A 57,671-nucleotide genomic window follows, 5' to 3' on the forward strand; every position below is an offset into this window, starting at 1 on the left:
ACCAAGCCTGGATGCGTCGTAGGGGGGCGTATTGAATCACTCGTTTGCCTGCCTGTTCAGTTTCCGGGAGTAAAGCCATGCGATCTTGCGCTCATTAGGGTAGCTGAGCACGTCGTCCAGATCCTTGAAATCCACCCAGATCGCGTCCTCCGCCTCATGGTCGGGGTCGCCTTCCACGGTGAGGTCGCCGCCGATCTGCTTCAACGCGAAATGGTGGACGAGCTTGTGTACGCGCTGCGTCGTGCCGGTGAACCAGTAGTCGATCGTCGCGATCGACTCGACCACCTCGCCGAGGATGCCGGTCTCCTCGTGCACTTCGCGCACGGCCGTCTGCTGCGGCGTCTCGCCTTTCTCGATATGCCCCTTCGGCAGACACCATTCGAGATGCCCGCTGCGCGAATGGCGCGCGATGATCGCCACGCGTCCGCGCTCGTCGAACACGAGTCCGCCGGCCGAATACTCGCGCACGACCGGCAGCTCCTGCGCGTCCAGCGAGGCGAACGTCGTCGGCCCGTCCGAGGAGCGTTTGCGCGGCATCATCGCCGGCGTCGGGATGCGCGGGGCCGGCGCGGGGACGCCGGGCGCGGCGGCGACATCCAGCGGAGTCACCGTGACGCCGCCCGCCGGCTCGACCGTGACGGACGCCGTGACCGACGTCTCGACGCGCGTGGTGATGCGCTGGCCGCTGGGCGTCGTGTCGGAACCGGTGACGCGCACGCGCGCGAACACGGTGGCGGGCGTCGGCGTCGACATCGGCGTCGCCTTCGCCGCCTCCCGCGCGACCATCGACGCGACCGTCTGCGCCGTGTCGATGGTGCCGGCGGCATCGATGATGTCGTCGACGGTCGGCGGCGCGGGCTGTCGCGGCGCGGGAGTCTGCGGGGATGGCGCGGGGACGGGCTTCGGACGGGACTGGGACGTGTACATGAGCACGTCCTCGTCGCGGCCGTTTTGGGCATGGTTGACCGCGGCATCGTCGGCATGCCTCAGCATGCGCGCAAGGTCCGCGGGCGTAATCATGCCTTCCACCTTACTCAAGTCCCTGTGCATGTCGAGTAACGGTATGCTGGTAGCGACAGATACTGACCGATGCGCCGGGACCGGCGCACGGCAGGGAGCAACGTATCCGGAAGCATCCGAGAAGCATCCGAGAAGTGTCCGAAAGGATTGGCGTGGATTTCGAAGTTTGGCCGGAAGCCATTGAATTGGGTCGCATGTTCGCCGCCGAAGGCTACGAGCTGGCGTTGGTGGGCGGTCCCGTGCGCGATCTGCTGCTGCACCGCCGCAGCCACGACCTCGACTTCTGCACGTCGGCGCGCCCCGAGCAGTTCGAGCCGATCCTGCGCCGTTTCGGCCACGACGGCTTCTGGGACATGGGCCGCAAGTTCGGCACGCTGGGCGCGATGCGCCGCCGCGACGACGGCACCGAGGTGAAGGTGGAGGTCACCACCTACCGTTCCGACACGTACGATCCGGATTCGCGCAAGCCGGAGGTCCAGTACGGCGATACGTTGGAAGGCGACCTGTCGCGCCGCGACTTCACCGTCAACGCGATGGCGCTGCGCGTGCCCGACCTCGAATTCGTCGACCCGTTCGGCGGTGCCAACGACCTCGCGAAGGGCGTCCTGCGCACGCCGGTCGACCCGCGCCAGTCGTTCGACGACGATCCGCTGCGCATGATGCGCGCCGTGCGATTCGTCGCCCAGCTCGGCTTCTCCATCGAACCGGAGACCGCCGAGGCGATCAGCGCGATGACCGAGCGCATCTCGATCGTGTCCGCCGAACGCGTGCGCGACGAGCTCACCAAGCTGCTGCTCTCCGACCGCCCGCGCGCCGGCATCGAAGCGCTCGTCGAATCCGGATTGGCGGACATCGTGCTGCCGGAGATCCCCGCGCTCGAACTGCAGATCGACGAGCATCACCGCCACAAGGACGTGTTCGAGCACACGATGATCGTGCTCGACCGCGCCGTCGCGCTGGAGACCGGCGACGACGGCCCGGTGCCGCGCCCCGACCTGACGCTGCGTCTCGCCGCGATCATGCACGATGTCGGCAAGCCGAAGACGCGCCGGTTCGAGCCGGGCGGCAAGGTGAGCTTCCACCATCACGACGCGGTCGGCGCGAAGCTGACGCGCAAACGCCTCAAGGCGTTGCGCTTCGACCATCACATCGTCGACGACGTGAGCGAGCTCGTGAATCTTCACCTGCGCTTCCACGGCTACGTGGACGAGCCGTGGACGGACTCCGCGGTGCGCCGCTACGTGAAGGACGCCGGCCACCTGTACGAGCGTCTCAACCGGCTGACCCGCGCCGACGCGACCACGCAGAATCGCCGCAAGGCGCGCATCTTCGCCGAGGCGATGGACGAGATGGAGGCGCGCGTCAAGGAGCTCAAGGAGAAGGAGGACTTCGACGCGATCCGCCCGGATCTGGACGGCAACGAGATCATGTCGATTCTCGGCCTGGAACCCGGCCCGATGGTCGGCCAGGCCTACCGCCACATGCTCGAATACCGCCTCGATAACGGCCCCGTAGACCACGAAACCGCCGTTGAAGAGCTGAAGCGCTGGGCGAGCCGTTAGGCGGACAGTCCGGTGGACTGTCCGTAGGTGAGCCCTGAGTGAGGCGGAAGCCGAACGAAGGCAGGTTTGGGTCCGGCCGTAGGCCGGTCTGAAACAGCTGGACCGAGCCGTTAGGCGGACAGTCCGGTGGACTGTCCGTAGGTGAGCCCTGAGTGAGGCGGAAGCCGAACGAAGGCAGGTTTGGGTCCGGCCGTAGGCCGGTCTGAAACAGCTGGACCGAGCCGTTAGGCGGATGATGGGATATCCGTTATCGCAGCTGGTATACGCTTTCGAGTAGATCGATCAGTTCGGACTGCTTGCCGAGCACTCCGATTTGCTTCAACGGCAGTTGTCTCGTTTTCATGTGCCGCAGGAACTCCGCCATGTCGGTTCGGGGTTCGTCCTCGAGTTCGATGCGGTCCGATGGTGCCAGAAGCTGTGTGAGACGGAACACATCATATTGATGCTTCTTCAGATTCTTGGCATCCACGTGTTCGCCGGCTTCGTGTCTCGCGTCCAAATCCAGCCACGCTTTTGCCTTGAACGGAATCAGGTATCGTTCGTTCAGCACACTGACCCCGTTCAAGATTTCACGGCCGTCCTGCAGCAGCCGGTAATAGCTGTCGTCCAACATGATGGCGGACAGGCTGGAAACGTCATCGGAGATGTGAATCGGGGTTACGGCCGATGCTTCGTCGATGGTGAAATCCGGGTGTCGCGAGAACAGCTCGATCATCGTCGGGAATCCGGGAGCCTGTGGATGGTCGAAGCGATAGAAATGCGGTTTCGTCGAGTTCGCCGCGATGAAGGAGTATCCTCCATCGCGGATGAAATCCCACAGCGTACGCGCGAACGCGGCATCATCTCCTTCCGCGATCAGCACCATGTCGACGTCCTTGGTCGCACGGAATTCCAATCCGTTGTCATCCATGATGATGCTGCACGCGGTGCCGCCGATGATGACGTAGGAATCCTCGTATCCGGCGAATGCGGTTGCTATGCGTTGCAATCCTTGGGTCATGTTCTTCCCCCTATCTTCCACTAGGTGTCAACGCGTCGCGTATGGCGGTCCGTACGGCATCTTCCAGTCGTTCGTCGGCGATGTCGCCGAGTGACAATGCCACGGAAATCGGATCGGCGAGCCTCCGCCCTGGATCCTGAGTCAGGATGCGCGGATCGTATTTCCATCGTTCGATGGTAAACGCGTCATTCGGTATGGTTTCCACTTCCGCATCGAAGTAACGGAAATCGTCGTCGTGACTGGTGACCCATCGTCGTTCGCCGGCGAACGTCCGACGTCTCGGTGTGGCGAGGTCGGTGCGTTGCGCCGTGGCGAATTCACCGGCGTAGACGAGTCCCTCGGGAATGTCGATGCCTGTGTCATGCTTCCGACATACGGCGGTACGCCGGTCGAACACCGGATTGGTGAGCCGATGCCAAGACCGTTCGAGCAGTGCCAGCCGCACGTTGCCGCCGGATGTCTTCGTGAGCTCGATAATCTTGCGGCGGCCATGTTTGGTGCGATGGATGAGCCCTTGCAGTTCCAAGGTCGCGGCGGCGTTGCTGACCAGTGCTTCGTCGATGTGAAGCGTCGCGGCGACGTCGGATTGCGACCACCCTTTTCCGGGGTGGTCATGGACATGGTAGAGCAAGTGCAACCATACGAGCTGGGTGGATGGCGGGAACGGTCGCTGCTCCTTATCCGTCAGATGCGATGATTTCGGTGTCAGACTATTGGAGAACAGCATGCCCAGTGCCGGGATGTAGAGTTGCGCTCCGGGCACGATGAATGGCAGATGATTGCTGATGAGTGCTTTACGCTGGTAGGTGCTGAGCCGTGGAAAAGCCAGTACTACCGGAAGGTCGGCGCGTCGGCTGATTCTGGTCGTGTCGTCAATGAGGTCGGTGATGCGGAACGGGCGTGCGCCATTGTCGACGAGCAGCATGCGTGTGTCTCCGATGTCGAGGACATCGAATCGTCGGTCGGCCGTAAGGAACATGGGGAGCGATGCGGTTGTCTCCCAAGGCTCTATGGTGCAGGCAAGACCGAACGCGTCATGTATGTATTCGGCCGTATCCATCGTCCCGTCGTCCTAACTCTTGAATTACTATTTAAAACTTATTATTACATTTTAACTGAATAAATTGCTTTGCAATCGAAGAATCCGATTGTGATTGAGTTGCGACGCTCGCCCGCAGAACCGTCCGTAAGCGAGTCCGAGCGGCATCCGCAAGGCAACCGGCCGGCTGCCATATGTGACAGCCCCCTCATCATGAGGGGGCTGCTGAACGGGGAATGGGTCATACCATTCGCTGTATTTCTCGCGGTTACGTAACGACGATCAGTTGATGTCGGTGTGCTTGTCGGCTTTTCTCAGGCCGGCCTTCTGCAGGGCGTCGACGGTCTGGCAGCCTTCGAAGTCCTTGATCTTGTCGCCGTGCTTCTTGACTTCCTTCTCGGAGTTCAGATCGTTGAACGTGGCGCCGATCACCACGTCGACGAGACGGTCCTGACGGTCGTCCATGACGAGCACCGCGTCCGGGATATACTCCTTGACCGTGTACGCCGGGTTGATCGCGTTCACGCCGAAGTAGATGGTCGTGCGGGCCACCTTGGCGCTCGTGTACGTGTCGATGGTGCGCACGTCGAACTGGCGGTCCTTGAGCGCTTCGCCGACGGCAGCGCCCAGGCCGGTGAATCCGGTGCCGTTGCGCACGCGCAGGATCACCGAATTGTTGTCCGCCCACTTCATCGCGGTGCCGTCCTCGTTCTTCGCGGCGCACGGCACGGCCACGCCGTAGTTCGGCTTCGTGACCTGCTTCGCCTGCTGGTCGACCTGGATCACGCCCGTGTAGAACAGCGACGCGACGATGAGCACGACCACGAGAATCGCGCCGGTGATGGAGAACACGATCTTCTGACGGCGTCGCACATACGCCTTGCGTGCCTCACGCTCGTCATACTCTTCGGCCATTCGATTCCCTTTCCTTCGCAGTGCCTGACTTACGCAGTGCTTGATTTACCTTAGCGTGCAACCGTGACGCTGACCGAGGGCGCTGCGGGCGCCTCGGCCGCGATGATGCGGTCCACGGCCTTCGACCGTTCCCATGCGGCGATCACGTCGCGGCGGATGGCCGGCGTGGGCGTGAACGCCACGACCGACGGTCCCGATCCGGAGACGAACGCGTGGGTCGCGCCCGCCGCCAGCGCCTCGCGGATCGCCGTGCCGGAGCGCGGATGCAGGCTGACCGCCGCCTTCTGCAGGTGGTTCCGGTCGCCGTCGCCGGCGCCGACCACGTCGAATTCGCCGTACACTTCGGGCGTGCTCAGCTGCGCCTGATAGGCGCCGACGAGCAGCGATCCCGCATAGCCTTGTTCGCGCAGCGCGCGCGCCGCGTCCGAATCGTCGGGAATCGTCTCGATGATCTCGCCGTAGCCGGTGCCGTGCGCGTAGCCGCCGGCCACGCAGAACGGCATGTCCGCGCCGAGCGTCGCCGCGACCTCGCGCAGCCGGTCGAGCGGCCAGTCGAGCTCCCACAGCGCGTTCAGCGCGAGGATCGTCGCCGCCGCGTCCGCCGATCCGCCGGCGAGACCGGCGCCGACCGGGATGCGCTTCTCGATCGTCAACGCGACGTCCGGTTCGCGGCCGGCCGCTTCCGCCATCGCGAACAGGGCGAGCACGGCGTGGTTGCGGCGCATGTCCGACGACGATGACGCGAGGTCGCCGAGATGTTCGCCGGCCAGGTCGAGCGAGAATCCGGCGCCGGCGGGTTTCGCCGTGGCGGTGACCGTGTCGGTCAGACTGACCGCGCAGTAGATCGTGTCGAGTTCGTGGCGACCGCCCCACTCGGCGTGGGAGGGGCCGACCTCGAGCGTGAGATTCGTCTTCGCCGGACAGTCGACGCTCACCGTGACTGGCGTGCTCATGAGCGTTCCTCCGCGTCGGCGTCGCCGAGTCGCAGCGACGCCTCGGCCAGCGCGGTGAACTCGCCGATGGTGAGCGTCTCGCCGCGACGCGTCGGATCGATGCCGGCCGCTTCGAACGTGCCGGCGGGGACGGTCTTCTTCAACGCGGCGTGCAGGGTCTTGCGACGCTGGCCGAAGGCCGCGTCGATGAGGCGGAACGTCTCCTTGCGCAGGGACTCGGCGTGCGCGGCGGCATCGGCGTCGCCGTCGTGCCGCGTGCGCGTGAACGCGACCAGCGCGGAGTCGACGTTCGGCGCCGGCCAGAACACGTTGCGGCCGATCGTGCCGACGCGTGAGGCCTCGCCGTACCAGGCGAGTTTCACGCTCGGCGTGCCGTAGATCTTGCTGCCGGGCGTCGCGGCGAGACGGTCGGCGACCTCCTTCTGCACCATCACGAGGAACGATTCGAGGTTCGCGAAGCGTTCCAGCAGCGTGAGGATGATCGGCGTCGCCACGTTGTACGGCAGGTTCGCGACGAGCGTGAACGGTTCGTCGCCGGCGAAGTCCGGCAGGTTCGCCGGGTCGACGGTGAGCGCGTCGCGGTTGACGACGGCGAACCGGTCGACCGCCTCCGGCATGAATGCGGCGATCGTGTCCGGCAGACGCTCGGCCAGCGGCGGATCGATCTCGACGGCGGTCATGCGCGCGCCGGATTCGAGGATCGCCAGCGTGAGCGAGCCGAGACCGGGCCCGACCTCGAGCACGTGGCTTTCCGGGCCGACGTGCGCCTCACGCACGATGCGGCGCACGGTGCCCGGATCGATGACGAAGTTCTGCCCGAACTTCTTGGTGGGGCTCACGCCCGCCTCGGCGGCGATGCGGCGGATGTCGGCGGCGCCGAGCAGATGGCCGGACGCCGACTCCTCGGCGGTTGCGGTGGGTTCAGTCGTCACGTCGTTCATATCGCCTTTCGCGTGATTCGATTCCATGTGGAGCGTGGGATGGGGAGCTGGGTACGGTACCGCGTACGGCGCGATCAGTACCAGCCCTGCTGCTCCCAGATGCGCTTGCAGTTGGTGGGCGTGCCGTAGCGCTGGGCGATGTAGCTCAGACCCCAGTCGATCTGCACGGCGCCGTCGTCCTGCCAGCCGGTGCCCATCTTCGAGCCGGGCAGCGCCTGCGGGATGCCGTAGGCGGAGGAATACGGGTTGGCGGCGTTCCAACGCCAGCCGGACTCCTTGTTCCACAGCCAGACGATCGCGTCCCATTCGGCGCCGGTCCAGCCGCGCTGGGCGGCGGCCGCGGCCGCGTAGGTCTGCGCCTGGGAGACGCTCGGGTGCCACAGACGGCCCGAACCGGAGCTGGAACCGGAGTTGGAACCGGAATTGCTTCCGCTGTTGCCGCTGTTGGAGTTGCCGGAGTTGCTGTTCGACGAGCCGTTGTTGGAGCTGTTGCCGGAATTGTTGGAGTTCGAGTTGCCCGAGTTGCTTCCGGAGTTGTTGGAGCTGTTGCCGGAATTGCCGCTGTTGTTGGAGTTGCCGGAGTTCGAGTTGCTGTTCGACGAATCGTTCTTGTCCTTGTCGGACGTGCTCGGCTTCGTGGACTGGTTCGTGCCGGAATCGGCCTTGCCGCTGCCGGTGTCCTTCTTCGGCTCCTCGACCTTCTCCGGTCCGACCGCGATGATCTGGTCGACCGCGGCCTTCGTCGTCGTCTCGCTGGCGAGCGTCTCGCTCTCCGCGACGCCGTCCACGTAGGTCACGTTGAAGACCTGCTGGATCTCGCCGTTCTGCCCCTGCTGGCGGATCTCGGTCTGACCGGATTCCAGCGAGGAGTCGATGATCGTCTGCGTGGAGTACGGCACCGACTTGGTGCGCGTCTCCTGGCCGTGGGTCACGCGCTTCACGCGCAGGATCGTCTCGGAACCGTCCTCCTCGACGCTGACGCGATCCTCCTTGCCCACGTTGATGCCCTTGGAATCGAGGATGGACGCCGCCGGCAGCTTGCCGTTCGGCGCTTCGGACGACTTGCCGTCCGCGATGACCGTGACCGGTCCCTTCTTGTTGATGACGAGGCCGCCGGTCAGCTGGTTGTAGATGTTGTCGATGTCGACGGTGACCTTCGAGGCCTGCTTCTCGTTCGCCTTGAAGAATCCGATGAGCTGGTCGGCGCTGTCCGCCACCGTCCAGAACGGGATCTCCTCGCCATCCACGTTCACCGTGGTCTGATAGGCGCTGCGCACGGTGACGACCGCGTGGTTGGCGAGCGTGCTGCCGGACGAGGACTGGACGAGATCATGCGTCCTGACGTTGACGCCCTGCTCCTCAAGCAGGCGGTCGACGCTCATCGCATACGTCTGGACCGTCGTCGTCTTGCCGTTCACCGTCAACGCCACCGACTTGCGCGCGGAGAACGCGAACGTCGCCGCACACGCCGCAAGCACCGTCACGACGCACACGGCAACACGGATGCGGCGCAACATCACGAATCGTTGCGGGGTCCATCGCCGTGCCATGTCCATTACCTCGTTTCCCGCCCGTGACCGATCCGGGCGCACTCGGTGCCCATCGTAGCGCACCATCTGCAAAGAAAAAGAAAAAGGGGGCGGGAGAGAAGGGGAAGTTCCCGCCCCCAATACCGGGCCAGGAGATGGTTGGGGGACTCTCCTGCCCTTATGCCTAGGACGCCATAATCGGGGGAAGGCTCCTAGACGACTTACCCGTGTTAAGTATTGCTGCGCGCCCCCGGCGCACCATTAGTATACGCCATTTCCACGCACGACGAGCCTCTTGTCGGGATCGAACCGACGACCTGCCGCTTACAAGGCGGCCGCTCTGGCCATCTGAGCTAAAGAGGCGTGGCGCACGACAGCGTGTCGCACGCGCGAGAACCCAGCATAGCAGTTGTTCGGGATTAACAGAATGCCTCCCGCTCTCCGTGCGGAAGGCCCACTCTCCCATGGTGCGGCAACACACAATCTCCATATCGGCGGAATATGGCCGTTCAGAGCCACCGCACCATGGGGATTTCACCGCACCATGGGATTGAATCGCGTTACTTGCCGGTGGTGACGGAGATCGGCTTGCCGCTGGCGCCGATCGAGGGGAGCTGGCCTTCGACGCCGACCTGGTCGTCGGTGAGTCCCAGCGAGGTGACGAGACCCTCGTTGGAGGTCATGCCCGCGGTGGACAGCGCGTTCATGTCCCAGTACTGGCCGTTGATGCGCACGGTCGGCGTGGTCATCTGGCCCTTGTAGCTGCCGGACACGTTGAACAGTTCGGAACGCTTCGGGTTGTACGTGTCGATCGCGTCCAGCCACGCCGTGTACTTGTCGACGCTCGCGGCGTTCGCGACCTTCTTGGAGACGCCCGCCTTGATCGCCTGCTGGCGCATCTGGTCGTCGGAGGTCTTCACGCCGGAGTTCTCGGCCGGCTGGAAATCGTCGGCGTACATGTTCTGGATGAAGCCGAGGATGTGGCTCGGATCCTTGTCCTGCTCGGCGATGGTGAGCAGCAGGTTCGCGGCGCGCGTTGAATACTTGTCCGGGCTCCACGTGTCGCCGAACGACATCGGATGCAGTTCGAGGTTGATCTGGCCGGCCTCGACGAGCTTGGTGAGCGTCTCGCCGGACGCGCGTTCGAAGTTGCCGCAGCCGGAGCACATGAAGTCCATGTACACCTCGACGGTCGGCACGTCGGCGACCTTCTCGCCCACGCCCTTCTGCGAGACGACGACGCCGCCCTTCTCGTCGGCGACGGACGGCTTGTCGGAGACCTCCTGCAGTTTCGCGTACGCCTGGTCGACGGTCAGGTTCGCGCCCGAGTTCTGCGAGGCGACGTGCGAACGCCAGATCGCGATGCCGGCGACGGCGACGAGCACGGCGACCACGGCGATCACGATCGCGCCGATGATGGTCTGCTGCCTGCGCTCCTTCGCCGCCTGTTCGGCGCGCGCCTTCGCCGCGGCCTCCTCGGCGGCGCGACGGGCGGCGCGGGTCTTGCGCTGTTTCGTGTTGTTCGCTTTCGTGGCCATGCGAGACGATCCTTTCCCAACCACATGTGACGGATACGCGAGCCGGATCCGGCGCGGGCGCGAGAGCCCTTCCCGAACCGACGGTTCGACGGTCTGATGGTCAGTCTAGCCCACGAATCGACATATACGCCCGTCGCTGATTGAACTCCATGTGAACGGCGCGGCTGTGCAACTGCGCGACGGTGGGGCGGCAGTCCGGTCTTCGCCCGTCGCCGTCACCGCCGCATCGCGCCGGCGCCGAGGCGCAGCATGCCGCCGGCGGGCCAGAGCGTGGTGAGGATCCATGCGATCGCTGCCATGCCGGCCAACGCGAGACCGGTGGGGGAGAGCGGGCCGTCGGTCAGCCATGGCAGCTCGTACGGCCACACGCCGTCCGGCAGCGGGACCATCGCCCACGGCAATTGCAGTGCGGCGGCCGCGGCGACCATGCCGGCGAGGTCGATGAGCGCGAACTGCACGGACCTGCCGAGCGCGGCGAACAGGCCCTTCAGCAGATGCCACGGCAATTGGACGACGCGCAACGCGGAATCCGAGCCCTTGCGCATGCCGCCGCGACGGCTTTCTCGTTCGATTTGCGCCTCCGCGCTGTACCCGATGGTGAACAGCAGCCACATGAGCGCCGCGGCCGTGGCGAGGCCGATCAGCGGATGGAACACGGCGGCGATCGCCGGCACGACGGCCATCAGGCACAGGACGGCCACGCCCTGCTCGAGATACCGTCCGCGCCGCGCGTCGGCCGTGTTCTGATGCTGCGGCGCGCCCGACCCCTGCGACGGGCCGCCATACGGCTGGTTCCGGTACTGGCCGGTGAATTGCTGGTCCGGGTAGGCCTGGTCGTACGGCGGCACGACCTGCGGCCGCGGCGGCTCGTACTGCGGCGGCATCGGTTCCAACGGCGGTTGCGTGTAGCCCTGCGTCGGCGGTTGCGGCGGTTGCGCCGGCCGCATCGGTTGTTGCGGTTGCGTCGGCGGCTGCATGTTCTGCGGCATCACCGCGGTCGCCTCCGGCTGCTGACGCAGGAATTCCGGCACGTCGCCCTTCGGTTTCGGCGTCACGACCGGGATGTCGCGCGAGGAGGTCGGCACGTAGGCGGGAGGCAGCGAGGCGCCCGTGCGGTTCGACGCGTCCGCCACGCGCTGCAGCGGCGACTGGCCGTCACCGGCCGTCGCCTCGCGCGCCGCCGCCGCACGGCCGGTCGCCGTGCGCGGCGTGCGGTTCGGGTTCACGGCGGTCGCGGGGATCAACGGCGGAATCGCCGCCTCCTCCGGACCGAGCAGGTCGCTGGGCAGCGTGACCGTGCACTGGTCCGGCGTCAACGCGCGCGTCGCGGCGATCGTGTCGTCGCCGTCGTCGCGCCATGCCGCGCGGCCGGTCGCCGTGCGCGGCGCGGATGACGACGCTGCGACCGTGTTCGTCGATGACGGCGCATCATCGGGACCGAATACCGTGGTCGCCGCATCGGGGCCGCCGTCAAAAGGGTGCATCACCTCGGTCGCGCCGTTGCCGGCTACGGTACCGTCGCCGAATCCCGCATCGTCCCAGTTCATCGGATTGAGCGCATCCAACGCGATCGCGTGGAGCAGCTGGTCGGGCGTGCAGCGTCGGCGCGGATCGGGGTTGAGCGCGCTGCGGAACGCGGCGAGCGTGTGCGCGGGCAGACCGGCGAGGTTCGCGTTGCCGCTCGCCTCGCGCTCCAGCACGGCCATCAGCGGTTTCGTGCCGAACACCGGTTCGCCGGTCGCGGCGAACGCGAGCACGGAGGCGACCGACCACCAGTCCGTCGCCTCGCTCGAATCGGCGCCGTCGATGATCTCCGGCGCGATGAATCCGGGCGTGCCCATCACGAGGCCCGTGCGCGTCACGTGGCTTTCGCCCTCGCCCATCGCGATGCCGAAATCGACGAGCGCCGGGCCGGACGCGGAGACCATCACGTTCGTCGGTTTGATGTCGCGGTGCACGATGCCGGCGGCATGTACCGCGCGCACGGCCTCCATCAGCTTGCGCGCGAGCCGTTCCAGATCATCGCCCACGTACTTGCCGTTCGCGGCGACGTCGTCCTTGAGATTGCGGCCTTCGATGAGTTCGGTGACGATGAACGCGAGGGCGTCGTCGAGCTCCATATCGACGATGCCGCACACGCCCGGATGATTCACCTTCTTCAACGCGAGGGCCTCGCGGCGCAGACGCTCGCGCGGCGTCACGTTCTCCTTGAGGTTCGGGTCCTGCGCGGGGCGGCGGGAGGCGGGGGAACCGGGGGTGCCCGGGCCGCCCGTCGTGCCGTCGCCGGACATGCTGTCGGCCGAACCGTCCTCGGCGAGCGAATCGCGCAGGATCTTCATCGCGTATACCTGACCGCCATCGTCATGCACGCGCCACACCGAACCCATCGCGCCGGAGCCGAGACGGGAGATGAGCGTATAGCCGCCCACCACTTCGCCCGGTTCCAGATTCAACGCCGTCAGATCACTCATACCGCCCATCCTAACCGCGGGGCTGGTATGCCGGTATATATGTGCCGGTCGGCCGTGCCGGGTGGTCGGGGTCGGGTGCGTCGGGGGATGGGATGTGCCGGGCCGGAGTGCTGGGGTGTCGGGAGGGGGGGTATGTCGGAGTGCTGGGGGTGTACCGGCCGGCCAGGCGCATTGCACACCGGCTGCCGGATGTGGGGCGCCGACTCCGAAGGGCTGGCTGCCCGGTCCGGGATCTCATGGGATGCTCGGGTTCCTCGGCGTCGTTTCCGTGCCAAGCTTGGCGTATCGGCGATACTAACGGCCTGCCCAGCGTCGTTTCCGTGCCAAGCATGGTTCGTAGACGACGCTCAGAAGGGCCGTTGCGTCGTTTCCGGCCAGTCCTTGGCATGCAGGTGACGCCGGGAGCGCCGTAAGCGTCGGATTTGCGCCAAGCTTGGCGCGGCGGCGACGCCGGCGGCACTCCCTGCGTCGTTTCCGTGCCAACAGGAGTACGCCGCAGACGGTCCGGCTCCCCGGCATACGGTCATCTCCCTTGTATGAGTCTCGGTATTTGTTGTGCAGGAATGACGTTTTGAACTGCTGTGTTTTGTGCAGAATCAGTGGTTTGAACTTTGGAATTTTGTGCGCTGGTGATGCTTGACGCTAATATTGCCAAGGAATCCGTCAGCATTCTTACTTTGCCGTCGATAAGGAGGATGCGTATGCTGCGACGCAAGATCACCGGTGAACTGCACGCATGGAGGCAGGCGCGTACCGGCAAGGCACTCTTCCTCACCGGCGCACGGCAAATCGGCAAGAGCACCGCGGTACGCGAATTCTCGCATCGTGAATACTCCGTGACCGCGGAAATCAACCTGTATGAGAACAAGGCCGCGGCCAGGGCGCTGGCCCATGCCGATAATGCGCAGGATTTCATCAGTCGTATATCGCTGTTCTCCCATGCGACGCTTATTCCGGGCGAGACCATCATCTTTCTGGATGAGGTGCAGGAACAGCCCGATGTGATGACCATGGTCAAGTTCCTCGTGGAGGATGGCCAGTTCGATTACATCTTGTCCGGCTCGATGCTCGGCACCGAACTCAAGGGCGTGCGTTCGTACCCGGTCGGATCGGTCATCGAGAAGACGATGCGTCCGATGGATTTCGAGGAGTTCTGCTGGGCCATCGGCGTGCAGCCGTCGACCTTGGACATGATCCGCGAGCACTGCATGTCGGGTGAGGCGATTGACCCCCATATCCATCAGGCGATGATGACGAACTTCCGTTCGTATCTGGTGGTAGGAGGAATGCCCGAGGCCGTGCAGGATTTCGTCGATCACTACGGCAATCTCTCCACCGTCCGGGCGCTGCAGAACGAGCTGAACCGCCAATACCGTCTGGACATCTCCAAATACGCGGGCAGCCGGTCCTTGCAGGTGCAGGCGGTCTTCGACCAGATGCCGCTACAGCTCATCGACGGCAATGGCAGGTTCTCCGTATCATCCATCGGCGCGAACGCAAGATACGAGCGCAACCAGCAGGATTTCCTCTGGCTGGTCGATGCAGGCGTCGCACTGAAGACGAACTGCGTGACCGAGCCGAAATCACCGCTCCTACGGACGTCCCAGTCGCCAAAATTCAAGTTGTACCAGTCCGATATCGGCATGCTGATGGCCCGCTACCCGATCACGACGGCACGCGCCGCGTACCTTGCCGACCCCTCGCCCAATCTCGGGGCGCTGTACGAGAACGTCATCGCACAGGAACTCGCCGCGCAAGGCGTGCCGCTCTACTACTACATGGCGAAGAAACACGGTGAGGTCGACTTCATCGCCGACACCGCGGATGGCACGGCCATCCCGTTCGAAGTGAAGTCGGGGCGCAGCTATCGCGTCCATGCGGCGATCGATGCAATACTGAATAACCCCGAATACCGCATCGAACGGGGTGTGGTGCTGTCACGATCGAATGTGGAACGCGATGGGGCCGTGACCTATCTGCCGATATACGCATCCTGGTGCCTGAAGGAGATATGCGGACTGCTTTCGCCCGATGACGACGGGCACGACGACACGGGTTCGTTCTCTTTGACCACGATTCCGGTGTGACGGCCACCATCCCCCATGCGCGCGGGGGATGGGCGGGCATGCAGAATATGCATGCGAAACGACAGGATGGGGCGAACGGGCGATGCGGCCCGCGCCGGTCATGCAGAATCGGGGTAACGACATCGACGGGCGGCCGATCGAAGCCGAAACATCGCCATCGAAGTCGAGATCGCAAGGAAGTAGCAGGATCAAGGAGGAGAACCCATGCTGCAGATCAACATGGCCGACGTGATAGGCGTCATCAATTCGGTGATTCCCTATCTGACAGCCGTAGGTATCCTGTTGGTGCTGGCCATTATCATCACGATCGCCGTCAATAAGAAGACGGTAAAGACTGTGGCCAACCGCAAACTTATTCATTCCGAATCCTGGCTCGTGGCGTTCGTGGGCATCATCGTGGCAGTGTCCATGATGCTTTCCGGCCCGCTGGCCACGCTGCTCAACAACGCCACCGTCACCAAGTACATGCTGTCCGACGACACGGTCGCCGCAGCGAACAAGCTGGCCAAAGATGTGCAGGCTGAAGCTATCACCATGCTGAAGAACGACAACGACACCCTTCCGCTCAAGAGCAAGAAGGTGAACGTGTTCGGTTGGGGTTCCACCAGCCCGGTCTACGGCGGTACCGGTTCCGGTTCCATGTCCGAGCAGTATCCGACCGTCTCTCTGCTCGATGGCATGAAGGAGGCCGGTCTCACCACCAACAGCAAACTGACCAAGCTGTACACCGATTACCGCAAGGATCGCCCGGAAGTGGGTATGTGGGCGCAGGACTGGACTCTGCCTGAAGTGCCGGCCGACCAGTACTCTGATTCCCTGATTTCTGAGGCCAAGTCCTTCTCGGACGAGGCGGTCGTGGTCATCACCCGTGTGGGCGGCGAAGGCGCCGACCTGCCGATGAATATGAAGGCTGATGGCATCACCTACAAGAACAACTCCAAGGATTACGACGATTTCAAGGACGGCGAAGGCTTCCTTGAGCTGAGCCAGACCGAACGCAACATGATTGATCTGGTGACCAAGAACTTCGACAAGGTGACGCTCGTCTACAACGGTGCCAACACCTTCCAGCTCGACTTCCTTTCGGATTACCCGCAGATTCAGTCCGTGCTGTGGTGCCCGCCTGCCGGTCAGACCGGCTTCTCCGCCCTCGGCGAAGTGCTCGCTGGCGAGGTGAACCCGTCCGGCAAGACCTCCGACACCTTCTTGAAGGATCTCGACAAGAATCCGTCCACCAACAACTTCGGCGACTTCGACTACGACAATGTGGACGATTTGGCCGTTGAGGTGATCGACGACCGCACCGGTAGCAAGCTGCACGTTTCCCCGACCTTTGTGAACTACTCCGAAGGTATTTACGTGGGTTACAAGTTCTATGAAACCGCTGCCGATGAGGGTTTGATCAACTATGACGATTTGGTTCAGTACCCATTCGGATATGGTCTGAGCTACACCACCTTCGAGCAGAAGATGGGTGATGTTTCCTACAAGAACGGCAAGGTCAGCTTCGATGTGACCGTGACCAACACCGGCGACAAGACCGGCAAGGATGTGGTCGAGGCGTACTACAACCCGCCATACACCAACGGTGGCATCGAGAAGGCTTCCGTGAACCTGGCCGCCTTCGAGAAGACCAAGGAGCTGAAGCCCGGCGAATCCGAAACCGTGAAGATCTCCTTCGACGACGATGATATGGCCTCCTACGACGAGCACAACGCCAAGGCCTGGGTGCTGGAGCAGGGCGATTACGAGATTTCGTTGCAGTCCGACTCCCACACCGTGATTGACTCCGCCACCGTGAACGTGCCGAAGACCATCACCTACAATTCCGAAGACAACACCCATGACGGCGACAAGATCGTGGCCACCAACCAGTTCCAGAACGCCGAGGGTGACGTGACCTACCTCTCCCGTGCCGACCACTTCGCCAACTACGCCGAAGCCACCGCTGCGCCGACCGACTTCAGCATGAGCGACAAGATCAAATCCGAGTACACCAACAACGGCAACTATGATCCGGCCGAGCACAACAACGATTCCGACGAGATGCCGACCACCGGTGCCAAGAACGGTGTGAAGCTCTCCGACCTGTACGGCAAGGATTACGACGACCCGCAGTGGGACAAGCTGCTCGACCAGCTGACCTTCGACGACATGGATTCCTTGATCGCCAACGGCGGCTACGGCACTCCGGCCGTGACCTCCGTGGGCAAGATCCAGGTGACCGACGCCGACGGCCCCGCCTCGCTGAACAACAACTTCACTGGCATCGGCTCCATCGGCTTCCCGGCCTCCACCGCATTCGCCTGCACCTGGAACAAGGATCTCGCCAAGCGGTTCGGCGAGATGATCGGCGATATGGCGCACGATATGCACGTGGCCGGCTGGTATGCTCCGGCTATGAACCTGCACCGCAACGCCTACGCAGGCCGTACCTTCGAGTACTTCTCCGAGGACTCCCTGCTCTCCGGTGTGATGTCCGCCCAGCAGATTGCCGGCGCTCGCGAGAAGGGCGTGTACTCCTTCATGAAGCACTTCGCCCTGAATGAGCAGGAGACCAACCGCACGATGACCCTGACCACCTGGGTCAGCGAGCAGGCCATGCGTGAAACCTACCTGCGCCCGTTCGAGATGAGCGTCAAGGAGGGCGGTGCCCAGGCTGTGATGAGTGCGTTCAACTACGTGGGCCCGACCTACGCCGCTGCCTCGCCCAACCTGCTCAACACCGTGCTGCGCGATGAATGGGGCTTCCGTGGCTTCGTCCTGACCGACTACTTCCGTGGCCGCGGCTACCAGGATGCCGATCAGGAGATCCGCAACGGCAACGACTCCATGCTCGCCACCACCGTGACCACCAATCACGTGAGCGACAAGTCCGCCACCTCCGTCAAGGCCATGCGTACCGCCGCCCACAACATCCTGTACACCGTGGCCAATGGCTGGCAGTACGCCAACGGAGAGCCTGAGGTTGAGACCCCGATCTGGAAGACCGCCATGTACGTGGTCTGGGGCGTGACCGCCGTCCTCGCGATCGGCCTTGAGGTCCTCGCCATCAAGCGCTACCTCGCCCGCCGCGCCGCGAAGGCCGCGAAGTAGCCAGCGGCCCTCGGCCCCCTCTGGCGGTCGAGCTGTCAGCCACAGACTGATCGAGGGAGAGAAGCGGCCGCAGGCTGCGGGAGACGCAGTATCGGTTACTAGTCGATGCGCTCCCGCCGCCTGCGGCCGCTTCGTCGCTTCTCAAAATCTTTGAGAAGTTGTGTGCATAGGCCGTTCTCTCGCGTGCTACGTCTCACCAGTCCGTTCGCCGGCGCACGATCATGATCGTCACGATCAGCAGCGCCGCGACGGCGACTACGATGGCGATCGTCGTCGTGCCGAGTGGCCGTCGCCCGTCGTCGCCCGTGGTCGACCGGCTCACGGATTCCGTGGTGAACGGGGAGACGTCCATCGCGAGCAGCGCGGCCGGCCGGGCGGAACCGGCGGCCGGGGCGAGCAGCACGTACCAGACGCCGCCGTCCTGCGAGAACGTCCAGCCGGCCGCGCGGTCGAACGTCGAGCCGGAACGACCGGAATCGTCGGAACCGTCGTTCCTCTCGAACGCCAGCGTGCGCGTGACCGTGGGGTCGTTCCTGTCGAACGTGTTCACGCGGAGTGCGATCGCGTCGCCCGCAGTCCCGTTGTTCGCCGCGCCACTTCCGTCACCAGTTCCATCGCCGCCGCGGTCGATCGAGTACAGCAGCGTGCCGTCCGGATTGATGGCCGAGACGAGATCGCCCGCGTCCAGCCACTGCATGGTGCCTTCGTCGACGACGAGTCTGCCGTTCGTCATGCCGACGAGCAGGCGTGCGCCGTTCGGCGCGAGCAGGATGCGGTCGATTGGCAGGTGCCGTTCGAACATCGTGCGCACCACCGTCGTCCCACTCGAATCCGAGACGGAATCCGAGCCGGCATCAGAATCCGATCCGGGCTCATAGGCGTCGACGTCGATCGCCAGCACCCGCGAATCGGCGGTGCCCACGTACAGCGCGTGGCGGTCCGCTGTCCCGGTGGCGTAGACGGTCGGCGACACGTCGTCCGCGATGTCGTCCATCACGCCGGTGGCGACGTCGACCGCCATCAGACGCAACGATTGTCCGGCGGCAGCATCGTCGTCGGTGTCAGAGCCTCCGCCCGTATCGCCACTACCGTCCGTATCGTCGACGCCGACGAACCATACCGTCCCGGCCGAGTTCGTCGTGTACGGCGTGACGTCGCGGATCACGCCGGTACCGGCGTTGGTACCGGCGTCGTCGGCGTATCGCAGCGGGACGGCGGCGACGTTCTCGCCGCCTGCCGCCGCGAACGTGCGCAACGTCCACGAGCGTGACGTGCCGGTGCCGCCGGTATCGTCGCGTTCGATCACGCCGATGCGTTCGCCGTCCGGGGACAGCATGTAGTCGCTCCCGGTCGAGGGATGCAGCGTGGTCGCGAGATCGTCGACGCCGATCGCGGCGACGCCGTTCCTGCCGTTGACGAGCATCGTCGCGCCGTCCGGTGTGAACTCGACGTGCGGCCGGGACGTGGCGAAACCGCCGTCCACCTGCGCGGTGCCGTCCGCGGACAGGTCCGTGATGCGAATCCGGCAGACAGCGCCGCCTTTGTCGATCGCGAACAGGAACTGGCCGCCGGGAGCGGACGTCAGCGCGATCGGATCGTCGCTGAGGCAGGAGGCGTCGCGCAGCGTCGTGACGGGAAGCGTTCCAATGCGGTCAATCGCCGATGCCGCGGAAGGCGCGGCTGCGCAGAGCGCGACCGCGGTGCAGAAGGCGAGCGTGGAGCGCATCAACGTGCGCGCCGTCGCCGGAAGATGCGTGTCATGGCCGAACATGGGAGGACTCCTTCATCGTCCGTCGTTTTCGTTGTCTCAACCGGATGCCGTATCCGTGATTCCAGCGTATCCGCGGCCGGCCGTGCCGCCGTCGCATACGCCCGAAGGCATCAACGTTTGTCGTTGGCGGCGGCTGCCGTCGCCAGTGCCGAAACCCGCCGTCAACGTTTGATGATGAACCGTCGCGCGCACGGCGCAGGCGCCCGTCATCACGCCGGAATCGGCGATACACTGCGGATTATGGAATGGTCCGATGAAGTACGTGGAAACGATGGCGGCGGGGCGGTCGTCTCGGTCGGCATCGTCGACAACGACGCCATCACCCTGTACGCGCTGCGCGCGATCATCCCGCGGATGCCGGGCATGCGGCCGGCGTGGGAGGCGACGACCGGTCGGGAGGCGTTCATCCGATGCGTGGAGGACGACGACCGTCCCGACGTGCTCCTGGTCGACATGGGGCTCGCGGACATGCCCGGCCCGCTGCTGTGCCGTCTCATCCGGTCCGCCGCGCCGCGTCCGCCGATGCTCGCCATCACCTCGTACCCGATCGAACTGTACGCGTCGGACGCTGCCGAGGCGGGAGCGCAGGGCATCATCGGCAAAACGGACATGCGCGACCTGCAACGGGCGATACGGATCGTGGCCGCCGGTGGAACGGTGCCGTCGCAGGCCGCGTCCGACGTGCGTTTCGACGATGCCGGGACGGCGTTCCGACGTATCCGCCGCACGCCTGCCGAACCGGCGGCGACACTGACATGGCCGGAGATGGAAGTGCTCAACCTGAGCGCGCAGGGGCTCAACCTCAACGAGATTGCGCGACGGCTCGGCGTCCAGCCGCCCACCGCGCGATCTCACGCACGGCACGCACGCATCAAACTGAACGCACGGACGTTGGGGGAGGCGCTGGTCAAATGGAATCAGGCGAAACGGCGCTGAGACCGGTCGACGACGATCTGGCCGTCCACGGTGTGCGATGGCGCGCGCTGCTCGGCTGCCTGACCATGCTCGCCACCGCTCTCGCCTGGTGGATGGACGCGGACACGGTGTTCGCGGGTTTCGCACCTTCCGTGGGTTCCGTGGTTTCCGCGGTCGTCGCGCTCGCCGCCGTGCAGGTGGTCGCGTTGGTGGCGTTCGTATGGCTGCCGGTTCCCGCCTGCGTGCTGTGCGTCGTCGACTATCTGATCGCGGCGTTCGTCCCCGGCGGGCAGCCGGACGTGCTGAGTCTGGGCGTGATGCTGTGCGTCGGGTATTTGTCGTACCGGCTGCGCACGTGGGCGGCGCTCTGCGGTCTGCTGGTGGTCTGGATGGGGCAGGGCGCGTCGGCGGTGATGTCGCGTGCGCCGGTGGAGCGCCTCGGCACGGTGTTTCTCATCAACACGGCGGCGTTCATGGTCGGCACGGCGTTCGCCTACCGCGGCAGGCTCTCCCGCGAGCGACGTCTCGCGGACAAGTTGCGTGCGGCCGGCGCACTGCACGACGCCGTCACCGGGGAGCTGTCCGCGATCGCGCTGCTGTCGCAGAGCGCGGGAGAAGAGGATAGCGGTGACGCCGACGGTGCGCGTGGTCGCGTTGGTTCGGATGATTCCGGTGATTCGGGGGATTCCGGCGACGAACGTGCGTTGATGAGGGACATCAACCGGCTGTCCCTCGCGGCTTTGGACAACACCCATGAGGTCATCCGCCTGCTGTCCGAGGCCGATGGAACGTCGGCGGGCGCGGCAGGCGTGGTGACTGCGTCGGGTGCGGCCGTGTCGGCCGCGTCGGATGTCGCCCGGTATTTCAGACGTCAGGAGCGACGGCTGCGGAATCTGGGATTCCGCGGGACGATGACGGTGGACGTCGACGGCGGCCGGATCGCTCCGGGCATGGCGCGGCTGATCCGCGCGTGCGGCAAGGAAGTATGCGCCAATATCGCCCGTCATGCGGATGCGTCGGTGCCGTACCGTCTGACGGTGCGATGCGAGGGCGCCCCTGACGGCAGCGACATCATCATCGAGCAAAGCAACGGCGTCGCGGGCCATGTCGCCGGTGACGGCGTGCGTGACGGTGCTGGCGTGCCTGCCGGCACCGCCGCACACGCCGGACGCCCGACGCTGCGATCGGGCTTCGGCCTCGCCCTCCTGCGCGAACAGGTCGAACGCCACGGCGGCACCCTGTCCCACGAAACCCGCAACGGGACCTGGCATATCCGCATCCGGCTGCCCTGATAGTCAGGGACGGAGACGGAATGCGTCGGTGGCTCAATCAGCTCAATCGGATTGCATTGTATTTCCGTAGAGAGGTGAAAGCATGGCAATAGGAGCCTTTCTCGTAGTTGTTCGGGTATGGGCCGCGAACAGGGCTCCAAGTCCATCCATCTCCGCCACGGTAATACTGAGTCCTGATTTGTCCTGCATATCCTCCGGGTCAGACGAGAGAAACTCCAGTGGATGAGGAGTATCCCATGGCCGTGGATGAGGTATAGGTGCCGGTACCTCCCCAGCATTGATATGTGTAGCTATTGCCAAGGGAACCGGGAAGATGCGAGGTGACGACCTTGTAATTGCCGCTACCGCAAATACTTACCATTCCCGGAGATCTTGTTTGCTTGGTATACTGCGGGTTTTGCCATGTCGGCTGGAGTTCGAGAGATCCGCCGATATATCCTTCCCAACCCTCGTCGGTTGAGGTATTGGTAAGTTTGGTCGATACCGTTGCGATGACTGCATCGAGCACTTCCGAATTAGTGATGTAACCTTCTTCCAGCAGGTGGATTGTGTCTCTTGAATCAGAGGGCATCGCATATGCGCTGTCGACTGATATGGCTAATCCGAAAACGGCCATGACTATTGTCATGGCTCCAGCGCCAATGGTTTTAGCTAGATGTTTCATCAAGGTACTCCTTCTATTTGGAATGCGGCATTGCATTCGTTTCAAAGGTATCCGTATTTGTTAGTAGGTTTGCTGCTCTTATGGGATGTTCATCATCAAACGTGTACTGACTCGTGCAGAATGGACTGTTGAGAAGTTACCCCATGATATTGCTCAGGAATTCTGGAGAAGCATAGGTCGTGGGCCTCCACCAACGTGGCGTTGATTATGTCGCCCGCGCCTTTTTCCGGGAGTCATTTGAGAAGCGACGTGGCCGAATCATTTCGCGGGGCCACGAGTCGGCGAAACGAGCGGGGCATCATACGTCGTATCCGTTTCGCTGAGAGGCCATCGCGAACCGGATGGGGCGGCGAGTGTCTCGATCGTTTCGCTAGTGCGAAACGGATGGGATGGCGTGTGTCTCGATCGTTTTTCGCGGGGGAGGGGCGGTACGAAACGGATGGGATGGCTGATGCCTAAATCGTTTCGCTGCCTGCCGCATGCCATTCGTGCGGGGGAAACGACAGGTTGTGTGCGCGCCGCCCCGCGCGCCAGCGAATCCTGATTGAATCGAATCAACGGCGATGAATCACTGCAAGGGAGAGTGACATGGAACTCGAAGAGCTTTCGGTGGCCGAGAAGGCGGCGATGCTGTCCGGCGGATCCGAATGGGATTCGCGCGGCAACGACCGCGCCGGCGTGCCCAGCTTCGTGATGAGCGACGGCCCCCACGGCGTGCGGCGCCAGCTCGGCGAAGGCGACCATCTGGGACTCGGCGCCTCCAAGCCAGCCACCTGCTTCCCGACCGCCGGCACCGTCGCCGGCTCGTGGGATCCGGCGCTCGCCGAGCAGATGGGCGAGGCGCTCGGCCGCGAGGCGCACGACCTCGACGTGAACGTGCTGCTCGGCCCCGGCCTCAACATCAAGCGCAATCCGCTGTGCGGCCGCAACTTCGAGTACTACTCGGAGGATCCGGTCGTCGCCGGCCGCATGGCCGCCGGCCTCATCCGCGGCATCCAGTCGAACGGCGTGGCCGCATGCCCGAAGCATTTCGCGGTCAACAGCCAGGAGCTGCGCCGCCAGGCCTCCAACTCGGTCATCGACGAGCGCACGATGCGCGAGATCTACCTGACCGGCTTCGAGATCGCCGTGCGCGAGGCCGCGCCGATGACGATCATGACCTCGTACAACGAGATCAACGGCGTCTACGCGCACGAGAACAAGCATCTGCTGCAGGACATCCTGCGCGACGAATGGGGCTTCGACGGCATGGTCGTCTCCGATTGGGGCGGCTCCAACTCGGCCGTCGCCGCCGTCAAGGCGGGCGGCTCGCTCGAAATGCCGAGCCCCGGATTCACGTCCGTGCGCGAACTCGAAGGCGCGGTCAAGGCCGGCACGCTCGACGAGGCGGACCTCGACGCCCGCGCCCGCGAGGTCGCGAAGGTCGCGGGCCGCACGCGCCTCGACGGCGTCGGCCGCGACGACCTGCTCGACGAATCCGTCATCAAGGCGCACCACGAGGTCGCGCGCCGCGTCGCCGAAGGTTCGATGGTCCTGCTGAAGAACGACGCCGTCGGTACGCCTGCCGCCCCCATCCTTCCGCTCAAGCCGGGCACGCGCGTCGCCGTCGTCGGCGACATGGCGAAGACCCCGCGGTTCCAGGGATCCGGCTCGTCCAAAGTGAACGCCACGCGCGAGGAGAACATCCTCGACGAACTCGGCAAGCTCGCCGGCGCGTCCGACGACACCGCCGTCCCCACCGTCGCCGGCTACGCGCCCGGCTACGACCGTCAGGGCGCCGTGAAGCCGGAGCTCGTCCGCGAGGCCGTCGACCTCGTCTCGCGCGACGACGTGGACGTCGCGCTCGCCGTCGTCGGACTCGACGAGCGCAGCGAATCGGAAGGCCTCGACCGCGAGACGATGGCCATCCCGCAGGCGCAGAACGATCTGGTCGCCGCGCTCGCCACGACCGGCAAGCCGGTCGTCGTCGTGCTCGTCGCCGGCTCCCCGGTCGAACTGCCGTGGCACGACGACGTCGCCGCGATCCTGTACGTCGGACTGTCCGGACAGGCCGGCGCGTCCGCCACCGTGCGCGCGCTCACCGGCAAGGTCAATCCGTCGGGCCATCTCGCCGAGACGTGGCCGATGCGCTACGACGACTGCCCGTCCGCCGGCTGGTACCCGGCGACCGGCCGCGACGCGGTCTACCGTGAGGGACCGTTCGTCGGCTACCGCTACTACGGGACCGCGGGCGTGCCCGTCCGCTTCCCGTTCGGCTACGGACTGAGCTACGCCGCGTTCACGATGACGGGACTCGTCGCCGACGAGACCGGTGTCACCGTGACCGTCTCCAACGATTCCGACGTGGCCGGCGCGACCGTCGTCCAACTGTATGTGAGCGGCCCGTCGCGCGGCGCGGCGGACACGCGCGCCGGCGCGGACGGCACGCACGCCGCCGCCGGCGTGCTGCGTCCCGCGCGCGAGCTCAAGGGATTCGCGAAGGTGACGCTCGCCGCGCACGAGACGCGCGACGTGCGCATCGACTTCGACCGGTACACGTTCCGCCACTTCGACGCCGCCGCGCGCGACGGCGCCGGCGCGTGGCGCGTCGAGTCGGGCGTGTGGACGCTGTCGGTCGGCTTCGACGCCGAGACGTTGCCGTTGAGCGAGTCGTTCGCCGTCGCCGGCGACGTGGACGCGACCGGCCCCGACCCCGCGCTCGGCCACTATCTGATCGGCGACGTCACGCACGTGACCGACGCCGAGACGGCCGCGCTGTTCGGCTACGACGTGATCGCGCAATCCGGACGTGGCGGCAAGCCGACGACGTTCGGCATCAACGACCCGATCTCGAGCTGGAGCGGTTCGCGCGGATTCATCGCGAGGACCGTCGCGAACACGCTCAAGAAGCGCGAGGCGAGCGTGCGTGAGAAGACCGGCGCGCCCGACCTCAACACGCTGTTCATCCTCAACATGCCGCCGCGCGCGATGAGCAAGATGACGCAGGGCATGGTCGATTCGGCCATGGTCGACGCGATCGTCGAGATCGGCAACGGGCACACGTTCCGTGGGGCCTGCTCGCTCATCGGGGCGTACTTCCGCAACCGATCCGCCAACAGGCGCATCGCCGGGGAGATCGACCATGCGTGACGGTCGACAGTCCCGAACACCAAGCACCCCAACCGTTTCCCACGCCGAAGGAGCATCCACGACCATGTCCCAGACCGAACCGGACATCACCCTGACCGCGCAGGCCGCCGAGCCGACCGACGCCGCATCCGCGCCCCGCGGCCCGATCCGCCGTTGGATCGCCGCGCATCCGACGATCTGGGAGTTCATCCTGTTCAACGTGCTGTCGAACATCTCCACGATCGCGCGATTCGTGGTCACGTGGATCGGCACCGCCGTGTTCGTCGCCGCGCTCGGGCTCACCGCGCCGTTCCACTTCCTGATCTTCAACTACCCGGAATCCGGCAACGGCGTGGGCGGCTTCCTCACCTTCCTCACCGCCGAGGTGCTCGCGCAGGTCGTGAACTTTTTCGTGCAGATGAAGTGGGTGTTCAAGTCCGATTCCAGCTTCCACGACGCAGCATGGAAGTACGCGATCCTCGCCGTCGTGATCGTCGTCGTGAACCTCGTGCTGCCCGGCTACGTGACCGCGCTGTGCCAGGGTTGGGGCATGAACGCGGGGCTGGCCGGCACGATCGCCTCCGTCGTGAACACGCTGCTCGCCGTCGTCGTCAGCTACCCGATTCTCAAGTTCTGGATCATGCCCAAGACCAAGTAGCGCCGGACTCACCGTCCCGGAATCAGGACGGTGAGGGTGAACCAGTGGTCTTCGGCGTTGATCGACACTTCGCCGCCGTACTGGGCGGCGATGTGCCGGATCGACTTCACGCCGAACCCGTGGCCGGTCGCATTGCGTTTCGTGGTGCGCAGATTGCCGGCCGCATCCTTCTTCAGCACGGCGTCGTAGTAGTTCTCCACGCGGATCACCGTGAACGCGCCCTGCCGGTAGAGGGCGAGCCGGATCAACCGTCGTTCCGGATCGTCCAATCGCGACGTCGCCTCGATCGCGTTGTCCAACGCGTTGCCGAACAACGTCGCGATGTCCATCGAACTCATGCCCGCGGCGCCCAGCAGCGCGCCGTCCGCGACCGCCGTGAACGTGATCCCGCGCTCCTCGCACACGCGCGTCTTCGTCGTCAGAATCACGTCGAGCACCGGATTGCCGGAATGCTGCTGCGCACTGTACTCGGCGACCGAACGCTCCAACTGCTCGAACCCCGCCGCCGCATGCTCCGGATCGACCTCGGCGCGCAACGCGGCGATCTGATGCTTGAGATCGTGCGCGAGCCGCCCGATCGACTCCAGATTCTCCTTCGACGCGAGATACTCCTGATGCTGGCTCTCCAACTGCGCGTTGATGGAGGCGAGCTCCGCGCTCGCCTCCATCCGCCGCGCCTGCTCCTGCTGCGCGTACAGGATCGCGAACCCGCAGAAGTCGACGAGCGTGCGGATGTAGAACACCTCCTGGCCGATCTTGCCGGAGAACGGCGTGTTCGTCGACACGAAACTCAGATTGCTCATCGCGAACGTCACCACGGTGATCGCCACCGTGCCCACGGCCAGCTGCGCACTGACCGTCATCGGCGCGGACTGGCTGAAATTGCGCCGTTCCACCGCCCACGCCGCGGCGAAGCAGACCGCGTACACGCCGATCAGGATCAACGTCGCGAACGGCTGTCGCGGCGCAAGCCCCACGCCGTACGCGAGGAACGTCGAAATCTGCCAGTGCAGCGACGCGACCAGCTCGGCGAGCACGAACGCGCGCGCCGTCACGTACAGTCCCTCGCGTTTGCCGCCGCCGCTGCCGCGCCACACGATCAGCCACATGCAGCCGAACGCGAGCAGCATGCCGAGCGTCCAGAACCACAACGGCATCGCGCCGGCCAGATACTGCACGCCGATCATCGCCGCCAATCCGACCGCCGCGACCGCCGCCGTGCGCCGCAAGGCCACGCGGCGGTGGATCACGGCGAGATAGGTGACGCACGCCGCCCACTCGCAGATTGCGGTGAACAGGCGTGGGATGTCCGGCATCGCGTTTGTGATCGTCGCGCCGTCGAACGCGCCAAGCCCGCCCATCACGCGCCGCCCGTGCCGCCCATGTACGCGGCGAGCGCCGTCATGAACGCCTTCTTGCGCGGACGGCTCACGCGCAGCATCTCGCCGTTCGACATCACGCAGTCCTGATCCGCCATGCCGGTCACGTGGCGCAGGTTCACCAGATAGCAGGAGTTCGACCGGAAGAAATCATGCTCCGCCAGCCGCTCCTCATACGATTTGAGCGTGCCCGTCACCGACAGTTTGCCGCCGAGCGTGTGGATGATGATCGTGTGCCGGATCGACTCGACGTACAGCACGTCGGCGAGTTCCAGCCGCTGCTGCGCGCCGCCCGCGTCGATGAGGATCGTCGCGTCGGCGCGGCGCCGCACCATGTCGATCGACCGTTTCAGTTCCTGCTTGAACGCGAACCACGGCACCGGTTTGAGCAGATACGACAACGCTCCGACCTGATACCCGTTGATCGCGTACTGCGGCGCCGCGGTGATGAACACGATGACGACCGCGTCGTCGCGTTCGCGGATGCGCCGCGCCGCCTCCATGCCGTCCATGCCCGCTATCTCGATGTCGAGCAGGAGGATGTCGTAGACGGGCGCGTACCGTTCGACGATCTTCGCGCCGTCGTCGAACACGGAGACGGTGAAGCGCACGCCGTCATGCCCGGCCTCCGCGCTTTCGCTCTGGTAGCGGTTGAGATAGTCCAGGACCGTCTGGCAGGCCGAAGCGTCGTCCTCGACCACTCCGATTCTGATGTCGCGCATGACCAACCTCCCTGTCTTGCGTGGGCGCCTTGTGCGGGCCTCCGCCTTCCGATTGTATCGGGCGCGCCCGCGCCGCGCCGGGAGGCGCCTTGTGCGAGCGGCCGTGTTGGTCATCGCGTGGGGAAACGCCCATGCGAAAGCGTTTTCCTTGCGTGAGCGCGAACACCGTGTATAGTGAGCGGCAGGTTCGACGGGAACGATTCCGCCGGTCCTGATAAGTAAACGCTGAGGTTTGCAGATCGTCATCGTATCGCAGCGATGCGGCGGGGCGACGAACGGATCACGGCATAGCAACCAACCGAATAATCCCTTTACAACGGATCGTGAGGCACGTACCTGCCTCTGAAAGGATTGAACAACCATGGCTGAAGTCATTTTCGACCACGTCACCCGCATCTACCCGGGCAACGACAAGCCCTCCGTGGATGATCTGAACCTCGACATCAAGGATGGCGAATTCCTCGTCCTCGTCGGCCCGTCCGGCTGCGGCAAGTCCACCACCCTGCGCATGCTCGCCGGCCTTGAGGAGGTCAACAAGGGCCGCATCCTCATCGGTGATAAGGACGTCACCACCATGCAGCCGAAGGACCGCGACATCGCCATGGTGTTCCAGAACTACGCGCTGTACCCGCACATGACCGTCGCCGACAACATGGGCTTCGCCCTGAAGATCGCCGGCACCCCGAAGGAGGAGATCCGCAAGCGTGTCGAAGAGGCCGCGAAGATCCTCGACCTGACCGAGTACCTCGACCGCAAGCCGAAGGCCCTGTCCGGCGGCCAGCGTCAGCGCGTCGCCATGGGCCGCGCCATCGTGCGCAAGCCGAAGGTGTTCCTCATGGACGAGCCGCTGTCCAACCTCGACGCCAAGCTCCGCGTCCAGACCCGTACCCAGATCGCCGCCCTGCAGCGTCAGCTGGGCGTCACCACCCTGTACGTGACCCACGACCAGACCGAGGCGCTGACGATGGGCGACCGCATCGCCGTCATCAAGCTCGGCAAGCTGCAGCAGGTCGGCGCCCCGACCGAGCTGTACGACCGCCCGGCCAACGTCTTCGTCGCCGGCTTCATCGGATCCCCGTCGATGAACATCAACGTGCACCCGGTCGTCAACGGCAAGGCGCAGATCGGCGAGGACACCATCGACCTGCCGGCCGAGGCCGTCGACAAGCTCACTCCGGAGGACGGCGGCAAGATCGTCGTCGGCTTCCGCCCGGAGGACGCTTCGCTGGCCCCGTCCGACGATCCGAACGCCTTCTCCCTGAAGGTCGTCAACGTCGAGGATCTCGGCTCCGACGGCTTCATCTACGGCAACATCATCACCGACGGCTCCGCCGCCGAGGAGGCCCAGGTCATGTCCGACCAGAACAAGCTCACCACGGTCCGTGTGAACCCGCGTGCGCTGCCGAAGGTCGGCGAGACCGTCAAGATCAAGATCGATCCGGCCAAGATGCACCTGTTCGCCCCGTCCACCGAGGACCGCATCAACTGACGCGGTTCCCTCCGGTCCGATCCAGGTTTCTCGGCCCCTCCACGAAACTGGGGGAGAGAGAAGACCGACTACGACCAAGGACCGCCCATATAAGACTTGGTCGGATCGCGGCAATTGCGCCGCCTGATCCGGCCAACCATGTCAACGAGACGTTTCTCTTCCTCTCTACCGCGTCTCGTTGGGGAAAGCCCCGCTACGAAGCGGGGCTTTCTTTGTTCATGGCGCGTTCATGGGGACGTGTGAGGCGCGTTCACGGGATGAGACGGGTTCGTCCGGGCCGTTCCCGTGTCGAGACGCAGCAAGCGCCCCGGTCGCATACGTCGCGGACGGAGGTGCCCGGACCGTTCCCGCGCCGAGGCGCAAATTATCCCGGGAATCCTCCGCTTGCTCCGGGATTGATTGCACTGACCACTTCCCAGCGCAAATTATCCCGGAAAACTGCCGCTTGCTCCGGGATTTCTTGCACTCAGCTCGACTCAGTGCACATATTCCCGGACGAAAGGGCCGATTCCCGGGTTTTCTTGCGCGGCTGGCTGTGCGGTGCGGGCCATGGTTGTTCATGAATGCATGAATGTATGCATTTGTGCATCAATTGCTGTACAAATGGTTGAATTGATGAAAGAATGGCACTCAATTAGTGCATTGACGAAATGGTGATTACACCGAGCATACGGAGATCGGAGCATACTATGACGCCGGATGAATTGCTGCATGCGATACGAGGTGGCGAATCGGCGACCGTGGAGTTCAAGCGATGCGGCGACATCCCGCATGCGGATACATTCGAAACGGTGTGTTCGTTCTCGAATCGGATGGGCGGCGACATCTATCTCGGTGTCACGGATGAGGGGGACATCATCGGCGTCGCCTCGGAACGGGCCGTGGAGATTGAACGGAACATCGCGAACGTGGCTGTGAACCGGAAGTTGTTCGTGCCTGCCCCGACGGTGGAGACGGAACGCATCGAATGCGACGGGCGGACCGTGGTCCGCGTATGGGTCGCTCCCAGCTCATCGGTCGTCCGGTTCAAAGGCGTGGTGTACGACCGTGTGGCAGATGCCGATGTGCGCATCGACGGCGACATCCAGATCGGACAGATGTACCTCCGCAAGCAGAACTACTATTCCGAGCGCCGTATCTTCCGTTACGTCACACCATTCGACCTGCGTGCCGATCTCACCGCGCGGATGCGAAACATGGCCGTCGCCCAGCGTGCCGGGCATCCGTGGGGGGTGATGTCGGACGATGAGATGTTCCGCAGTGCCAAGCTCTATGACCGTGACTATACGACCGGTGAGGAGGGATTCAATCTTGCGGCGGTATTGCTGCTCGGCAAGGACGAGGTGATTTCCTCGATTTGCCCTGCATACGTCACCGATGCGATCGTACGCCGTGAGGATGTGGACCGATACGACGACCGGTTGATGGTCCGCACGAACCTGTTCGACGCGTATGAGCGTCTTGCCTCATTCGTACGTGATCATCTGCCTGATCGGTTCGTGCTGGATGGCGATAAACGGACCAGTCCGCGTGATCTGATCGCCCGGGAACTCGTGGCCAACAGCCTGATGCATCGTGAGTATTCCAGTCCGGTCATGGCTCGTATCGTGATGGACAACGAGTCGATTCGTACCATCAACGCGTCACGTGCGTTCTTCGAAGGGCGTATGCGGCTGGGGGAATTCACGCCGATGCCGAAGAACCCCATCATCGCCGACGTATTCGTGCAGACCGGTCTCGCCGAGACGCTCGGCAGCGGATTGCGCGCCCTCGTCAAGGCATCGCGTCTTTACACGGGCAAAGACCCCGAATTCACGGATGGCGACGTGTTCACCGCGACGGTTCCGACCCGATCGGATTCCGTTGCACCGAAGGTGACCGCGGCCAAGCCCGGCGTTCCATTCAAACATGCCGCGTCCGGTGTGCAGGCCGCCATGCAGGATAATCCGATATACGTTGCGATGACGCGGCGACTCGACGCAACCGGCGTGGTGACTGTCCCTCAGCTGGTGGAGGACACCGGCGCCGATGCGCGCACGATACGCAAATGGCTCAATGCGCTGGTCGGGAATGGTGTGCTCTTGGCGGAGGGCAAAACCCGTGGGCGCCGCTACATCCGAGCGGCCGGGTGACATGGTGGAAGGGCGCAAGACCGTGGGCGGGCCCCGCAACCGTGACGGGTTCGGGGTGATTTCGCCTGTGGCGGCGGGCGTTGGGGCGGGGTGCTGGGACAATGACCCTTATGGTTACTAAGAAAGGACCGACCAAGGGGTCGGGTGGCAAGCACAGGAACGCGCTTCGCGGCAAGGGACCGACGCCGAAGGCCGAGAACCGCGAATACCACAAGGCATACAAGATGAAGAACGCGGCGATGCGCCGCCAGATGGCCGATCCGCGTCTCGCGGCCCGCCGTCGCGCCGACAAGTTCTCGACGAACGACACCTCCGATCTGGTGTTCGGCCGCAATTCGGTGCTCGAGGCGCTGCGCGTGGGCGTGCCCAGCAACACGCTGTACGTCGCCTCGCGCATCGAGCACGACGACCGCACGCGCGAGATCGTCAAGCTCGCCGGCGTCCGCGGCCTGCACATGATGGAGGCGGACCGTCTGGAGATGGACCGCATCGCCCGCTCCGGCAACCATCAGGGCGTGATCCTCAAGGTGGATCCGTACCAGTACTCCTCGCTCGCCGAGCTGGCCGACCGCGCGGACAAGAAGGCCCGCGCGATGGAGGCCGCGAACTCGGAGGCCGCGCGCATCGCCGCACGTCCGCTGTTCATCGCGCTCGACGGCGTGACCGACCCGCAGAACCTCGGCGCGGTCATCCGTTCCGCCGCCGCGTTCGGCGCGAACGGCGTGATCCTGCCGGAGCGTCGTTCCGCGTCGGTGAACGCCGCCGCGTGGAAGGTGTCGGCCGGCGCGGCCGCGCACCTGCCGGTGTGCCGCGTCGTCAACCTGACGAAGGCGATCGAAAGCCTGAAGGAACGCGGCTACTACGCGGTCGCGCTCGACGGCGGCGGCAGCAGCCTCGTCGGCGAGACCGGATTCGAGACGGACCCGCTGGTCGTCGTGCTCGGTTCGGAAGGCAAGGGCGTGAGCCGTCTCGTGCGCGAGGCGTGCGACGCGGTCGCCGGCATCCCGATCTCCAGCCAGGTCGAATCGCTCAACGCGTCCGTGGCGGCGGGCATCAGCCTGTATGCGGTCGCGAACGCGCGCCGCAAGGCCGGCGAGGCGGCCAAGTAGGCGCGGGCATGTCCGTCGTGCCGTCGCGCGGGTGCGGAGGGGAGCACGCGCGACGGCGACGGACGCGTCACAGCAAACAGACGTAACAACATCAAGACACAGCCAGCAAGGAAGCATACGGAACGATGCAAGCATCGATGAATCTGTCGAAACTGGATCCGCGCGCGGCGAAGGCGACGAGCGTCGTCGCCGAGGCCGAGACCCCCGGCAACGCGGAGCCCCGGGCCCTGAACATCACGGCGGCGAGCTCGAACCCGAAGATGTTCACCCTGCCGTGGCACAAGCCGCTCGCCACCTGGCCGGAGGACCTGCTCGCCAATCTGCCGCGCGGCATCTCCCGCCACGTGGTGCGTTTCGTGCACGTCGGCGACGAGGTGTACGCGATGAAGGAGATCACGCGCCAGATGGCCGAGCGCGAATACGAGATCCTGCGACGTCTGCAGAAGCTCGAATTGCCGTCCGTGCGCCCGGTCGCCGTGGTGACGGGCCGCCACAACAAGGAGGGCGAGCCGCTCGAGGCGATCCTCGTGACGAAGCATCTCAAGTTCTCGCTGCCGTACCGCGCCCTGTTCGCCCGCAACCTGCGCCCGGACACGGCCGAGCGTCTCATCGACGCGCTGGCCGTGCTGCTCGTGCGCCTGCATCTGGCCGGCTTCTACTGGGGTGACGTGTCCCTGTCGAACGTGCTGTTCCTGCGTGACGCCGACGCGTTCTCCGCGTTCCTCGTGGACGCCGAGACCGGCGACCTGCAGGTGAACCTCACCGAAGGCCAGCGCGAGTACGACATCGATCTGGCGCGCACGAACATCATCGGCGAACTGATGGATCTGAGCTCCGGCCAGCTGCTGCCCAGCGACGTGGACGAGATCGAGGTCGGCAACCGTCTGGTCGAGCGCTACCACTCGCTGTGGAGCGCGCTGACCGACACCGACAAGTTCGGTCCGGACGAGATGTGGAAGATCGAGAAGCGCGTCAACAAGCTCAACGAGCTCGGCTTCGACGTGGACGAGTTGGAGATGAAGACCGACGAGGACGGCAAGCGCGTGCTCGTGCGCCCGCGCGTCGTGGACGCCGGCTACGCGAACCGCAAGCTGCTGCGTCTCACCGGCCTCGACGTGCAGGAGAACCAGGCGCGTCGCCTGCTCAACGACCTCGACGCCTACCGTGCCTCCACGTGGCGCGAGGGCGAGGATCTGGAGATCGTCGCCACCGACTGGATGCGCGAGGTGTTCGAGCCGACCGTGCGTTCGATCCCGCGCGAATACCGTTCGCAGATCGAGCCGGCCCAGTTCTTCCACGAGGTGCTCACCCACCGTTGGTTCCTCGCCGAGAAGGCGGGCCACGACGTGCCGATGAGCGAGGCGGTGACCAGCTACATCAAGAACGTCCTGCCCGGCCAGATGCTCGACAAGAAGGACATCGACACCCTCCTCGAGGAGGCCGATTCCGGCGTCGTCGACGACGAGTACACCTACAACGACCCCGACGACGGCTACAACCCCGACTTCGACCCCGACGCGGCGGTCTGGGCTCATTAACCCCGCTCCCGCTGGCGGGAGCTGTCGAGCGCAGCGAGACTGAGGGTGGTCGCGGAGCGACACGCGGTAGGCAACGCCCGCCGGCATGTTTATGCCGGCGGGCGAAATCGTGTGGAATAATGGGGCCACATGCGTCGGCGGCAGTCGCGTCGGCGCCCATAACCGCGCAGCACGCGGTCCGTCGGAGAGACAACCGGCGTTCGTGTGTTGACTACTCCGCGGCTATACCAAGGAGACCATCATGGTTGATCGCACGAAGGATCAATCCGCCGCGTCCGCAACGATCGAGGACGCGCCCACCCGGCAGGGGTTGCCGAACGACGTCGATCCGAGCCTGACCGATGCGCTCGCCGTCGCCGAAGCGCTCGACGTCGACCCGAACGTCGGCCTGAGCTCGGCCGAGGCCGCACGCCGATTGGAGCGGTTCGGCCCGAACGAGCTGGCCGGGGCGCCGCCCGTGCCGAAGTGGAAGAAGTTCCTCGCCCAGTTCAAGGATCCGCTCGTCTACCTGCTGCTCGCCGCCACCGTCATCTCCGTGATCGCGTGGTTCATCGAGAAGGCGAACGCCGTGCCAGGCGCGGAAGGCGGCGAGGCGCTGCCGTTCGACGCGATCGTCATCGTGCTCATCCTCATCGTCAACGCCGTGCTCGGCTACATCCAGGAGGCGAAGGCGGAGGCCGCGGTCGAAGCGCTCGCCGGCATGACGGCCCCCACCACATCCGTGCTGCGCGACGGCAAGGTCGTGCGTATCAACACCGTCGACGTCGTCCCCGGCGACATCATCGTGCTCGCGGAAGGCGACTCAGTCTCTGCGGACGGCCGTCTCATCACCGCGGCGAGCCTGCGCATCGCCGAAGCGTCGCTCACCGGCGAATCCGTGCCCGTCGGCAAGAAGCCGGACACGCTGCACGAGGCCAAGGCGCTCGGCGACCGCACGAACATGATCTTCAACGGCACGTCCGTCACGCAGGGCACCGGCCGCGCCGTCGTCACCGGCACCGGCATGGCCACGCAGGTCGGCAAGATCGCCGACATGCTCTCCGCCACCGAGGACGAGCAGACCCCGCTGCAGAAGGAGATGGACTACGTCTCCAAGATCCTGGGGCTAGCCGTGGTCATCATCGCCGTGGTCGTGCTCGCCGCGCTCGCGTTCCTCGAAGGCTTCCACGACATCCACGACGTCATCGACTCGCTGCTGCTCGCCGTGTCGCTCGCCGTCGCCGCCGTGCCGGAAGGCCTCGCCGCGATCCTCACCGTCGTGCTCGCGCTCGGCGTGCAGCGCATGGCCGCGCACAACGCGATCGTGAAGAAACTCCATTCCGTCGAGACGTTGGGCTCCGCGTCCGTGATCTGCTCGGACAAGACCGGCACGTTGACGCGCAACGAGATGACCGTCGAACGCATCGTCACGCCCAGCGGCGAAGTGCACCTCACCGGCACCGGCTACACGCCGGAAGGCAAGATGACGGCCGCCGACGGCTCTCCGCTCTCCGGTGACCCGTCGCTCAAGGCCGAGGCGCTCGCCACGCTCGCCGCCGGCACGATCGCGAACGACGGCGACCTGCGCGAGGAGAACGGGCGATGGGAGGTCGTCGGCGACCCGACCGAGGTGTCGCTCATCGTCGCCGCGCGCAAGACCGGCGCGATGAAGGGCTACGGCCAGTTCGCGCGCGTCGCCGAAGTGCCGTTCACGTCCGAGCGCAAACGCATGTCCGTGATCGCGAAGGACGCGACGGAAGGCGGCAAGCTCACCGTGTTCGCGAAGGGCGCGCCCGACGTGCTGCTCTCGTACTGCTCGCGCATCGCGGTCGGCGGGCAGGTGCGCCCGTTGACGGAAGGCGACCGGCAGACGATCCTCGCGACCGTCGAACGGCTCTCCGGCGAGGCGTACCGCACGCTCGGCGAGGCGTACCGTCCGCTCGGCACAGCGAACCTGTCCGAAGTGGACGGCGTGCGCGCGAACGCGGCCGGACAGGTCGCGGACATCGCCGACCAGGCGGACGCGATCGAGACCGATCTCATCTGGAACGGTATGGTCGGCATCATCGACCCGCCGCGCACCGAAGTGCGCGACTCGGTGGCCGAGGCGCATCGCGCCGGCATCCGCGCCGTCATGATCACCGGCGACCACCCGCTGACCGCCGCGCGCATCGCCTCCGACCTCGGCATCATCGAAAAGGGCGGCAAGGCGCTCACCGGCGACCAACTCGACGCGCTCGGCGACGACAAGGCCGCGTTCGACAAGGCCACATCCGAAGTGTCCGTGTACGCGCGCGTCGCGCCCGAACACAAGCTGAAGATCGTCGAATCGCTGCAACGGCAGGGCAACATCGTCGCGATGACCGGCGACGGCGTCAACGACGCCCCGGCCGTCAAGACCGCCGACATCGGCGTCGCGATGGGCATCACCGGCACCGAGGTCACCAAGCAGAGCGCGAAGATGATCCTCGCCGACGACAACTTCTCCACCATCGTGGCCGCCGTGCGCGAAGGCCGCGTGATCTTCGACAACATCCGCAAGTTCCTGCGCTACCTGCTGAGCTCCAACGTGGGCGAGGTGTTCACCGTGTTCTTCGGCGTCGTGCTCGCCGGATTCCTCGGCATCACGCAGCCCGAATCCACCGGCGTGACCGTGCCGCTGCTCGCCACGCAGCTGCTGTGGATCAACCTGCTCACCGATGCGGCGCCCGCGCTCGCGATGGGCGTCGACCCGCAGACCGAGGACGTGATGAACCGCAGACCGCGGCGCATCACCGACCGTGTGATCGACGCCTCGATGTGGGGCGACATCATCTTCGTCGGCATCATCATGGCGGCCGTCACGCTGATTGGCATGGACATGCACTTGGCCGGCGGCCTGTTCACCGACCGTTCGGTGGACGCGCTCGGCCATGAGGCGCAGATGGTCGAGGCGCGCACGATGGGCTTCACGATCCTCGTGTTCGCGCAGCTGTTCAACGCGCTCGCCTCGCGCTCCCACCTGCAGAGCGTGTTCGTCGGCCTGTTCTCGAACAAGTGGCTGTGGGGCGCGATCGGCCTGTCCATCCTGCTGCAGCTCGTCGTGATCTACGTGCCGTTCCTCAACACCGCGTTCGGCACCACGCCGCTGAGCCCGCTGGCCTGGCTCGAATGCATCGGCCTCGCCGCCTTCGTCCTCATCGCCTCCGAACTGCGCAAGTGCGTATTGCGCGCGACGGCCAAGCGCTGAGTGTGACGGTACAGGTCGGAATCATCAGGGATGAAGGATCTTGTCCCGGTAATAGGCGAAGAACGTCTTCTTCCCGGTGATGACGGAAACCTTTCCGGTGAGTCCGTACCGGAGTCGATTGAATTGCTGGTTGTCGACTCCGGTACGGATGCGTGCCCGCACCTCGAAGCCCTCTTGACTCTCCCTTAACTGAGTGGAGGCCTGTTTTTCGGTTGAGGGCGAGAATTGCGCTGTCCCTCAACCTTGCGGAGGCGGGTTTGCAGGTTGGGGGAGCACGCGGATCCGGGGCGGGACATGGCCTGTGTATGCCGTGTTCGTGTAAAACCGCTATTTTCCAAGGATTTCAGGTTCGTGCGGTTTCGCCACTCAACCGTGATCCGGCCGGTTACGGCGTTGGGTGGCGTGTCGTCCTCCCACTCAACCCGGAAAACGGGCGAATACGGGTTGAGGGGAACCCTGATTCTCCCACTCAACCCGGAAAACGGGCGAATACGGGTTGAAGGGAAGGTGCCCAGCTCGGGAACCGGCCGCCACGCGCCACGGATGGTGGCGGGAGCGTGCCTCCCGTCCAATCCGGTCCCTACACGCCACAATGCGAAGAGCGGGATTTCCTCCCTTTTGTGGACGGATGACTACAAGCCGGTGGGAATCCGGTCAGTTCGAGCCGCCGACGGTGGCGTCGGAATCACCACTGCCGCTGCCGGCGTCCGAACCGGTTCCGGAATCACTGCCGGTGCCGCCGCTGGTGCCGGAGGACGATCCGGAGTTGTTCTGGTTCTGCGGCTGCCGCTGGTTCTGTTGCTGCTGGGCCTGCTGCTGCGCCTGGGCGTCGGCCTGCTGTTTGGCGGACATCGACGCGTTCACGTCGGACATCGCCTTTTCCAGCTGCGACTTCGCGTTGTTCACGTCCGATTCGGACGGATTCGACTGTCCGGCCACGTTGTTCGCGTTGCTGATGGCGCTCTGCAGCGAGCTGCGCGTGCTTTCGTCGGCCACCTGTCCGGCGGAGTTGTTGAGCAGGCTCTGCGCGTTCGCGATCGAACTGTTGAGGTCCGACTTCAGCGCGTTCGAGGTCTGCGATCCCTTGCTGTCGCTCACAGCCTTCTCCGCGTCGTCGATCTTCGACTCCAGTTCCTTCGCCTGCTTGCGCGTGTCCTTGAACTTCTGCGTGTTCGACTTCAGATCGTCCTTGGACATGTCCGCCGAGCAGGTGGCGTCCGTCTTGACGTTCTGCGCGTCGGCGATCGCCTGGTTGAGCGTGGTGAGCGTGTTCGCGTCCGCCACCTGGCTGCTGTTCGTGTTCGCGACGGTCTGCTGCGCCGTGGTCACCTTGCTTTGGAGGGTCTTCAGTTCGTCGTTGGCCTTGTCCTGTGCGCTCGTGCACGAGGCGTACAGGATCTTGCCGATGTTCGCGTGGTAGAACGCCACGCCGCCGGCGATCAGCGCGATCACGGCGATCACGGCGACGACGATGCCGACGATCTTGCCGTTCGAGAGTTTCCGTCCGCTGCGACGGCCCTTCGACTCCTTGCCGTCGTCATCCTCGTCATCGTTCTCGTCTTCGTCGTCATCGTCCGGTTCGATGGCGGGAGGCATCGCCGTCGGCGAGGATTGCGCCGTGCGCGCCTCCTGCTCGGCCTGCTCCATCATCTCCGGCGTGAACACCTGCGTGGCCGCCTCGGTCGGATCGGCGGTCGTGGCCGCGCCCATGGCCGTCGTGGCTTCGGTGCCGGCGAGCGGCTGCGGCTGGCCGTACGGCTGCGCCGCGGGGAACGCCATCGTCGCCTGATCGCCGAGCACCTCGGTCTCGCCTGCCGACGGCATCGCCTGCGCCGGCTGCAACGGATTGAACGCCTGCGTCGGCTGGTCGACGGGCTGCGTCTGCGGGGCAGACTGCTGCATCACCGGTTGTGTGAACGCCTGCGTCGGCTGTGCGAATGACTGTGCGGGTTGTGCCATCTGCACCGGCTGCACCGGCTGCGTCGGCTGCATCGTCGGCATGGTCTGCACAGGCTGCTGCATGACCGGCTGGCCGATGGACTGCTGCATGACCGGCTGTGCGATGGGCTGGGCCGGCTGCTGCACCGGCTGCGTCGGCTGGGGTGTCGCGGGCTGGTCGAACTCCGCCAGCGGGTCGAACGCCTGCGTGGATTCCCCGACCGAAGGTGCGTCGGCGATGGGCGACGCGGGCGCCGAATGACGACCGTGACGCGGCGTATGCGCCGGTTCGGCGAATCCCGGCTGGTCGGTCTGCGCGAATTGGGTCGGCTGCTGCACGGGCTGCTGCACGGGCTGCTGTACCGGCTGCGCATACTGGACGGGCTGTGTGAACTGCGGGACCTGCGTCGGCTGGGGCTGTACGGGTTGCGCATATTGACCCGGCTGTGCGAACTGCATAGGCTGCGGCTGCTGTGTGAACTGCACGGGCTGCGTCGGCTGGGCGGACTGTCCGACGGGCTGCGCATACTGCATCGGCTGCTGCACGGGCTGTACTGGTGCCATCGTCGGCTGCGTCGAGACCGGTGCGACCGGTTGAAGGACCGGTGCGACCGGTTGCGTGACCGGTTGCGAGACCGGTTGCATCTGAGGCGTGGACGGCACTACCGGCGTCGCCGGCGCGACCGGCTGGGCCGGCTGCTGCGCCACCGCCTTTTTCTGAAAGTCGAATTGGAATTCACCGCTCGGATCGGTCATCGCGTCTCCTCAATCCCGTATCTGTCTCGCATCGCTATCGCTCTTCATTCATAGTAACGACGGCCGTCATCGCCCGTCACGTCGCGATCATCCGGCCACGCATCATCGCGATCGGACCGCACGTCGCACACACGCCGGAACCGCACGTCACGCACGGCACCGGACCCGCCGCACGTCCCGCACGCGCCGGCATCGGCGCCGCGGGACGCGCGTGCGGGACGACGCGCTCAGTCGTCGATGTGCGCGCGGTAGAAATGCTCGTAGGAGCGGCTCGGCGTCGGGCCGCGCTGGCCCTGATAGTGCGAGCCGACGCCCGCGGAACCATACGGATGCTCGGCGGGGGAGCTTAGCTGGAAGAAGCACATCTGACCGATCTTCATGCCCGGCCACAGCTTCACCGGCAGCGTCGATACGTTCGACAGCTCCAACGTGATATGCCCCTCGAAGCCCGGATCGATGAATCCGGCGGTCGAATGGGTGAGGATGCCGAGGCGGCCCAGCGAGCTCTTGCCCTCCAGGCGCGCGGCGATCGTCGCGTCGAGCTTGACGTACTCCCACGTGGCGCCGAGCGCGAACTCTCCCGGATGCAGGATCCACGGCTCGTCCGGGTCGACGGCGAACTCCTCGGTGAGCGCGCCCTGGTTCTCGGACGGGTCGACATAGGTGTAGGCGTGGTTGTTGAACAGGCGGAAGAACCGGTCGAGCCTCACGTCGATCGAGGCGGGCTGGACCATCTCCGGGGTCCACGGGTCGAGCGAGATATGCCCATCGGCCTGCGCGGCCAGAATGTCGCGGTCGGACAGCAGCATGACAGCTCCTCACGGCGAATAGGACGAATGTGATACCGCCCACAAGCCTAGCGCCCACCCAAAACACGCGGAAACAACGATGCTGCGGGAGCGATTCCCAGCAAGCTCACAGGGAAACACATCGGGAAACCCAGACTCGCGTGGTTATCTATGAACTGTCAACGAAAGCTGACGTGGAGCGCAAGCCCCGACAACTGAACCTTTCTTCTTCTCTCTCCTTTCTCTGGCCCCGGTGGTTCCCGCCACCGGGGTTTTCCTTTGCCCGGGAATGATGCCGCGGCGCGGTAGACTGGGCGAAGCGGGCGATGGACGCCCGGTAGCAAGGTGGTAGCGGTACAAGGCAGTCGGCACGAAGGGGAACATCATGAAGGCTGAGGAATACGACTTCTTCGAGGGGAGGGACGACGAGCCGCGCAGTCGGCGCGACCGTCGGCAATCACGGGCGCAATCACGGGCGCAGTCACGGCAGCAACGTGCGCGGGCGTCCGCGGCGCCGCAATCGCAATCCGAGATTCCCCCCGTCCCGATGCCGCCCGGCACGCGCATCGGACGCGCGCATGAGGCCACCTACCGTGTCGGCGACCGTCCCGGCAAGGTGAGCCGCCGCGTCGCCCTGGCCGCGCTGCTCGCCGGTCTCGTCGCCGTCGCGCTCGCCGGCCTGTCCGCCGCGCACGAGCTCGCCCCCGCCTACCTCGACCCGGACGGCAAGGTGTCCGGCAGACTCATCGCGATCGCCGGCGCCGCGCTCATCGCCGTCACGCTCGTTCTCGTCATCGTCGCCCGCGCGACCACGCCGCGCCGCGTCAGCCGTCGCGGCGTCGCGTCGGGCGGCATCATCACGTTCGTCCTCGCCGTGCTGCTGCTCGCGCTCGGCGTGGTCGTCGGCGTGCTGTTCCCGCTCGGTCTGATCCGTCCGGCCGTGCGCGACGAGGCGCCGTCCGGCAGCGCCGACGGCATGAAGTTCGGCATCGAACGCGTCGTCGGAACATGCACGTCCGGCTGGACGGATCTCAACGTGGGAGGCTATCCGGGCGTCGACAGCGCGGCCGTCTGCACCGATACGCGCGTCGCCTACATCACGTTCGATTCGGACATCGTCGCGGATTCGTACAACGGCGCCGTCACGGCGAAGATCACCGAACTGCTCGACGAGCACGCCGACGATGCGCGCGCGCAGGGCGACTGGCGCACGCTCGGCACCGGCCGGTGGCTCGCGTTCGGCAGCAAAGAGAACATGACCGCGCTCCAACGCGAATGGGGTGGTACGCTCGCCACCGTGGAGTCGGACGGCACGTCCGGCGGCACGGCAACGAGCACGTCAGGCAGCGAGGCGAAATCATCATGACGGTCGACTTGAACATCGCACGGTATTCGCGCGGAGGGGGCGCGACGCACCCCACGCATCCGCTGTTCCTGTGCCTGCACGGCTGGGGGTCGAACGAGGCGGAACTCGCCGACCTGATGCGCCAGATCGCGCCGTACAACGATTTCGCGAGCCTGCGCGGCCCGATCCGTCTCGCCGCCGGCGACGCGTACTCGCCCGGCGCGTTCGCCTGGTTCGGCGAGCAGGTGCCGTTCGGCGAGGACCTCGACCGCGCCGCCTACGAGATGGCCGTGTCGATCGACCGGTGGGTGACGAACAACCTGCCGGACGAACGCGAGGTCGTGCCGCTCGGATTCGCGCAGGGCGGTCTGCTCGCGATCCACCTGCTGCGCGTCAACCCGAAACGGTACCGGGCCGTCATCTCCCTGTCCGGATACATCGCGCCGGGGCTCGTGCCCGGCACCGCGCCCGCCGACGGGCTCATCGAACGCTACAACATCCCCGTGTTCTACACGTACGGCAAGAACGACGAGGTCGTGCCGAAGTACGAATTGTTCGCCGCGCAGGCGTGGCTCAACGAGCGCACGTGGCTCACCACGAAAAGCTACCGTGCGCTCGACCACAACGTGAGTCTCGAAGAGCTCGCCGACCTGCGCGAATGGCTCCTCGGCCACGACATCACCTCCGGCGTGCTGTGACTCTGAGGCGCTAACCCCGTACAACAAGTGGAAACCGGCCGGCGCGGCCGTGCCTGCCGTGCCTAGAGTGACGGTATGAACGCAGCAACCGACACCACGACCTCCGACACCCGTATCGCCGAACCGGCCAAGTCCGCCGCCAAGCGGCCCTCCGCCCCCGCCGCCATCGACGAGAACCATCTCGACGAATCCCCGCGCGGACTCGCCGTCATGGCCGTGGTGGGCGTGCTCGTCGGCATCCTGTCGGGCCTGTTCGGCATCGGCGGCGGCACCGTCATCGTGCCGGCGCTCGTGTGGCTGGGACTCACGCAGCGCCACGCGGCCGCCACGTCGATGATGGCGATCGTGCCCACCGCCGTCTCCGGCGTCGCCTCCTACGCGTTCGAAGGCGACGTGGACTGGATCGCCGCGCTCATCGTGTTCTGCGGCATGTTCGTCGGCGGCCAGATCGGTTCGTGGCTGCTGTCCAAGCTCCCGGAGCTCGTGCTCCGGTGGGCGTTCGTCGTGTTCCTCCTGTTCGTGATGGTCAATCAGGCCATGTCGAATCCGTCGCGCGACTCGCGCATCGTGATGAGCGTCGGCACGGTGATCGGCCTCATCGCGTTCGGCGTGATCGCGGGCGTGCTCGCCGGCCTGCTCGGCATCGGCGGCGGCGCGATCTGCGTGCCCGCATTGTCGATCCTGTTCGGCGCGAGCGACCTGATCGCGCGCGGCACGTCGCTGCTCGCCATGTTCCCGAACGCGATCACCACGTCCGTCGCGAACGTGCGCCGCCGCATGGTGCACGTGAAGGCGGCGGTGATCATCGGCGTCGTCGCCGCGCTCACCGCGCCGCTCGGCACGTGGATGGCGGCGGCCGTCACGCCGCGCGCCGGCGCGATCATGTTCACCGTGTACCTGGGTGTCCTGCTCGTGCGTTCCGTGTTCGTCGCGATGAAGGCGACGAGACGGCGCTGAGTGTTCGCGCTGAGTGTTCGCGCTGAGCCATACCCTGCGAAACGATTTCCTAACCCGTTTTCTATACTCTTGACAGCGCAGAGAAGGCGGGAGGAGACGGAAGGTTCATGGACGTACTCGAACTGATTTTGTGCATCATCGCGGCGGTCGTGTCGTCCTCGTTCCTGAGCCGGTTCATCCCCAAGGTGTCGACGCCGCTCGTGCAGATCGCGCTCGGCGCGGCGATGACGCTCCTGCCGTTCTTCCCCAGCGTCGAACTCAACCCTGAAGTGTTCATGGTGCTGTTCATCGCGCCCCTGCTGTACCTGGAGGCGCATGAGATCGACAAGTCGGCGCTGCTCAAGACGTTGAAGCTCAGCCTGTCGCTCGCCATCGGCCTCGCCATCGCGACGATGGCGGCCGTCGGCTTCACGCTGAGCGCGATCTGGCCGGCGATGCCGCTGGCCGCCGCGCTCGCGCTCGGCGCCGCGCTCGGGCCCACCGACGCGGTCGCCGTCAGTTCGCTCGGCAAGGAGGCGTCGCTCACGATGCGACAGCGGGGCGTGCTCAAAGGCGAATCGTTGTTCAACGACGCGTCCGGCATCGTCGGCTTCCAGTTCGCGATCGCCGCGGCCGTGACCGGCGAGTTCGCGGTCGGCGAGGCGGCCGGCGACTTCGCCGTCTCGTTCATCGGCGGCGCGCTGTTCGGCATGGTCGTCGGACTGTTCGTCAACTGGCTGTTCGAGACGGTGCGCTCGCTCGGCTGGGAGACCACGACCACGCGCATCCTCATGGAACTGTTCCTGCCGTTCCTGCTCTACCTCGGTGCGGAGGAGGTGCACGTCTCCGGCATCCTGTCGGTCGTGGCCGCCGGCCTGCTCATCCGCTTCGACCGCACCGGCATCGGCCCGAACGTGGCGCGCACGAACATCGTCGCCTCCAGCGTGTGGGGCGTGCTGTCGTTCACGCTCAACGGCGCCGTGTTCATCCTGCTCGGCATGCTGCTGCCCGGCGCGATGACCGCCAGCTGGTCCGACCCGTGGGTGAGCAACAAGCTGCTCATCGGCGTGATCCTGCTCGTCACCGGCGTGGTCATCGCGTTGCGGTTCGTGTGGGTGTCGGCCATGCTGCGCCTCGCACGCGACGTGACCACCGGCAAACGCCGCAGGATGACGCCGGAACGGTGGCGTTCCGCCGCGGTGATGACGTTCGGCGGCGCGAAGGGCACGATCACGCTGTCCCTGATGTTCACGATCCCGTACTACCTGTCCGGCGGCAAGCCGTTCCCGATGCGCGACGAGCTCATCTTCATCGCCTCCGGCGTGATCGTCGTGACGCTGCTGCTCGCCAACTTCCTGCTGCCGCTGCTCGCCCCCAACCGCAACAAGGACACGGGCGCCGAACTCAACGAGATCACCATCGAGGTGCTGCGGCGCACCGTCGAGGAGCTCACCAGCCGCATCACGCCCGACAACCGCCGTGCCGTGCTCATGGTCATCGACTCGTACACGAAGCGCATCAGCCGCCTCAAGCACCGTCTCGGCAAGCTCGACCCGCAAGGCTACGGGGAGCTGCAGATCCAGGCGCTCAACTGGGAGAAGCAGTTCGTGCGCGACCGTCTCGCCGACCTCAAGGCGCATCCGAGCGCGGACAAGGCCGAACAGGAGCTCAACGTGGAAGTGTGCGAACGCATGCTTGACCAGATCATGAACACGCTGCGTCACACGACCGCCGGACCGGAGACCGGGCGCATCGGCTGGCAGCTCGGCGGCCGCCTGCGCGGCTGGAAGCACCGGACCATGAACCTCGTCAAGCGCACGGTCAACAAGATCCGCCGCACCACGCCGCTGGTGAGCGAGGACCAGATCTTCGCGCACATGCGCACGCTGCAGGTCGACGCCATCGAACACGTGATCGGCAGGCTCGGCGAGGAGATGAGCCACGACCGGTTCAACACGGAGTTCTGCTCCGCGCTGATCCTCGACTACCGCCGCGCCGAAGCCTCGCTCAAAGCCCGTCCGAACATGGAGGGCAGCGCGGCCGCCGCCGGCCAGGCCGACGAGATCAAGAAGCAGAGCTATGCGATCGAGCTCGGCATCGTGCAGGACATGCTCGAAGCCGGCGACATCTCCCGCCCCCAGGCCCGCGAACTCCGCCGCAACGTCTATGTCATGCAGGTCGATGCCGATTCCGGCATCTGACAGGGGAGCGACATGCGATACGACGAGGAGATGGGCGAGGCGCTCGCGCTGGCCCGACGCGCGGCGGCCGCCGGCGACGTGCCGGTCGGCGCGCTGGTGATCGACACGGCGACCGGCACGGTCATCGGCCGCGGATGCAACACCCGCGAGGTGGACGGCGATCCGCTCGCGCACGCCGAGATCATCGCGATGCGCGAGGCGGCCGAATCCCGAGGCGACTGGAATCTCGCCGACTGCACGCTCGTCGTCACGTTGGAGCCGTGCCCGATGTGCGCGGGCGCGTGCCTCCAGACGCGCATCGGGACCATCGTGTTCGGCGCGTGGGATGCGAAGCTCGGCGCGTGCGGTTCGATCTGGGACATCCCCCGCGACCCGCACGTCGGCCACGAGCCGGAGGTCCACGGCGGCGTGCGCGAATCCGAATGCGCCGCCCTCCTCGCCGCCTTCTTCGCCGCCAAACGCTGAGTCGTCGAGTCGCCGGACCGTAATTTCTTTCCAGCGGCAAGGAACACTCTGGGGGATGGCAAGGAAAGACGATTGGCCTACCATCGGGAATCGGAACCACAGACCCCAAGGAGCAGCAATGACGCGTATCGAACGATTCACGGGAACCGGCGCCGACGGCACCCCGATCACCATCATCTACGCCGAACAGTCCGGCACCGCGCACGAATCCGCCACGCGCCCGGACGCCGCCGTCGCGTTCGCGCTCGCCTTCCCCGGCGACGAACTGCCGCGCTTCGTGCATTGGGGCAAGCCGGTCGCCGCGTCCGAAACCCTGCTCTCCCAGGTCGACGCCCTCAAACCACAGCGCGTGTCCGGCGCTCTCGACGAGACCATGTGGCCGTCGATCCTGCCCACGCAAAGCGAATCATGGATCGGCCAGAAGCGTTTCGAAGTACGCCGCGGCGGCATCGAACTGTTCCCGCGCTTCACCGTCACCGACATCGCGACGACGCTCGACGCGCGCCCCGCACTCGACGTGACGCAGGCCGTCGACGCCCCCGAATCCACGCCGTCCGAAGCACGCGTGAACGCGCCGACCGTGACCGTCAAGACCCCGGTCGTCACCGTCACCGCCGCGGACGCCGAACAGGGCATACGTCTCGTCTGGACCGTCGAACTGCTGCACGGCGGTCTCATCCGCCAGCGCGCCACCATCGCCGACACGACCGAAGCCGCCGCCGACGGGTTGGAGATCGGCAAGGTCGAACTCGGTTTCCCGCTGCCCGCCGTCGCCACCGAGATCCTCACCACCACCGGCCACCATCTGCGCGAACGCAGCCCGCAGCGCCAACCGCTCACCGTCGGCCGGTTCGAAAAGGTGTCGATGGCCGGACGCCCCGACTTCGACGCGAGCCTCCTGCTCACCGCCGGCGTGCCTGGCTTCGGCTTCGAACACGGCGAAGCCTACGCCGTACACGTCGGCTGGAGCGGCAACAGCGTGCTCGCCGCCGAACGCCAGCCGTACACGGACGGCGTGATCGGCGGCGGCGAGATCCTGTTCGGCGGCGAAGTCACGCTGCACGGCGACGCCGCGTACACGACGCCATGGGTATACGGCGCGACCGGCGACGGCCTCAACCAGATCGCCGCACGCTTCCACACGTACCTGCGCGACCTCCACCCCGAACTCGCGTCCAAGCCGCGCCCCGTCATCCTCAACACGTGGGAGGCCGTCTACTTCCAGCACGACTACGACACGTTGACCGCGCTCTCCGACAAGGCCGCCGCGACCGGCGTCGAACGATTCGTCGTCGACGACGGATGGTTCGGCTCCCGCCGCGACGACACGTCCGGACTCGGCGACTGGCAGATCTCGCCCGCGGTCTGGCCCGACGGGCCGAAGAGCCTCAAGGCGCTCGCCGACTACGTGCACGGCAAGGGGATGGAGTTCGGCCTGTGGTTCGAACCCGAGATGATCAACCCCGATTCCGACACGTACCGCGCCCACCCGGATTGGGTGCTCGCGCCCGCCAAGGGACGCCTGCCGATGCAGGGCCGCTCCCAGCAGGTGCTCGACCTGACCAACCCGGAGGCGTACGCCTACATCTACGGGTGCATGGATCGGCTCGTCGGAGAGCTTGGCATCGACTACATCAAGTGGGACCACAACAAGCTCGTCACCGAAGGCGTCTCGCCGCGCACCGGCCGTCCGGCCGTGCACGCGCAGACGCTCGCCGTCTACCGCATCTTCCGCGATCTCAAAGCCGCGCACCCGGGGCTCGAGATCGAAAGCTGCTCGTCTGGCGGCGGCCGCGTCGACCTCGGCATCCTCGAACTCGCGAGCCGCATCTGGGTGTCCGACTGCGTCGACCCGGTCGAACGCGCCGACATCCAGCGTTACACGTCGCTGCTCGTGCCGACGTGCATGATGGGCGAGCACGTGGGCGCGAGCCCCGCGCACTCCACGCAGCGCGCCACCAGTCAGGAACTGCGCATGGCGATGGCGTTCTACGGGCACATGGGCATCGAATGGAACCTGCTCAAAGAGTCGGACGCCGACGTGGCCAAGCTCGCCGCATGGGTCGCCGAATTCAAGCGCCACCGCGCATGGTTCGCCGTGGATTCGTGCGTCCACACCGACACCCCCGACCCGGCCGTGCGCGTCGACGGCATGGTCAAACCCGACCGGACCGCCGCGTTCTACCGCTTCACGCAGCTCATCACCTCGCAGACCTACCCGGCCTCGCCGGTCCGTCTGCCCGGCCTCGACCCGGACGCCGTCTACCGCGTGCAGCCGCTGCACCTCGACCTCGACCTCGCGGCGCTCGGCATCGGCAACGGCCAGTCCCCGCTCGGCTGGTGGACGCCCGACGGCGTCCTCATGACCGGCCGCGCGCTCGCCACCTACGGCCTGCGCCCGCCGTCGTTGCACCCGGCCCAGAGCGTCCTGTTCACTGCCGTCCAGCAGTGAACAACCGCCTCGCCGCAGGCGAGACAATATCACCGCCCCCGCTGGCGGGGGCTCCCGCAGGCGCGCGCCCAATCCGGCAGATATCGGAAAATGTCGCCCCCGCTGGCGGGGGCTCCCGGCGTAGCCGGGTGGGGGTGGTCCCGGCTGGTGGTCGTGACGAACACGCCCAACACCACCCTCCGGCGCTTCGCGCCACCTCCCGCCAGCGGGGAGGCAGTGAACGGACCGCGTCAGCCGATGTACCGTGCGATCACGCGCGACGCGGCCGCCTTCGCCCACAGCTGCCAGTCATGCTCGACGACGGTGAACTCGACCGGCGCGGCCTGGCTGTGCCGGTAGCGGCGGATCCCGTCGCGCACCGCGTCGATTCCGATGTTCGCGAGGAACGCCGATTCCCCGGCGATCATCACCTTCGACGGCATCGCGATGTTCGCGATCGTCGCGATCAGCGAGCCCAGCCGGAAGCATGTGCGGTCGGCGAGCCGCGACGCGAGCGGCAGCCCGGCCTTCGCGTCGCGCGCGAAATCGTCGAACGTGCACGCGTGCCCGATCATCCGCGCATACTGTTCGGTGATCGAATCGTCGGTCAGGCATTGCGCGCATCCGACGTGTCCGGCGGTGCATCGCGGCCCGTCCGGGTCGACGAGCACGTGCCCGAGCAGCCCGTAGCTCTTGTCCGGATACGTGACCGGCTCGCCGTGCATCGCGAGCGAATACCCGACGCCCACGCCGATCGTGAGCACGGCGAACGCCTCCAATCCCACGCCCGGGCCGAACCAGCTCGCGTCGACGAGCAGTGAATCGATGTCGTTGTACACGTTGCACGGCAGTCCCGTCGCACGTTCCAGCATCGCGGCGAGCGGCACGTCATGGTCCCAGCGCAGGAACGGCGCGAACGTGACGTCGCGTTCGCCGCGCACGTGGCCGCCGATCGCCACGCCCACCGCCGTCGGCGGGGGCAGTGGCGTTCCGGCCACGTCGTCGCGGCATTCCCGCACGAGCGTGGCGATCGCGGCCGTCACCTGTTCCGGCGAACGGTCGGGGAACGCGCGTTCGTGACGTGACGACACGACCTCGCCGTGCGCGTTGACGACCGCGGCGATCGCCGACGTGCCCTGCGCCTTGACGCCGATGAACGTGCGTGCGTCCGCGCGCAGACGCAATGCGGTCTTCGGCCGTCCGCGGCGCTCCGTGCTTTCGCGCGGCGTGAATCCCTGCGGCAGCGGGCCGCGTGCGACGGCGTCGCCGGGCAGTTCCTCGATGACGCCGGCGTGGATGAGGTCGCTGGTGATGCGCGACAGCGCGCCTTGCGACAATCCGAGCATCTGCGCGAGCGTGGTGCGTGCGATCGGCCCGTATTTCGCGATGGCGCGCGCCACCCGGTGCATGTATTCGGAGCCTTCGAACCATCGGGGGAAGTCCTGTGCGTCCGTGCGTGTGTTCGTATGTACGTCCGTATGAGCGTCCGTATGCTCGGCATCCTGCGATTGCGTTGTTCTTCCCGTTCCGTCGACCATGACACCATCCTTCCGGGAGATTCGCCGGATACCTTCCGACATGGGCCGTGCGCGCCGGCGCGTGCCAGGCGCGGACCGGCCCGAATTCCATTCCTAGGATACATAAATCGAGTGGGTTTAGTTTCCAGCGGCGATGGACTCGCTCGCACTTGGAATGAAAAACCTCGAACCGTATCGTGGGGGCCATGCCCGGCGGCATTGAAGCCGCAGGCGTCAGAGAACAGTTAAGGAGTCTACGAATGAAGTGCGATTCCCCCAATCCGAATGCGGAATCGATGCGTTCGTCGCGTCTGTCGCGTCCGCTGCGCATGGTTGCCACTCGTCTTGCCGCGACCATCTGCGCGATCGCGGTCGGCGTCGGACTGGCCGGTTGTGGTGCGAACACCGCCGGCACCATCACGCTTGATTTCTTCCAATTCAAGTCCGAGGCGGCCGACTGGTTCAAGCAGGCTGCGGCGGAGTTCGAACAGGAAAATCCGACCATCAAGATCAACATCAACAACTCCGCCAATGCGCAGACCGACCTGCGCACCAGGTTCGTGAAGAACCGTGTGCCCGATGTCATCACGTTCAACGGCGACATCAGCTTCGGCAACTTCGCCGCATCCGGCGTCTTCTATGACTTCACCGACGAGCCGATCGTCGAGAGGCTCAACCCCGGCATGGTGAACATCGCGAAGAACCTCGTGCAGACCACTGACCAGTCGAAGAAGCGCCTGTATGGTCTGCCGTTCGCCGGCAACGCTTCCGGCTACATCTACAACAAGGCGATTTGGCGCAAGGCCGGTGTCGATCCGGAGAATCCGCCGACCACGTGGAGCGAGTTCACCGCGATGCTGCAGAAGTTCCGCGAGCAGGGCATCAACCCGGTCGAGGCCACCGTCGCCGACGCGTGGACCACGCAGGCGCCGCTCGCGTCCCTTGCCGGCACGCTCGTGCGTGAAAGCGAGTACACGGACCTCAAGCAGGGGACGACGAACTTTCAGAAGATGTGGAAGGAGACGGTGACCAAGGAGGTGGAGCTCTTCAAGTACGCCGACGGCGACAAGGGCATCACCTATCAGCAGGGTACGCAGAACTTCGCCAAGGGTTCCGCGGCGATCATCCCGCTCGGCACCTACGCGATTCCGCAGATTCTCATGATCAACAAGAATGCCGACTTGGGATTCGCGCAGATGCCAGCCACCGACGATGCGGACGAGCAGATTCTCACCGCCGGCGACGACGTGATGATCACGATGGGTGCCACCACCAAGCACAAGGCCGAGGCGATGAAGTTCATCGAATTCCTGATGAGTGAGAAGACGCTCAACGACTACGCCGACGCGAATTCCGCCATCACCCCGCTCAAGAAGACGCACTTCGGCAACAAGGCCCTTGAAACCGTGCGCCCGTTCTTCGAGAAGAACAAGGTCGCCGACTTCTGCGACCACTACATCCCGTCTTCGATCAACATCGGAGGCTACCTGCAGACGATGGTGACCAGCGGCGACACGGACCGCTTCCTGAACCAGATGCAGACCGAATGGGACAAGGTTCAGGCCAGGACCTTCACGAACTGACAAGGAAGGAGAGAGAACATGACAACCGCAACGAAACCCGCCAGCCACGCGAAGAGCGCGCGGAAGCGTTCCGCGTTCTCCGACCGCAAGGTCGACCACGCTTTCTACTGGATGGCCGTGCCCGCCGCCATCGTCTTCGCCATCTTCCTGTACGTGCCGTTCCTGCAGGGCGTGATGTATTCGTTCACCAATTCGCAAGGCTATGGTGACTACGACTTCATCGGCATCAAGAACTACATCGCCTTGTTCCAAGACAACCGCGTGGGCCACGCCTATCTGTTCACGTTCCTCATCGCCGTGGCGATCACCATCCTCATCAACGTCATCGCGATGTTCATCGCGGTCGCGCTGAACGGCAAGATCGCGTTCAAGAACGGCTTCCGCGCGATCTTCTTCGTGCCCTACACGCTGTCCGTGTTGGTCATCGGCTACGTGTTCAAGTACATCTTCATGAACCCGCTGCCGGCCCTGGGCAAAACCCTCGGCATTGAATGGCTGTCCGAATCGCTGATCACCAGCGATCAGTATTCGTGGGTGCCGATTGTCTTCCTCGCCGTCTGGCAGGGTGTCGCCTACTCCGTGCTGCTGTACCTTGCCGGCCTGCAGACAATCGACGACGAAATCTACGAGGCCGCGGCGCTTGACGGCGTCAACGTCTGGCAGAAGTTCTGGAAGATCACCTTCCCGCTGATCGGACCGTTCTTCACCATCAACCTCGTCCTGTCCATGAAGAACGCGCTCGGCACGTTCGACCAGGTGGTCGCCCTGACCGACGGCGGTCCGAACTCCGCCACCGAGACCGTGACCTATCTCATCTGGAAGGGCGGCCTGACCGGTGGCGAGTACGCGTACCAGACCGCTAACGCCGTGCTCTTCTTCATCGTTCTCGCGATCATCGCGTTCATCCAGCTCAAGTTCTTCGGCAGCAAGGAAAAGGTGTGAGTGTCATGAGTGCCGCAGTGTCTGAATCCGCCGTCAAGTCGGGTGCCAAGTCCGAGAAGTTCCGTAAGGACCACAACATCAACTGGTGGCTCACGGCCGCCGTCGCGGTCCTGTCCCTGACGATCCTGATCCCGCTCTATTTCACGATCGTCACCGCACTGAAGACCCCCGCCGAGGCCGGCACGTTCTCGCTGCCGACCACGTGGGAGTGGCACAATTTCGCCGACGCGTCCGCCAAGGTCAACTATCCGAAGGCCGCGCTCAACTCGGCGATCATCACCGTCGCCGCCGTCGTGCTGACCCTGCTGACCAACACGTTCGTCGCGTATGCGGTGGCCCGCAACATGGACAAGCGGTTCTTCCGCTTCCTGTACTACTTCTTCATCGCGGCCATGTTCGTGCCGTTCCCGGTCGTCATGCTGCCGATCGCCAAGCAGATGGGCTCGTGGCATCTCGACAATCAGGTCGGCCTGATCCTGCTGTACATGGTGCTGGGTCTCGGCACGAACCTGTTCATTGCGACGGGCTTCATCCGGTCGATTCCAGTTTCGCTCGAGGAGGCCGCGCGTATTGACGGTGCCGGTACGTGGCGCATCTTCTGGAAGATCATCTTCCCGCTGATGAGCCCGATCAACGCCACGATCGCCATCACCACCGCGCTGTGGGCGTGGAACGACTTCCTCCTGCCGCTCATCGTCTTGACCGACCAGTCCAATCAGACGATCCCGCTGGCTCAGTACGTCTTCAGCTCCCAGTTCGCCACCAATTATCCGATGGCCTTCTCCAGCTACCTGATGGCCATGGCTCCGATCATCATCGTCTACGTCTTCGCCCAGAAGTGGGTAATCGGTGGCGTGATGCGTGGAGCGGTCAAGTAGCGGAGAACCCGCAATCGAAGGGTGTCGGGAGTGGACGACGCCTCAGACCACGATGACCTTTCGCCGACTTCTTCGGCGAGAGGTCATCGTCGTATGAACGCCCTGTCGCTATTTCTTTCCGCCGCGCCCGGAAGACTTTCCGATGGGAATGAAAATCGTGGAATCCTATCCTGTTCGGTAAGAACGCAACCTACAAAGGAGTCGACGATGACCGCTTTCAACCGTGAGAACCTACCCGATGCCATCCGCACGAACGGCGCCACCCCGAACCCGTGGTGGACGAACGCCGTGGTCTACCAGATCTACCCACGCTCGTTCCAGGACACGAACGGCGACGGCTTCGGCGATCTCAAGGGCATCACCTCGCGTCTCGACTATCTCGCCGACCTCGGCGTCGACGTGCTGTGGCTCTCCCCGGTCTACAAGTCCCCGCAGGACGACAACGGCTACGACATCTCCGATTACCGCGACATCGACCCGCTGTTCGGCACGCTCGACGACATGGATGAGCTGCTCGCCGAAGCGCACAAGCGCGGTCTCAAAATCGTGATGGATCTCGTCGTCAACCACACCTCCGACGAGCACGCGTGGTTCCAAGCCTCGAAGGACAAGGATGACCCGCACGCCGACTGGTACTGGTGGCGTCCCGCGCGTCCGGGCTTCGAGCCCGGCACGCCCGGCGCCGAACCGAACCAGTGGGGCTCCTATTTCGGCGGCTCCGCATGGGAGTACTGCCCGGAACGCGGCGAATACTACCTGCACCAGTTCTCGAAGAAACAGCCCGACCTCAACTGGGAGAACCCGGCCGTGCGTCGCGCCGTCTACGACATGATGAACTGGTGGCTCGATCGCGGCATCGACGGCTTCCGTATGGACGTCATCACCCTGATCTCCAAGCGCACCGACGCGGCCGGACGCCTGCCCGGCGAAGCCGGCTCCGAACTCGAGGATCTTCCGGTCGGTGAGGAAGGCTACTCGAGCCCGAACCCGTTCTGCGCGGACGGCCCGCGGCAGGACGAGTTCCTCGCCGAAATGCGCCGCGAGGTGTTCGAAGGGCGCGACGGCTTCATGACCGTCGGCGAGGCGCCGGGCATCACCCCGGAACGCAACGAGCACATCACCAACCCGGCGAACAAGGAACTCGACATGCTCTTCCTCTTCGACCACATGGGCGAAGGCGAAGGACGCTCCAAGTGGGAGCTCGTCCCGTTCCGCACCCCGTGGCTGCGCGGCGTGCTGGCGAACCAGCAGGCCGCCGTCAGGAACGCCGGCTGGGCCAGCCTGTTCTTCTGCAACCACGACCAGCCGCGCATCGTGTCCCGTTGGGGCGACGACACCAGCGAGGAGGCGCGCGTGCGTTCCGCCAAGGCCTTCGGCCTGCTCCTGCACATGCACCGCGGCACCCCGTACATCTACCAGGGCGAAGAGCTCGGCATGACCAACGCGCACTTCACGTCGCTCGACCAGTACCGGGACCTCGAATCGATCAACGCGTTCCGTCAGCGCGTCGAGGAAGCGAAGATTCAATCCGCCGAATCGATGATGGCGTCGCTGGAACTCATCAGCCGCGACAACGCCCGCACTCCTATGCAGTGGGATGCGTCCAAGTACGCCGGCTTCACCGCGCCCGACGCCCCGGCCGAGCCGTGGATCGGCGTCAATCCGAACCATGTCGGCATCAACGCGGCCGCCGAATTCGACGACCCCGACTCCGTGTACGCGTTCTACAAGCGGCTCATCGCGTTGCGGCACGACGATCCGGTCGTCGCGGCCGGCGACTGGACGCTGATCGACGCGGACGACCCGAACGTCTACGCGTTCACGCGTTCCCTCGAAAGCGCACCGGGAGTGGCTGGCGGCACGTTGCTCGTCGCCGTCAACCTGTCCGGCCGCACCGTCGATTTGTCGGCCGAAGCGTATGCCCTGGTCGAAAACGGCGTCACCGAACACGACATCGTGATCAGTACCTATGGCGCGTCCCACGCCGTCGTCTCGCTCGCCAACCGCGAGCTCGACCCGTGGGAAGGCATCGTCGTGCGGCTCTGACGGTTCTTTGACGGTTCGCCGTCGATTCCTCGTCGATTCGCTAGGCGGGCACACGGCCATGCTCCGGCCGTGTGCCCGCCTACAATACGCATTATGGAACAGAAAGACGTCCTCAAAGCATTGCAGCGTGACCATGCGGCCGAACTCAAGAAGGCCGCCGAGCGGTTGAAGGGGACCGCGCGCCACACCGAAATCATCCCGTCTCCCGCGCTGAGCGAGATGACCGGGCACGAGATCCTGTTGAAGCCGGAGAACCTGCAGGTTACCGGGTCGTTCAAGATCCGCGGCGCGTACAACAAGATCGCCTCCCTCAGCGACGAGGAGCTGGTGCGCGGCATCGTCACCGCATCCGCAGGCAACCACGCGCAGGGCGTCGCCTACGCGGCGCGCGAACGCGGCGCCAAGGCGACGATCTGCATGCCGACCATCACCCCGCCGCTCAAGGTGGACGCCACCAAGGCGTACGGCGCCGACGTGGTCCTCTACGGCGACGTCTTCGACGAGGCCGCCGCGCACGCCGCCGAACTGAGCGAGAAGGAAGGCATGATTTTCGTGCCGCCGTTCGACGACTACGAGGTCATCTGCGGCCAGGGCACCATCGGCCTGGAGATCCTCGAGGATGTGCCGAACGTGACCGACGTGGTCGTGCCGCTCGGCGGCGGCGGCCTCGGCGCGGGCGTCGCGCTCGCCATCAAGACGTTCAAGCCGGAGGTGCGCGTGATCGGCGCGATCCCGGAAGGTTCCCCCGCGTGGAAGAACTCGTTCGCCGCGGGCCGCGTCACTGAGGCGGATCAGGTCGTCACCTCCGCCGAAGGCGTCGCCGTGAAGCATCCGGGCGACCTGCCGTACGCGCTGCTCAACGAGTTCCTCGACGATCTCGTCACCGTCACCGAACGCGACATCAACGAGATGATCCTGCTCATGCTCGAGAAGCACAAGCTGGTCGTCGAGGCGGCCGGCGCGGTGTCGCTCGCCGCGCTCGAGCACCTGAACCTGCGTTCGCGCAAGTTC

40 protein-coding genes, 1 tRNA gene and 1 pseudogene (2 of these 42 cut by a window edge) are annotated in these 57,671 nt (G+C 65.3%); 23 read left to right on the plus strand and 19 right to left on the minus strand.

Going from position 1 to position 57,671, the window contains the following annotated elements; genetic code table 11:
• Together Uis4E_RS05225 and Uis4E_RS12325 are read right to left on the minus strand one after the other, a co-directional pair.
• A protein-coding gene (locus Uis4E_RS05225; RefSeq protein ID WP_243394346.1) for a DUF6049 family protein crosses the window boundary here: on the minus strand, positions 1-40 show its beginning. 2,231 nt of this gene lie to the left of the window's left edge; 40 of the gene's 2,271 nt are visible here — the first part of the coding sequence; the start codon lies at positions 38-40; its stop codon lies beyond the left edge, outside the window.
• Positions 37-1,020 (minus strand): NUDIX hydrolase, encoded by a 984-nt coding sequence (locus tag Uis4E_RS12325; RefSeq protein WP_101622162.1) that lies wholly within the window; start codon positions 1,018-1,020, stop codon positions 37-39. The genes Uis4E_RS05225 and Uis4E_RS12325 overlap by 4 nt, the downstream gene beginning before the upstream one ends.
• A 152-nt stretch (positions 1,021-1,172) precedes the next feature.
• On the opposite strand from Uis4E_RS12325, the gene Uis4E_RS05235 reads away from it, so the two are divergent.
• Positions 1,173-2,582, plus strand: coding sequence for a CCA tRNA nucleotidyltransferase (locus Uis4E_RS05235; protein ID WP_101622163.1), 1,410 nt, complete (start codon positions 1,173-1,175; stop codon positions 2,580-2,582).
• Between the two features lie 247 nt (positions 2,583-2,829).
• On the opposite strand, the gene Uis4E_RS05240 is transcribed toward Uis4E_RS05235, so the two are convergent.
• The 9 genes from Uis4E_RS05240 to Uis4E_RS12200 all read right to left on the minus strand — a co-directional run bounded on the left by Uis4E_RS05240 (position 2,830) and on the right by Uis4E_RS12200 (position 12,977).
• The gene (locus Uis4E_RS05240; protein WP_101622164.1) at positions 2,830-3,582 is read right to left on the minus strand and encodes a hypothetical protein; all 753 of its coding nucleotides are present in this window, start codon (positions 3,580-3,582) and stop codon (positions 2,830-2,832) included.
• Positions 3,583-3,592: 10 nt separating this feature from the next.
• On the minus strand, positions 3,593-4,642 hold the full coding sequence (locus tag Uis4E_RS05245; RefSeq protein ID WP_101622165.1) for a MarR family transcriptional regulator: 1,050 nt from the start codon (positions 4,640-4,642) through the stop codon (positions 3,593-3,595).
• A 261-nt stretch (positions 4,643-4,903) separates the two neighbouring features.
• The gene (locus Uis4E_RS05250; protein WP_101622166.1) at positions 4,904-5,536 is read right to left on the minus strand and encodes a LytR C-terminal domain-containing protein; all 633 of its coding nucleotides are present in this window, start codon (positions 5,534-5,536) and stop codon (positions 4,904-4,906) included.
• A gap of 50 nt (positions 5,537-5,586) precedes the next feature.
• Positions 5,587-6,489: a 4-(cytidine 5'-diphospho)-2-C-methyl-D-erythritol kinase gene (locus Uis4E_RS05255; protein ID WP_101622167.1), complete on the minus strand. Its 903-nt coding sequence runs from the start codon at positions 6,487-6,489 to the stop codon at positions 5,587-5,589.
• A complete protein-coding gene (gene rsmA, locus Uis4E_RS05260) occupies positions 6,486-7,430 on the minus strand; it encodes a 16S rRNA (adenine(1518)-N(6)/adenine(1519)-N(6))-dimethyltransferase RsmA (RefSeq protein WP_101622168.1) in 945 nt (314 codons plus the stop codon). The genes Uis4E_RS05255 and rsmA overlap by 4 nt, the downstream gene beginning before the upstream one ends.
• Positions 7,431-7,504: 74 nt before the next feature.
• Positions 7,505-8,986, minus strand: coding sequence for an aggregation-promoting factor C-terminal-like domain-containing protein (locus tag Uis4E_RS05265; protein ID WP_207764550.1), 1,482 nt, complete (start codon positions 8,984-8,986; stop codon positions 7,505-7,507).
• Positions 8,987-9,248: 262 nt separating this feature from the next.
• Positions 9,249-9,322, minus strand: a tRNA-Thr gene (locus tag Uis4E_RS05270).
• 197 nt (positions 9,323-9,519) lie between these two features.
• Positions 9,520-10,497, minus strand: a complete 978-nt coding sequence (locus Uis4E_RS05275) for a DsbA family protein (RefSeq protein ID WP_101622169.1) — start codon at positions 10,495-10,497, stop codon at positions 9,520-9,522.
• A gap of 215 nt (positions 10,498-10,712) precedes the next feature.
• Positions 10,713-12,977, minus strand: coding sequence for a serine/threonine-protein kinase (locus Uis4E_RS12200; protein ID WP_423734914.1), 2,265 nt, complete (start codon positions 12,975-12,977; stop codon positions 10,713-10,715).
• Between the two features lie 692 nt (positions 12,978-13,669).
• On the opposite strand from Uis4E_RS12200, the gene Uis4E_RS05290 reads away from it, so the two are divergent.
• Positions 13,670-15,055, plus strand: a complete 1,386-nt coding sequence (locus Uis4E_RS05290; RefSeq protein WP_101622170.1) for an ATP-binding protein — start codon at positions 13,670-13,672, stop codon at positions 15,053-15,055.
• A gap of 204 nt (positions 15,056-15,259) precedes the next feature.
• The gene (locus Uis4E_RS05295; protein ID WP_101622171.1) at positions 15,260-18,151 is read left to right on the plus strand and encodes a beta-glucosidase; all 2,892 of its coding nucleotides are present in this window, start codon (positions 15,260-15,262) and stop codon (positions 18,149-18,151) included.
• Between the two features lie 193 nt (positions 18,152-18,344).
• Here the strand turns inward: Uis4E_RS05295 and Uis4E_RS05300 are convergent, their stop codons facing one another.
• Positions 18,345-19,922, minus strand: coding sequence for a hypothetical protein (locus Uis4E_RS05300; protein ID WP_165784858.1), 1,578 nt, complete (start codon positions 19,920-19,922; stop codon positions 18,345-18,347).
• A 240-nt stretch (positions 19,923-20,162) separates the two neighbouring features.
• Between Uis4E_RS05300 and Uis4E_RS11855 the strand changes: the two genes are divergently transcribed.
• Together Uis4E_RS11855 and Uis4E_RS05310 are read left to right on the plus strand one after the other, a co-directional pair.
• On the plus strand, positions 20,163-20,858 hold the full coding sequence (locus Uis4E_RS11855) for a response regulator transcription factor (protein ID WP_165784859.1): 696 nt from the start codon (positions 20,163-20,165) through the stop codon (positions 20,856-20,858).
• A complete protein-coding gene (locus tag Uis4E_RS05310; RefSeq protein ID WP_101622174.1) occupies positions 20,834-22,129 on the plus strand; it encodes a sensor histidine kinase in 1,296 nt (431 codons plus the stop codon). The genes Uis4E_RS11855 and Uis4E_RS05310 overlap by 25 nt, the downstream gene beginning before the upstream one ends.
• Before the next feature lie 199 nt (positions 22,130-22,328).
• Here Uis4E_RS05310 and Uis4E_RS11675 read toward each other — a convergent pair whose 3' ends face one another.
• Positions 22,329-22,793 (minus strand): hypothetical protein, encoded by a 465-nt coding sequence (locus Uis4E_RS11675; protein WP_133125400.1) that lies wholly within the window; start codon positions 22,791-22,793, stop codon positions 22,329-22,331.
• A 588-nt stretch (positions 22,794-23,381) separates the two neighbouring features.
• Between Uis4E_RS11675 and Uis4E_RS05315 the strand changes: the two genes are divergently transcribed.
• Both Uis4E_RS05315 and Uis4E_RS05320 read left to right on the plus strand, forming a co-directional pair.
• Positions 23,382-25,922, plus strand: coding sequence for a glycoside hydrolase family 3 C-terminal domain-containing protein (locus Uis4E_RS05315; RefSeq protein WP_101622175.1), 2,541 nt, complete (start codon positions 23,382-23,384; stop codon positions 25,920-25,922).
• Positions 25,923-25,986: 64 nt separating this feature from the next.
• The gene (locus Uis4E_RS05320) at positions 25,987-26,559 is read left to right on the plus strand and encodes a GtrA family protein (RefSeq protein ID WP_101622176.1); all 573 of its coding nucleotides are present in this window, start codon (positions 25,987-25,989) and stop codon (positions 26,557-26,559) included.
• An 8-nt stretch (positions 26,560-26,567) separates the two neighbouring features.
• Here the strand turns inward: Uis4E_RS05320 and Uis4E_RS05325 are convergent, their stop codons facing one another.
• Positions 26,568-27,920, minus strand: a complete 1,353-nt coding sequence (locus tag Uis4E_RS05325) for a sensor histidine kinase (protein WP_101622177.1) — start codon at positions 27,918-27,920, stop codon at positions 26,568-26,570.
• Positions 27,920-28,660 carry a LytR/AlgR family response regulator transcription factor gene (locus tag Uis4E_RS05330; protein ID WP_101622178.1) on the minus strand — a complete coding sequence of 247 codons (741 nt, stop codon included), beginning with the start codon at positions 28,658-28,660 and terminating at the stop codon, positions 27,920-27,922. Before Uis4E_RS05330 ends, Uis4E_RS05325 begins: the two co-directional genes overlap by 1 nt.
• A 361-nt stretch (positions 28,661-29,021) precedes the next feature.
• Here Uis4E_RS05330 and Uis4E_RS05335 point away from each other — a divergent pair, with 361 nt between their 5' ends.
• The 5 genes from Uis4E_RS05335 to Uis4E_RS05355 all read left to right on the plus strand — a co-directional run bounded on the left by Uis4E_RS05335 (position 29,022) and on the right by Uis4E_RS05355 (position 38,136).
• Positions 29,022-30,149: an ABC transporter ATP-binding protein gene (locus Uis4E_RS05335; protein ID WP_101622179.1), complete on the plus strand. Its 1,128-nt coding sequence runs from the start codon at positions 29,022-29,024 to the stop codon at positions 30,147-30,149.
• A gap of 689 nt (positions 30,150-30,838) precedes the next feature.
• A complete protein-coding gene (locus Uis4E_RS05340) occupies positions 30,839-32,281 on the plus strand; it encodes an RNA-binding domain-containing protein (protein ID WP_101622180.1) in 1,443 nt (480 codons plus the stop codon).
• Positions 32,282-32,391: 110 nt separating this feature from the next.
• Positions 32,392-33,390 (plus strand): 23S rRNA (guanosine(2251)-2'-O)-methyltransferase RlmB, encoded by a 999-nt coding sequence (gene rlmB / locus Uis4E_RS05345; protein WP_101622181.1) that lies wholly within the window; start codon positions 32,392-32,394, stop codon positions 33,388-33,390.
• A gap of 125 nt (positions 33,391-33,515) precedes the next feature.
• Positions 33,516-34,928 carry a DUF4032 domain-containing protein gene (locus tag Uis4E_RS05350; RefSeq protein WP_101622182.1) on the plus strand — a complete coding sequence of 471 codons (1,413 nt, stop codon included), beginning with the start codon at positions 33,516-33,518 and terminating at the stop codon, positions 34,926-34,928.
• A 241-nt stretch (positions 34,929-35,169) separates the two neighbouring features.
• Positions 35,170-38,136, plus strand: a complete 2,967-nt coding sequence (locus Uis4E_RS05355) for a cation-translocating P-type ATPase (RefSeq protein WP_101622183.1) — start codon at positions 35,170-35,172, stop codon at positions 38,134-38,136.
• Between the two features lie 24 nt (positions 38,137-38,160).
• Here the strand turns inward: Uis4E_RS05355 and Uis4E_RS12465 are convergent.
• From Uis4E_RS12465 to dcd, 3 genes and pseudogenes are all read right to left on the minus strand, one after another.
• Positions 38,161-38,307, minus strand: a pseudogene (locus tag Uis4E_RS12465) (hypothetical protein); the annotation flags it as partial.
• Between the two features lie 483 nt (positions 38,308-38,790).
• Complete coding sequence (locus tag Uis4E_RS05360; protein WP_133125401.1) at positions 38,791-40,830, minus strand: hypothetical protein; 2,040 nt, start codon at positions 40,828-40,830, stop codon at positions 38,791-38,793.
• A 227-nt stretch (positions 40,831-41,057) separates the two neighbouring features.
• Positions 41,058-41,639 (minus strand): dCTP deaminase, encoded by a 582-nt coding sequence (gene dcd, locus Uis4E_RS05365; protein WP_034525725.1) that lies wholly within the window; start codon positions 41,637-41,639, stop codon positions 41,058-41,060.
• A gap of 364 nt (positions 41,640-42,003) precedes the next feature.
• On the opposite strand from dcd, the gene Uis4E_RS05370 reads away from it, so the two are divergent.
• The 6 genes from Uis4E_RS05370 to Uis4E_RS05395 all read left to right on the plus strand — a co-directional run bounded on the left by Uis4E_RS05370 (position 42,004) and on the right by Uis4E_RS05395 (position 49,715).
• Positions 42,004-42,984: a hypothetical protein gene (locus tag Uis4E_RS05370; RefSeq protein WP_133125402.1), complete on the plus strand. Its 981-nt coding sequence runs from the start codon at positions 42,004-42,006 to the stop codon at positions 42,982-42,984.
• A complete protein-coding gene (locus tag Uis4E_RS05375; protein ID WP_101622186.1) occupies positions 42,981-43,661 on the plus strand; it encodes an alpha/beta hydrolase in 681 nt (226 codons plus the stop codon). Before Uis4E_RS05370 ends, Uis4E_RS05375 begins: the two co-directional genes overlap by 4 nt.
• 75 nt (positions 43,662-43,736) lie before the next feature.
• The gene (locus tag Uis4E_RS05380) at positions 43,737-44,618 is read left to right on the plus strand and encodes a sulfite exporter TauE/SafE family protein (RefSeq protein ID WP_101622187.1); all 882 of its coding nucleotides are present in this window, start codon (positions 43,737-43,739) and stop codon (positions 44,616-44,618) included.
• Positions 44,619-44,725: 107 nt separating this feature from the next.
• Positions 44,726-46,798: a Na+/H+ antiporter gene (locus Uis4E_RS05385; RefSeq protein WP_101622188.1), complete on the plus strand. Its 2,073-nt coding sequence runs from the start codon at positions 44,726-44,728 to the stop codon at positions 46,796-46,798.
• Between the two features lie 12 nt (positions 46,799-46,810).
• Positions 46,811-47,263 (plus strand): nucleoside deaminase, encoded by a 453-nt coding sequence (locus tag Uis4E_RS05390; RefSeq protein ID WP_101622189.1) that lies wholly within the window; start codon positions 46,811-46,813, stop codon positions 47,261-47,263.
• A 118-nt stretch (positions 47,264-47,381) separates the two neighbouring features.
• A complete protein-coding gene (locus tag Uis4E_RS05395) occupies positions 47,382-49,715 on the plus strand; it encodes an alpha-galactosidase (RefSeq protein WP_101622190.1) in 2,334 nt (777 codons plus the stop codon).
• Between the two features lie 230 nt (positions 49,716-49,945).
• On the opposite strand, the gene Uis4E_RS05400 is transcribed toward Uis4E_RS05395, so the two are convergent.
• Positions 49,946-51,103: an ROK family transcriptional regulator gene (locus Uis4E_RS05400; RefSeq protein ID WP_243394355.1), complete on the minus strand. Its 1,158-nt coding sequence runs from the start codon at positions 51,101-51,103 to the stop codon at positions 49,946-49,948.
• A gap of 404 nt (positions 51,104-51,507) precedes the next feature.
• Here Uis4E_RS05400 and Uis4E_RS05405 point away from each other — a divergent pair, with 404 nt between their 5' ends.
• From Uis4E_RS05405 to ilvA, 5 genes are all read left to right on the plus strand, one after another.
• Positions 51,508-52,794 carry an ABC transporter substrate-binding protein gene (locus Uis4E_RS05405; RefSeq protein ID WP_101622204.1) on the plus strand — a complete coding sequence of 429 codons (1,287 nt, stop codon included), beginning with the start codon at positions 51,508-51,510 and terminating at the stop codon, positions 52,792-52,794.
• Between the two features lie 18 nt (positions 52,795-52,812).
• Positions 52,813-53,736 carry a carbohydrate ABC transporter permease gene (locus Uis4E_RS05410; RefSeq protein ID WP_101622191.1) on the plus strand — a complete coding sequence of 308 codons (924 nt, stop codon included), beginning with the start codon at positions 52,813-52,815 and terminating at the stop codon, positions 53,734-53,736.
• A gap of 5 nt (positions 53,737-53,741) precedes the next feature.
• Positions 53,742-54,614 carry a carbohydrate ABC transporter permease gene (locus tag Uis4E_RS05415; RefSeq protein WP_101622192.1) on the plus strand — a complete coding sequence of 291 codons (873 nt, stop codon included), beginning with the start codon at positions 53,742-53,744 and terminating at the stop codon, positions 54,612-54,614.
• 207 nt (positions 54,615-54,821) lie between these two features.
• On the plus strand, positions 54,822-56,660 hold the full coding sequence (locus tag Uis4E_RS05420) for a glycoside hydrolase family 13 protein (protein WP_101622193.1): 1,839 nt from the start codon (positions 54,822-54,824) through the stop codon (positions 56,658-56,660).
• 93 nt (positions 56,661-56,753) lie between these two features.
• On the plus strand, positions 56,754-57,671 hold the 5' portion of the coding sequence (gene ilvA, locus Uis4E_RS05425; protein ID WP_101622194.1) for a threonine ammonia-lyase. The gene runs 348 nt beyond the window's last position; 918 of the gene's 1,266 nt are visible here — the first part of the coding sequence; the start codon lies at positions 56,754-56,756; its stop codon lies beyond the right edge, outside the window.

Origin of the sequence: Bifidobacterium parmae (assembly GCF_002860365.1) — a bacterium.
Taxonomy (GTDB): domain Bacteria; phylum Actinomycetota; class Actinomycetes; order Actinomycetales; family Bifidobacteriaceae; genus Bifidobacterium; species Bifidobacterium parmae.

Bases quoted from the DNA above. Each gene is read 5' to 3' on its own strand.
- Uis4E_RS05330 (WP_101622178.1), bottom strand. From the start codon at position 28,660: ATGCGCGACATCAGAATCGGAGTGGTCGAGGACGACGCTTCGGCCTGC.
- Uis4E_RS05370 (WP_133125402.1), top strand. From the start codon at position 42,004: ATGAAGGCTGAGGAATACGACTTCTTCGAGGGGAGGGACGACGAGCCG.
- Uis4E_RS05245 (WP_101622165.1), bottom strand. From the start codon at position 4,642: ATGGATACGGCCGAATACATACATGACGCGTTCGGTCTTGCCTGCACC.
- Uis4E_RS05390 (WP_101622189.1), top strand. From the start codon at position 46,811: ATGCGATACGACGAGGAGATGGGCGAGGCGCTCGCGCTGGCCCGACGC.
- Uis4E_RS05375 (WP_101622186.1), top strand. From the start codon at position 42,981: ATGACGGTCGACTTGAACATCGCACGGTATTCGCGCGGAGGGGGCGCG.
- Uis4E_RS05275 (WP_101622169.1), bottom strand. From the start codon at position 10,497: ATGGCCACGAAAGCGAACAACACGAAACAGCGCAAGACCCGCGCCGCC.
- Uis4E_RS05415 (WP_101622192.1), top strand. From the start codon at position 53,742: ATGAGTGCCGCAGTGTCTGAATCCGCCGTCAAGTCGGGTGCCAAGTCC.
- Uis4E_RS05325 (WP_101622177.1), bottom strand. From the start codon at position 27,920: ATGGGCGGGCTTGGCGCGTTCGACGGCGCGACGATCACAAACGCGATG.
- Uis4E_RS05355 (WP_101622183.1), top strand. From the start codon at position 35,170: ATGGTTGATCGCACGAAGGATCAATCCGCCGCGTCCGCAACGATCGAG.
- Uis4E_RS05400 (WP_243394355.1), bottom strand. From the start codon at position 51,103: ATGCACCGGGTGGCGCGCGCCATCGCGAAATACGGGCCGATCGCACGC.
- Uis4E_RS05340 (WP_101622180.1), top strand. From the start codon at position 30,839: ATGACGCCGGATGAATTGCTGCATGCGATACGAGGTGGCGAATCGGCG.
- Uis4E_RS05290 (WP_101622170.1), top strand. From the start codon at position 13,670: ATGCTGCGACGCAAGATCACCGGTGAACTGCACGCATGGAGGCAGGCG.
- dcd (WP_034525725.1), bottom strand. From the start codon at position 41,639: ATGCTGCTGTCCGACCGCGACATTCTGGCCGCGCAGGCCGATGGGCAT.
- Uis4E_RS05320 (WP_101622176.1), top strand. From the start codon at position 25,987: ATGTCCCAGACCGAACCGGACATCACCCTGACCGCGCAGGCCGCCGAG.
- Uis4E_RS12325 (WP_101622162.1), bottom strand. From the start codon at position 1,020: ATGATTACGCCCGCGGACCTTGCGCGCATGCTGAGGCATGCCGACGAT.
- Uis4E_RS05405 (WP_101622204.1), top strand. From the start codon at position 51,508: ATGCGTTCGTCGCGTCTGTCGCGTCCGCTGCGCATGGTTGCCACTCGT.
- Uis4E_RS05310 (WP_101622174.1), top strand. From the start codon at position 20,834: ATGGAATCAGGCGAAACGGCGCTGAGACCGGTCGACGACGATCTGGCC.
- Uis4E_RS11675 (WP_133125400.1), bottom strand. From the start codon at position 22,793: ATGAAACATCTAGCTAAAACCATTGGCGCTGGAGCCATGACAATAGTC.
- Uis4E_RS05335 (WP_101622179.1), top strand. From the start codon at position 29,022: ATGGCTGAAGTCATTTTCGACCACGTCACCCGCATCTACCCGGGCAAC.
- Uis4E_RS05410 (WP_101622191.1), top strand. From the start codon at position 52,813: ATGACAACCGCAACGAAACCCGCCAGCCACGCGAAGAGCGCGCGGAAG.
- Uis4E_RS05300 (WP_165784858.1), bottom strand. From the start codon at position 19,922: ATGTTCGGCCATGACACGCATCTTCCGGCGACGGCGCGCACGTTGATG.
- Uis4E_RS05385 (WP_101622188.1), top strand. From the start codon at position 44,726: ATGGACGTACTCGAACTGATTTTGTGCATCATCGCGGCGGTCGTGTCG.
- Uis4E_RS11855 (WP_165784859.1), top strand. From the start codon at position 20,163: ATGGAATGGTCCGATGAAGTACGTGGAAACGATGGCGGCGGGGCGGTC.
- rsmA (WP_101622168.1), bottom strand. From the start codon at position 7,430: ATGAACGACGTGACGACTGAACCCACCGCAACCGCCGAGGAGTCGGCG.
- rlmB (WP_101622181.1), top strand. From the start codon at position 32,392: ATGGTTACTAAGAAAGGACCGACCAAGGGGTCGGGTGGCAAGCACAGG.
- Uis4E_RS05255 (WP_101622167.1), bottom strand. From the start codon at position 6,489: ATGAGCACGCCAGTCACGGTGAGCGTCGACTGTCCGGCGAAGACGAAT.
- Uis4E_RS05350 (WP_101622182.1), top strand. From the start codon at position 33,516: ATGCAAGCATCGATGAATCTGTCGAAACTGGATCCGCGCGCGGCGAAG.
- Uis4E_RS05315 (WP_101622175.1), top strand. From the start codon at position 23,382: ATGGAACTCGAAGAGCTTTCGGTGGCCGAGAAGGCGGCGATGCTGTCC.
- Uis4E_RS05265 (WP_207764550.1), bottom strand. From the start codon at position 8,986: ATGGACATGGCACGGCGATGGACCCCGCAACGATTCGTGATGTTGCGC.
- Uis4E_RS05420 (WP_101622193.1), top strand. From the start codon at position 54,822: ATGACCGCTTTCAACCGTGAGAACCTACCCGATGCCATCCGCACGAAC.
- Uis4E_RS05360 (WP_133125401.1), bottom strand. From the start codon at position 40,830: ATGACCGATCCGAGCGGTGAATTCCAATTCGACTTTCAGAAAAAGGCG.
- Uis4E_RS05295 (WP_101622171.1), top strand. From the start codon at position 15,260: ATGCTGCAGATCAACATGGCCGACGTGATAGGCGTCATCAATTCGGTG.
- Uis4E_RS05380 (WP_101622187.1), top strand. From the start codon at position 43,737: ATGAACGCAGCAACCGACACCACGACCTCCGACACCCGTATCGCCGAA.
- Uis4E_RS05250 (WP_101622166.1), bottom strand. From the start codon at position 5,536: ATGGCCGAAGAGTATGACGAGCGTGAGGCACGCAAGGCGTATGTGCGA.
- Uis4E_RS05240 (WP_101622164.1), bottom strand. From the start codon at position 3,582: ATGACCCAAGGATTGCAACGCATAGCAACCGCATTCGCCGGATACGAG.
- Uis4E_RS05395 (WP_101622190.1), top strand. From the start codon at position 47,382: ATGACGCGTATCGAACGATTCACGGGAACCGGCGCCGACGGCACCCCG.
- Uis4E_RS12200 (WP_423734914.1), bottom strand. From the start codon at position 12,977: ATGGGCGGTATGAGTGATCTGACGGCGTTGAATCTGGAACCGGGCGAA.